Source organism: Scytonema sp. NUACC21, from assembly GCF_054684315.1.
In genome coordinates, this window is sequence record NZ_BAAFZH010000077.1 from 57,672 (window position 1) to 112,697 (window position 55,026).

41 protein-coding genes and 6 pseudogenes are annotated in these 55,026 nt (G+C 40.6%); 29 read left to right on the forward strand and 18 right to left on the reverse strand.

Annotated features, from left to right (window positions below; translation table 11 throughout):
• The first annotated feature begins 610 nt into the window (after positions 1-610).
• From ACYRY3_RS16355 to ACYRY3_RS16370, 4 genes are all read left to right on the forward strand, one after another.
• A complete protein-coding gene (locus tag ACYRY3_RS16355; protein WP_460202686.1) occupies positions 611-2,050 on the forward strand; it encodes a sensor histidine kinase in 1,440 nt (479 codons plus the stop codon).
• Positions 2,051-2,446: 396 nt separating this feature from the next.
• Positions 2,447-3,118: a hypothetical protein gene (locus ACYRY3_RS16360; RefSeq protein WP_460202687.1), complete on the forward strand. Its 672-nt coding sequence runs from the start codon at positions 2,447-2,449 to the stop codon at positions 3,116-3,118.
• Positions 3,119-3,164: 46 nt separating this feature from the next.
• A complete protein-coding gene (locus tag ACYRY3_RS16365) occupies positions 3,165-5,141 on the forward strand; it encodes a P-loop NTPase fold protein (protein WP_460202688.1) in 1,977 nt (658 codons plus the stop codon).
• 2 nt (positions 5,142-5,143) lie between these two features.
• On the forward strand, positions 5,144-6,595 hold the full coding sequence (locus ACYRY3_RS16370) for a DUF1802 family protein (protein ID WP_460202689.1): 1,452 nt from the start codon (positions 5,144-5,146) through the stop codon (positions 6,593-6,595).
• Between the two features lie 354 nt (positions 6,596-6,949).
• On the opposite strand, the gene ACYRY3_RS16375 is transcribed toward ACYRY3_RS16370, so the two are convergent.
• From ACYRY3_RS16375 to ACYRY3_RS16385, 3 genes and pseudogenes are all read right to left on the reverse strand, one after another.
• On the reverse strand, positions 6,950-8,053 hold the full coding sequence (locus tag ACYRY3_RS16375) for an RNA ligase family protein (protein WP_460202690.1): 1,104 nt from the start codon (positions 8,051-8,053) through the stop codon (positions 6,950-6,952).
• Positions 8,054-8,364: 311 nt separating this feature from the next.
• Positions 8,365-8,871 carry a cupin domain-containing protein gene (locus ACYRY3_RS16380; RefSeq protein WP_460202691.1) on the reverse strand — a complete coding sequence of 169 codons (507 nt, stop codon included), beginning with the start codon at positions 8,869-8,871 and terminating at the stop codon, positions 8,365-8,367.
• Between the two features lie 169 nt (positions 8,872-9,040).
• Positions 9,041-9,715 (reverse strand): annotated as a pseudogene (locus tag ACYRY3_RS16385) (glucose-6-phosphate isomerase); the annotation flags it as partial.
• 11 nt (positions 9,716-9,726) lie between these two features.
• Here ACYRY3_RS16385 and ACYRY3_RS16390 point away from each other — a divergent pair.
• The 3 genes from ACYRY3_RS16390 to argB all read left to right on the forward strand — a co-directional run bounded on the left by ACYRY3_RS16390 (position 9,727) and on the right by argB (position 12,726).
• A complete protein-coding gene (locus tag ACYRY3_RS16390; protein WP_460202692.1) occupies positions 9,727-10,728 on the forward strand; it encodes a hypothetical protein in 1,002 nt (333 codons plus the stop codon).
• A gap of 470 nt (positions 10,729-11,198) precedes the next feature.
• Complete coding sequence (locus ACYRY3_RS16395; protein WP_460202693.1) at positions 11,199-11,744, forward strand: shikimate kinase; 546 nt, start codon at positions 11,199-11,201, stop codon at positions 11,742-11,744.
• Positions 11,745-11,832: 88 nt separating this feature from the next.
• Positions 11,833-12,726, forward strand: coding sequence for an acetylglutamate kinase (gene argB / locus ACYRY3_RS16400; protein ID WP_460202694.1), 894 nt, complete (start codon positions 11,833-11,835; stop codon positions 12,724-12,726).
• A gap of 77 nt (positions 12,727-12,803) precedes the next feature.
• Here argB and ACYRY3_RS16405 read toward each other — a convergent pair whose 3' ends face one another.
• Positions 12,804-13,262, reverse strand: a complete 459-nt coding sequence (locus ACYRY3_RS16405; RefSeq protein ID WP_460202695.1) for a hypothetical protein — start codon at positions 13,260-13,262, stop codon at positions 12,804-12,806.
• A gap of 310 nt (positions 13,263-13,572) precedes the next feature.
• Here ACYRY3_RS16405 and ACYRY3_RS16410 point away from each other — a divergent pair, with 310 nt between their 5' ends.
• The 4 genes from ACYRY3_RS16410 to ACYRY3_RS16425 all read left to right on the forward strand — a co-directional run bounded on the left by ACYRY3_RS16410 (position 13,573) and on the right by ACYRY3_RS16425 (position 15,761).
• A complete protein-coding gene (locus ACYRY3_RS16410) occupies positions 13,573-14,106 on the forward strand; it encodes a tetratricopeptide repeat protein (protein ID WP_460202696.1) in 534 nt (177 codons plus the stop codon).
• An 81-nt stretch (positions 14,107-14,187) separates the two neighbouring features.
• A complete protein-coding gene (locus ACYRY3_RS16415) occupies positions 14,188-14,433 on the forward strand; it encodes an AbrB/MazE/SpoVT family DNA-binding domain-containing protein (RefSeq protein ID WP_460202697.1) in 246 nt (81 codons plus the stop codon).
• A complete protein-coding gene (locus ACYRY3_RS16420) occupies positions 14,420-14,806 on the forward strand; it encodes a PIN domain-containing protein (RefSeq protein ID WP_460202698.1) in 387 nt (128 codons plus the stop codon). Before ACYRY3_RS16415 ends, ACYRY3_RS16420 begins: the two co-directional genes overlap by 14 nt.
• Before the next feature lie 88 nt (positions 14,807-14,894).
• The gene (locus tag ACYRY3_RS16425) at positions 14,895-15,761 is read left to right on the forward strand and encodes a DUF3153 domain-containing protein (protein WP_460202699.1); all 867 of its coding nucleotides are present in this window, start codon (positions 14,895-14,897) and stop codon (positions 15,759-15,761) included.
• 65 nt (positions 15,762-15,826) lie between these two features.
• On the opposite strand, the gene pdxH is transcribed toward ACYRY3_RS16425, so the two are convergent.
• Complete coding sequence (pdxH, locus tag ACYRY3_RS16430; protein ID WP_460202700.1) at positions 15,827-16,471, reverse strand: pyridoxamine 5'-phosphate oxidase; 645 nt, start codon at positions 16,469-16,471, stop codon at positions 15,827-15,829.
• Between the two features lie 126 nt (positions 16,472-16,597).
• Between pdxH and ACYRY3_RS16435 the strand changes: the two genes are divergently transcribed.
• The 4 genes from ACYRY3_RS16435 (at position 16,598) to ACYRY3_RS16450 (ending at position 20,626) form a co-directional block, all read left to right on the forward strand.
• Positions 16,598-17,659, forward strand: a complete 1,062-nt coding sequence (locus tag ACYRY3_RS16435; RefSeq protein WP_460202701.1) for an AI-2E family transporter — start codon at positions 16,598-16,600, stop codon at positions 17,657-17,659.
• 233 nt (positions 17,660-17,892) lie between these two features.
• The gene (locus ACYRY3_RS16440) at positions 17,893-18,249 is read left to right on the forward strand and encodes a lipopolysaccharide assembly protein LapA domain-containing protein (protein ID WP_460202702.1); all 357 of its coding nucleotides are present in this window, start codon (positions 17,893-17,895) and stop codon (positions 18,247-18,249) included.
• Between the two features lie 15 nt (positions 18,250-18,264).
• Positions 18,265-19,095: a segregation/condensation protein A gene (locus tag ACYRY3_RS16445; protein WP_460202703.1), complete on the forward strand. Its 831-nt coding sequence runs from the start codon at positions 18,265-18,267 to the stop codon at positions 19,093-19,095.
• A gap of 358 nt (positions 19,096-19,453) precedes the next feature.
• Positions 19,454-20,626 carry a sugar phosphate nucleotidyltransferase gene (locus tag ACYRY3_RS16450; protein ID WP_460202704.1) on the forward strand — a complete coding sequence of 391 codons (1,173 nt, stop codon included), beginning with the start codon at positions 19,454-19,456 and terminating at the stop codon, positions 20,624-20,626.
• An 81-nt stretch (positions 20,627-20,707) separates the two neighbouring features.
• Here the strand turns inward: ACYRY3_RS16450 and ACYRY3_RS16455 are convergent.
• Positions 20,708-21,010 (reverse strand): annotated as a pseudogene (locus ACYRY3_RS16455) (biosynthetic arginine decarboxylase); the annotation flags it as partial.
• Between the two features lie 221 nt (positions 21,011-21,231).
• Between ACYRY3_RS16455 and ACYRY3_RS16460 the strand changes: the two are divergent.
• Positions 21,232-21,981: pseudogene (locus ACYRY3_RS16460) on the forward strand (SDR family oxidoreductase).
• Positions 21,982-22,010: 29 nt separating this feature from the next.
• Here ACYRY3_RS16460 and ACYRY3_RS16465 read toward each other — a convergent pair.
• The 6 genes and pseudogenes from ACYRY3_RS16465 to ACYRY3_RS16490 all read right to left on the reverse strand — a co-directional run.
• Positions 22,011-25,574, reverse strand: a complete 3,564-nt coding sequence (locus tag ACYRY3_RS16465) for a WD40 domain-containing protein (RefSeq protein WP_460202727.1) — start codon at positions 25,572-25,574, stop codon at positions 22,011-22,013.
• 651 nt (positions 25,575-26,225) lie between these two features.
• Positions 26,226-29,804: a WD40 domain-containing protein gene (locus ACYRY3_RS16470; protein WP_460202705.1), complete on the reverse strand. Its 3,579-nt coding sequence runs from the start codon at positions 29,802-29,804 to the stop codon at positions 26,226-26,228.
• A gap of 420 nt (positions 29,805-30,224) precedes the next feature.
• A pseudogene (locus tag ACYRY3_RS16475) lies at positions 30,225-30,527 on the reverse strand (ISH3 family transposase); the annotation flags it as partial.
• A gap of 116 nt (positions 30,528-30,643) precedes the next feature.
• A pseudogene (locus ACYRY3_RS16480) lies at positions 30,644-30,787 on the reverse strand (ISH3 family transposase); the annotation flags it as partial.
• A gap of 404 nt (positions 30,788-31,191) precedes the next feature.
• Positions 31,192-31,467, reverse strand: coding sequence for a low temperature requirement protein A (locus tag ACYRY3_RS16485; RefSeq protein WP_460202706.1), 276 nt, complete (start codon positions 31,465-31,467; stop codon positions 31,192-31,194).
• Positions 31,468-31,612: 145 nt separating this feature from the next.
• Positions 31,613-32,299, reverse strand: a pseudogene (locus ACYRY3_RS16490) (bestrophin family protein); the annotation flags it as partial.
• A 50-nt stretch (positions 32,300-32,349) separates the two neighbouring features.
• On the opposite strand from ACYRY3_RS16490, the gene ACYRY3_RS16495 reads away from it, so the two are divergent.
• Positions 32,350-34,980, forward strand: a complete 2,631-nt coding sequence (locus ACYRY3_RS16495) for a beta strand repeat-containing protein (RefSeq protein WP_460202707.1) — start codon at positions 32,350-32,352, stop codon at positions 34,978-34,980.
• 45 nt (positions 34,981-35,025) lie between these two features.
• Entirely contained in the window at positions 35,026-37,998 is a 2,973-nt protein-coding gene (locus tag ACYRY3_RS16500) for a two-partner secretion domain-containing protein (protein WP_460202708.1), read from the forward strand.
• Between the two features lie 18 nt (positions 37,999-38,016).
• Here ACYRY3_RS16500 and ACYRY3_RS16505 read toward each other — a convergent pair whose 3' ends face one another.
• From ACYRY3_RS16505 to ACYRY3_RS16520, 4 genes are read right to left on the reverse strand one after another with little or no spacing between them, the layout of a single operon-like run.
• On the reverse strand, positions 38,017-38,352 hold the full coding sequence (locus ACYRY3_RS16505) for an element excision factor XisI family protein (protein WP_460202709.1): 336 nt from the start codon (positions 38,350-38,352) through the stop codon (positions 38,017-38,019).
• The gene (locus ACYRY3_RS16510; RefSeq protein ID WP_460202728.1) at positions 38,340-38,552 is read right to left on the reverse strand and encodes an element excision factor XisH family protein; all 213 of its coding nucleotides are present in this window, start codon (positions 38,550-38,552) and stop codon (positions 38,340-38,342) included. The genes ACYRY3_RS16505 and ACYRY3_RS16510 overlap by 13 nt, the downstream gene beginning before the upstream one ends.
• 56 nt (positions 38,553-38,608) lie before the next feature.
• Positions 38,609-40,555: a sensor histidine kinase gene (locus tag ACYRY3_RS16515; RefSeq protein ID WP_460202710.1), complete on the reverse strand. Its 1,947-nt coding sequence runs from the start codon at positions 40,553-40,555 to the stop codon at positions 38,609-38,611.
• A gap of 17 nt (positions 40,556-40,572) precedes the next feature.
• Positions 40,573-41,253, reverse strand: a complete 681-nt coding sequence (locus ACYRY3_RS16520) for a response regulator (protein WP_460202729.1) — start codon at positions 41,251-41,253, stop codon at positions 40,573-40,575.
• 445 nt (positions 41,254-41,698) lie between these two features.
• Here ACYRY3_RS16520 and ACYRY3_RS16525 point away from each other — a divergent pair, with 445 nt between their 5' ends.
• The gene (locus tag ACYRY3_RS16525) at positions 41,699-43,249 is read left to right on the forward strand and encodes a hypothetical protein (RefSeq protein WP_460202711.1); all 1,551 of its coding nucleotides are present in this window, start codon (positions 41,699-41,701) and stop codon (positions 43,247-43,249) included.
• A gap of 17 nt (positions 43,250-43,266) precedes the next feature.
• Positions 43,267-43,683, forward strand: a complete 417-nt coding sequence (locus ACYRY3_RS16530) for a DUF1822 family protein (RefSeq protein WP_460202712.1) — start codon at positions 43,267-43,269, stop codon at positions 43,681-43,683.
• Between the two features lie 130 nt (positions 43,684-43,813).
• On the opposite strand, the gene ACYRY3_RS16535 is transcribed toward ACYRY3_RS16530, so the two are convergent.
• The gene (locus ACYRY3_RS16535; protein ID WP_460202713.1) at positions 43,814-43,978 is read right to left on the reverse strand and encodes a hypothetical protein; all 165 of its coding nucleotides are present in this window, start codon (positions 43,976-43,978) and stop codon (positions 43,814-43,816) included.
• A gap of 391 nt (positions 43,979-44,369) precedes the next feature.
• Here ACYRY3_RS16535 and trmD point away from each other — a divergent pair, with 391 nt between their 5' ends.
• A complete protein-coding gene (trmD, locus tag ACYRY3_RS16540) occupies positions 44,370-45,152 on the forward strand; it encodes a tRNA (guanosine(37)-N1)-methyltransferase TrmD (RefSeq protein WP_460202714.1) in 783 nt (260 codons plus the stop codon).
• A 57-nt stretch (positions 45,153-45,209) separates the two neighbouring features.
• Complete coding sequence (gene ispF, locus ACYRY3_RS16545) at positions 45,210-45,689, forward strand: 2-C-methyl-D-erythritol 2,4-cyclodiphosphate synthase (protein WP_460202715.1); 480 nt, start codon at positions 45,210-45,212, stop codon at positions 45,687-45,689.
• Positions 45,690-45,758: 69 nt separating this feature from the next.
• On the opposite strand, the gene ACYRY3_RS16550 is transcribed toward ispF, so the two are convergent.
• A complete protein-coding gene (locus ACYRY3_RS16550; protein WP_460202716.1) occupies positions 45,759-45,926 on the reverse strand; it encodes a hypothetical protein in 168 nt (55 codons plus the stop codon).
• Positions 45,927-46,182: 256 nt separating this feature from the next.
• Here ACYRY3_RS16550 and ACYRY3_RS16555 point away from each other — a divergent pair, with 256 nt between their 5' ends.
• The 7 genes from ACYRY3_RS16555 (at position 46,183) to argH (ending at position 54,850) form a co-directional block, all read left to right on the forward strand.
• Positions 46,183-47,961: an ABC transporter substrate-binding protein gene (locus ACYRY3_RS16555; protein WP_460202717.1), complete on the forward strand. Its 1,779-nt coding sequence runs from the start codon at positions 46,183-46,185 to the stop codon at positions 47,959-47,961.
• An 11-nt stretch (positions 47,962-47,972) separates the two neighbouring features.
• Positions 47,973-49,784 carry an ABC transporter substrate-binding protein gene (locus ACYRY3_RS16560; protein ID WP_460202718.1) on the forward strand — a complete coding sequence of 604 codons (1,812 nt, stop codon included), beginning with the start codon at positions 47,973-47,975 and terminating at the stop codon, positions 49,782-49,784.
• A 183-nt stretch (positions 49,785-49,967) separates the two neighbouring features.
• Positions 49,968-51,791, forward strand: a complete 1,824-nt coding sequence (locus ACYRY3_RS16565; protein WP_460202719.1) for an ABC transporter substrate-binding protein — start codon at positions 49,968-49,970, stop codon at positions 51,789-51,791.
• 68 nt (positions 51,792-51,859) lie between these two features.
• Positions 51,860-52,648, forward strand: coding sequence for a nickel pincer cofactor biosynthesis protein LarB (gene larB, locus ACYRY3_RS16570; RefSeq protein WP_460202720.1), 789 nt, complete (start codon positions 51,860-51,862; stop codon positions 52,646-52,648).
• 39 nt (positions 52,649-52,687) lie between these two features.
• On the forward strand, positions 52,688-52,933 hold the full coding sequence (locus ACYRY3_RS16575) for a hypothetical protein (RefSeq protein WP_460202721.1): 246 nt from the start codon (positions 52,688-52,690) through the stop codon (positions 52,931-52,933).
• A gap of 182 nt (positions 52,934-53,115) precedes the next feature.
• Positions 53,116-53,322 carry a hypothetical protein gene (locus ACYRY3_RS16580; RefSeq protein ID WP_460202722.1) on the forward strand — a complete coding sequence of 69 codons (207 nt, stop codon included), beginning with the start codon at positions 53,116-53,118 and terminating at the stop codon, positions 53,320-53,322.
• A gap of 100 nt (positions 53,323-53,422) precedes the next feature.
• Positions 53,423-54,850 carry an argininosuccinate lyase gene (gene argH, locus ACYRY3_RS16585; protein ID WP_460202723.1) on the forward strand — a complete coding sequence of 476 codons (1,428 nt, stop codon included), beginning with the start codon at positions 53,423-53,425 and terminating at the stop codon, positions 54,848-54,850.
• The last annotated feature ends 176 nt before the right edge of the window (positions 54,851-55,026 follow it).

A 55,026-nucleotide genomic window follows, 5' to 3' on the forward strand; every position in this document is an offset into this window, starting at 1 on the left:
TTCAAGTTCCTGCTACTTGTGGTGGGATTAAAAGAACAATTGCCGCTCGTTTACAACAGCACAAGTAAACTCTTTGATTGCAATGGTGATGTAGTTTTTCAATTGCTCCATCTTGCCTTTGAAAGAAGTTGCATTCCCCCACAGGAAATATGCAAACTTCCAGGTGGGTATAGGCTGCATCAAGCAAAAACGCTTTCACCTCCTGCTAAGACATTTCTAAAACTAGATGAAACCCACAACGAAACCTGTAATTGATTAGTGACTTCCAGATAAAAAAATATTTGACTTTCTCTTGTGGTGCGGGATTGACGCCCGCCAATTATACAAAAGGGGGGAGGACGCCCGTTCCACAAGATGGATAATCTATTTCTTGAAAATTTATTAGTATTTTAGTACTAACACCGCAAATAGATACTCTCGAAATCTTTTGAGAATGTTCACCGTTAAAAACTGTTGGCAAAAATTTGAGGAGCAAAGTTTCCGTAATTTTACAGGTGACAATAATACTTAATAGTTATATTCTGAAGATTTAGCTATTAAAAAATTAGAATCGTTTGACAACGCTAAGGTAAATTTCGAGTTTTTTCAATGTGTGAAGAAGGGTTTTCTAATGAAATGGAATATTGAAAGAAAAACCATAATAGGACTCGGTTTAGCATCAACAGTTGTAGTTACTATCAATGCAGTTTACCGCATCTCATTCAACCAATATAGAGAAACTTCTGCTGGGGCGCTCCACAATAACCAAGTGCTACATTATTTGAAAAAAACTCTTGTACAATTAAAAGATATTGAAATTGAACAACAAATATATGTCATTACAGGAAAAGAGCAATACTTAAGTCCGTACTATAATGAAGTTGTTTCAATCGATCGCAGTATTCAAGAACTAAAGAGACTAACGGCAGATAATCCGCATCAACAGCGCCGGATTGTATCTTTAGAACCTCTTATTAGACAACATTTAACAGTTATAAAAAAGATAATTGATTTACGACGCCAACAGGGATTTTTGGTAACGCAAAAGTTTATTGAAACAAACAAAGAAAAGAATTTGATAGAACGTGTCTGGCTATTAGTAGGTGAAATGGAGGATGAAGAAAATAAGCTGCTGAGAGAGAGGTTAGAAAAGGAAAAAAAAGAAGCTCAAAGGGACAATATTTTTTGCGTTATTGGAACTATTTTCAATATTTTCATATTTTTTCTAATTCTTTTAGCTATCGATGGGGAAATACAAAAGCGTAAGAATATACAAGCTAAACTATTAAAGGCTAATGAAGAATTAGAACGAAAAGTACAACAACGCACATTTGATATCACACAAGCTTTGGAGACAGAAAGAGAACTCAGCCTACTCAAATCCCAAATTGTTGCTATTATTTCTCATGAGTACCGTACTCCATTGACGACTATTTTATCTTCTGCTGAATTACTTCAACATTATGGTTGTAAATGGTCTGAAGAAAAGAAACTAAGCCATTTCACTCGCATTCAAAAAACTGCTCAACATATGGCTAAGTTAGTTGATGATATGCTATTGCTTGGTAAAGCAGAAACTCGCCAAATACAATTAAATCCCTCTTCATTGAAGTTAAAGCAATTTTGCTTGGACATGATAGACCAGATGATAGCGGGTACCTCAAGGGAAATTTCTATAGAGTTTGAGTATCAAGGAATTGATAACTATGCAGAATTAGACGAAACACTCTTACGACAAATACTTGCTAATTTGCTTTCAAATGCCATCAAATATTCCCCTAGCAAGTGCATAGTTCAATTGAAGGTTCAATGTCTTGATGGAATTGCTCAGCTCTGGATTAAAGATTTTGGTATTGGTATTCCAGAAGCAGAACTTTCAAAAATCTTCGAGTTCTTTTACCGAGCTAGTAATGTCGGTACCGTTTCTGGAACGGGTTTGGGATTGGCTATTGTCAAAAAGTGTGTGGACTTGCACAGAGGTACTATTTTTGTAGAAAGCATTTTGAATCAAGAAACCACCTTTACCGTCACACTACCATGCATACAGACCCTCAGTGCTTGGTACAAATAAAGTTAGCTGGTTAAGATTGTCCTTTGTCATTTGTCATTAGTTATTTGTAAGGGCTATCTCATATCTTGCACCATCGCCTTATTGCAAAAGTAAAAGCCCAAAAAGCAAATTATTTCGTAGGGTGGGCACTGCCCACCAGCTATTATTGAGAAAATTATAGGCTAAAAAGCTTATTGTTTCGTAGGTAGGGCTATGCCGCACGTCTACTAAATGAAAAGGTGCAAGATGTCAGTTCAGCTACTTGCTTAGTTGGGATACACGTAAGTAACTTCGAGTTGTGGGTAGGGCACTACTCGAGATTTTTCAGTATTTTCCCAAGAGTGGAACAGTCAGCGCCAAAACTATACTGGTTCTGGCAAAGACAATCATTATTTTAAGTTAAAAAAGCCACAAATTATGGAAATCCAAGCTAAGACTCGTCTCCTTCTTGCACTATGGGATTTGGGAGGGGCAAAACAAGAAGTGAAGAAAGGCGAACTGACAAAACGTATTGTATCAAAAACCAGAAAAGTAGCTGATTATCAGGGTGTTTTTACTGAATTGCAGACTCAGGGCGCGATCGCTATCTCTAAAACAGGGTTTACTCTGGTATCTCCCAAAGGTTTAGAAGTTTTGGGTGAAGGTTTGAAAAGCCCGGATTTCAAGTTTGAAGGAACCATTGTCGGTACGTGGACAGCGAATGCACTCCTTAAATGGATCGGTCAGACAAATGGTGTAGTGAGTTCTAAGGCTGTATCAACGAATGGCTTTAAGAGTGCGATATCTTCTAGTGTTGATAAAGCGATCGCATCTTACGACACCTTTAAGCCAGTAGCGTTACAAGTCTATGACCAGCTTAACCGCGACTATAACTTGAATGATTTAGTACCAATTTATCGGATAAGACGGGAGATTGGCGATCGCATTAGCCGTTCTGATTTCAATGAGTGGCTGCTAGAGATGCAGCAGAAGGACATTTTACAGCTAATGGCAGGAGAAATGCGAGATATCACTCCGGATAAACGTGAGGATTCAATCACCATCCCTGGAGGCGGACTGCGTTACTACGCTAAGCTTTTAAATTCCTAATTTGTTTTGAATCCTTATGTAGATCCTTACCTCAGATTAAAACACTATGAACAGTTCAGCTGTTTCACCAATAGAAGCCGTCAACATCGCCATCCAAAGCTACAATCCATTTATTAACGTCGGCATCGTCAAAGAACAAGATGTCTGGGGAAAGGGATTCCCTGATGTGCCAACCTTAAATGCTCACGCTTCTGATACAGTTTTTCAGGCTATTAAACTGGTGGGAACCAGTCTATCTAGTCAAGAAAAGGTAACATCAATAGCCATAACTGCTGCACAGGGAGTGGGTAAAACTCACATCCTCAGTCGCATTCGTCATCAGCTCAAAGCCGATGGAAGTGCTTTGTTCGTTTATGCAGGAGTAAATAATTATACAGATTTAAACCTAGTTAAGTACCAATTCCAGCAAACTTTAGCAGATAGTCTCAGCAACACTGGTAGCCAAGGGGTAATGCAGTGGCAGGAAGTGGCGGCAGCGATGGCAAACGAAGGCTTTAAAGCCATCGATTCCAATTTTCCGAGTCTTTCTCCGAAAGTACTGGTTGAACGATTTGACAGAGTATGTGCAACTTGGTCAGCTAAGAACAGGAATTTAATGGATAGGCTGACGAAAGAAGTTCTCAAAACAAAACCCAACGCAGACCCCTATATTGTCCGGGCAATTTTGTGGACTCTTTCAGAAACTCAGGCATCTTTTGCCATTAAATGGTTATCTAGCAACGAGTTAGCCTACTCTAATGCTGAGGCTCTGGGATTACCTAATCCTAGTAAAACTAATCAAGATAGAGAAGCTGAAGCCCTAAAGACTGTTCAGCAAATACTGAATTTGGTGAGTTACTATAACCCCATCGTTATTTGTTTTGACGAAATAGACGTAGAAAATAACTGTAATGCTGATGGGTTTACCACTCCACAGGTCATTGCTGATTTAGTTAAGCGTCTACATGATACTCTCGAGCACCCAGAACTCGGTCGAGGGGTTGTCATTCTTACAGTTATGATGCCTGATACATGGATTCATAAGGTAGATTTGATGCCCGCAGGTATACCAGATAGAATTTCAAAATATACTCAACGCAAACCGATAGATTTAAAATCACTTGGTAGTGATTCTATGGTTGAATTAGTCACTTTGTGGCTGAAAGAGTTTTACAAGGCGAAGAACTTAATCCCTCCTAATCCTTTTTATCCATTTGAAGAGACTGAATTGAGAAAGTTTGGTAAAAATCAACTAACTGTAAGGGAAGCTTTGAGATGGTGTGCAGAGAATTTTAAAGTTTCAGAAGAGATATTACCAGAAGACCCACATGAGCGATTTCAGATTGCATTGCAGAGAGAAAGGAAGGTTGAGCGTGGAAATTATATAGAGGATAATTTCCTAATCGCTAATGTACTACAATTTAGCTTTCAGACATTAAAAGGAGAAAAATTGGAGGGTGAGACTTCTACAGGTGAAAAGTTGAATGGAATAAAAATTGAAGAAGTCATCGAAGTACCGCAAAAATCACCTAATAATGGCTACATCAATTTTAAAGTGGTTGCTAAAGAAGAAGAAAAAGATATAAAGATTGGAGTAGCTGTCATTCAACCGCCTAAATTGTTACTATCAGGATTAAATCGGTTAACTGAATATCATAAGTTTGATATAACCCGTGGTTGCTTGCTACGCTCTAAATCTAAAAAAGTTAAGAAGAAAGGAGAAACTTATAAGTTGCTTGAACACTTCATATCAACCTTAGGTGGAGAATGGGTGGATTTAAAAGCAGAGGAAATCAGACAACTCATTGACGTTTATTTTATTTACAAAAAGCGTGAATACTATCAACTCAACGATGAGCAAATTCTGAAGTTTGCTCAACCCTTAACTCGAGAAAATCCTTTACTACTAGAAATTTTAAGTGCTCCTTCGGGTCAAATCGATAACGAGACTATTGAGGGAGAAGAACTATTAAACGACTTCCTCAACCCATCTAATATTGAGAACACAGACAACTCAGATGATCTGAGTGAGTTGTTGAACTAACCATGAGTCAATCAATTTTGCTTCAAACAGCTCTTTGTTTACCTGCTCCTGATATTGAAGCATTAATCCAAGGGCAAATGATTGCTGCAATGCCTCAGAATTTTATCAATCCGGGTCAGCAATTTGCTTTATATCCAACGAATATCTCTATTAACTTATTACCTTCTGAGCGGTACTACCGCTCAGGTTTTTTACCTATTGCCCAAAAAGTTTTTGTAAACTTAGGTTCTGAGAAAGTTGTGATTAAAGCCTGGGCTAAATGCGAAGGCTGCAAAACGCATATTCCTGAATCATTCGAGGCTTTGTCACAATTAACCGTTTGGACAAAAGAAGCATTACAGCAAGCACTTGGGAAACGACCTCATATTTTTATTGCTTACTTACGGGTTTATCAGCTACTTGAACTGTGTGAAATTCCGGTGCAAGCACAAAGCCGTCAGTTTGTTCCTTTACCTCATTCTTTGAGTGTTTCTGAAGCAAACCCTGTGTTGAGCGATCGCATCTTTGCCATCCGCAAACAGCAGTTAGAAACACGCCAACCACCAGAACACCCTGAGTTAGAAGAATTGCAAAGCGATTTAGCACGGCTGTCTCAAACAAACTCATCTGCTAAGAAGCTAGAGGAACATATCAAAATATTTCTTGGTTGGAGTAGCGAACAATCGACAGATTTTGTAAATTCGGATTTCGTTTGGATTCAGAAAATCGCTGAAGTCGGTAATTCTAGCGACGGATATACTTTTGAAAAATTAGTCCGTCAAGGGTTGCTGAAATTAGGCTTTACAGGTTCGGGGCTTGCTCCTGACTCAGTTGGTGGAGCAGGTGGGATGGATTTTTATTGTGAATATCCTTACCCAATGGTAGGAGAATGCAAAGCCACAAAATCAGAAAAGGTTTCTGATGGAACTCCCGCACAGCTGCTCAAAATTGGCATGAATCATTTAGGCAAAACTCAGTACGATGGTTCCATTAAATTAATAGTAGCCGCAGGAGAACTGACTGCATACGCGCTTAGAACCGCTACCCAAAACGAAATGAATGTTATTAGACCTGAAACTTTACAAAGACTAGTTGAAATGCAAGCACAGTACCCAGGTTCTATCAACTTGTTAGAACTAAAGCAGTGTTTACAGAAAGAGCCTTTTGGGTTATCTGATGATAAAGTAAATCGCTATATTGATAAAGTTTATCAAGATATCAAGCTGCGATCGCACATTGTGAAAATATTAAAAGATTATTTAGGAGCTACCAAATACGAGCGTGCTGGGGTAGAAGCACTACATGGTGTCTATGCAATTTCTCATCCCCCTCAACCATTAAAATCTAGAGAACTGCATGAAATTCTTGTTGAGCTTTCATCACCCTTAACAGGTTACGTGGGACGCATTCCAGGAGAAGATTGGAGACGCGATCGCTTTTACTTCCTGCGAGACTTACCAATAGTTCAACCTTAATTTTATCTCTCTTCTTGTATGCTGCCTGTTGGGGTACCTTTTTGCGATCGATTCGCTACAGCATAGCGGCAAATCGCAGATGAAGATTGTGTTGGGTTTCGTTGCTCAACCCAACCTACGTTGGATGGTACTGATGAAGATTGTGTTGGGTTTCTGATGAAGATTGTGTTGGGTTTCGTTCCTCAACCCAACCTACGTTGGATGGTGCTTTTCGGGCTAATGTGTAGCTTCCAATTTAAAGGATGTTTGTTAAGCCATATTTGCTCCAAACCTGCTTCCTATAAATTGAGAGACTTTAAAACCCCCATTCCCTCGTAGGGAAGGGGGGTAGGGGGGTTAGGTCGAGACAACGCATCAAACCCTTCTTGTTTCTCTTTGGAAATAATTTTTCAACAAATTACGTACTTCTGTCTGAATAAATCTCAGCAAATGATTTTTTTCTTGTTGGGTCATTTTCTGCAACAACTCACTTTGATTTTCCCTCAGTTGCTCAAAAATATCCTGAATAAAAAGATTGAATAATTCTCCCGATTTGCTTTTTTCTCTTGGTTGGGTATAGCCTATTTTGGAAATTGCATTTTGCAAACGATTGTTTGTAATGAGATTGAATGCTTCCCATTGCAAAGTTTCTAAGTTATCTTGCTTGTTAAATGATTGACCTTCAGACCATTTTTCTGCTAAGTGAAATCGTCTATCTTCGGCAAATTCAGGAATTTTGTGTTTGACAACAGGTCTGATTTTCCCTTTGGGGGTATCCACATAGATGGTTTTCAGGGGTTTGATAACAACTCCCTCTGCTTTATTTTCTTGATTGAGTGGCGGTAAATTTAGCAATTGGGGAATTGTTGATTCAAAACCAATTGGAAAAGCCATTGCTTCAGTATACTTACCACGAAAAAGCGGTATGGCGTAAAGAATCCCAACTTCCTGCAGGATATCCATAACTTCGTCATAATCCAGGTAAGTACGGGGTACTTTATCAGCACCGTATTCAATGGCAATATCAAAAGCACAAAATTCTATGGAGGGAGAATAGTAAATACCTGTCTGGACGGGTTGAGCAGATAAATCGGGTGTAACATCGGGGTGGGGATAAGTACCTCCGAATAACTCCCCATAAATGAATATACGACTAATTTGAGAATGTTTGCGTTGAGCGGTCTGCGAAGGCAGTAGGGAAGCGATCGCAAAAACGCGTTTTACATTATGGCTTAATTTTGGCAGCAGTGTTTGATAATTAAAAAAGCTTTCTCCTGCATCTAGAAATTTTTTGCGATTGGCACAGCGAATGACCTCGCCATCAGTGATAAAACAGAAATTTGCCCCATGAATCTTCTCTGTCACCACCCAATCTGTTTTTCCCAGCAAGCGATACCCTGCTTCATCAAGTTGCCAGCGACTCAAAGACTCATCAATCTTCTCATAGCTGGTAAAAGTCCAATTCTTTGAGGTATCCATAGTTGGAACAACCAATCATATCATGTCCGGGTAAAGACTTATCATTAAGGCAGATGGGGGGAGGGGGAGATGGGGAGAGGGGGAGCGGGTTTTCCGGTTTTTGCACAGATTGTTTAATCATAACTAATTAACCGGACTTAAAATCACAATCAAAAAAATAGGTGGGCATTAGCCCTACCTACGTTAGATTTGCTTTAGCTATAAGCCCAAACTGGATTTCAGGCAAAATTATTTAACAAAATTATTTATTTACAGCAAATTACAACGCGGAGGAGGTACAGATTGTTGTGAGGGCAAACAGCCGTTTGCCCCTACCGATGTACTTCATTTACCTGAAATGTGCTGTATCCAACCTGTGTTGGTGTTGCTGCAACTGTCTCTATGTTTTTTGCTGCATCCAAGTTTCTTAAGGCTGCTTGTGCTGCTTCCAAGTCATAAGGAAATGGTGCCTTTTGAGGAACATAGTCCCGTTCATAAGGTGGTTTGTGACGCAGTACGGCGTTTACCAAAACCACGGTTTCCGAACTCAGATTGATTGCCCCATGTAGGACACCTGGTGGAATTATGACTACTACAGGATTGTCTTCACTTAAAGGAATATACTGATACTGTTTATTAAGCAGAGTGACGATAACAAATCGACCTTTAACGACCAGTAGTTGATCGGTGTGGGTTTTATGAACAAATAGGTCATCTATTGTATTGGGTGGAATCTGCACTAGCATCGTTTCATCACTGGCTTGTGCGGTAAAAAACTCCACCATTCCGCCCTTGCTGGATTCCAGCTTGCGGATTTCTATCCCCCGGTATTTACTCATATTAAATTCCTAAAAGAGCATCATAAAGATTGAAGCCTTATCTTCAATCTTAGATGCTCTATATTAAAAAAATGTGACTTGGAGAACAAAAAGTGACCGAGATGTGATATGTAATGCCTCCAATGTCAGTAAATCATGGTAAAGACGCCAGATGTCGTGTCTCAACAGATTAACTGATAGATACCTTTAAACTACTGGGTTGTCTGAGGTTACCGGACAGCACTACACCACGTTGATTGGCGTGTAAATGACGCACAATCTTGTAGATTGCTTCTACTTGGTCGGATGCACCTGCTTTTTCTGCAACTTGTTCCAGAGAAAGGGCTGCTTTTTCTTTTTGCAGGACTTCTACAACTCGTGTTTGCAACTCAAGAATTGCAGCGGCTGCTTTTTTACCAGCTTCTACCCCTGGTTGATGGTAGGCGTTGATGCCAACTAAGTTGCCATAAAAGCCAACTGCACGCTCGTATAAAGCAATCAGCGCCCCTACTGTGCGGGGGTTGACTTCGGGAATTGTCACGGTAATGGAATCCCGTTGGTTTTCGTAGAGCGCTTGTCGGGTTCCTTGAAGAAAACCAGATAAGTAATCCCCTGATGTAATGCCAGGTTCTAGTTCTGGAGATGAACCTTTGCGGTCTTCCAAAACTTCAATAAAGGTAACAAAGAAGTTTGCGACACCGTCACGCAACTGCTGAACGTAGGCGTGTTGGTCGGTTGAACCTTTGTTACCGTAAACAGCTATACCTTGGTGGACGATATTCCCTTGCAGGTCTTTTTCTTTACCCAAGGATTCCATCACTAGTTGTTGCAGGTAGCGGCTGAATAAAAGTAAGCTGTCCGGATAAGTTTGAATATGTGATTTGGCGATCGCTACACCTTACCCCATCTCCAGAAGTTTTGCTAAATCAAGTCATCCAGATTTTATCCCCAAACAAAGAGAGGAAAGTCGCAGAATCTTTAGAAACCCTAATTTCACAATTTATCGATTGCTTGCGTTCTTCTCGTTGTCTGATTATTTTAGATAATTTTGATTCTATTTTATATAGTAAATATATAGATTTCAGCGATCCCTTTTCTCAAAAATTAGTTAATCAAATAAGTAATAAAGAGTTTCCAGACTATTTTCTTCCTCAAATTTCCTATTACAAAGAATATGAAATTTATGGAGAAATTATTAGACGAGTCGGAGATTCGCAGCATCAAAGCTGTTTGATTTTTACAAGTCGAGAAAAACCTCGGGAAATTTCTGTTCTTGAGGGGAAAACATTGCCCGTGCGTTGTTTAAAATTAACTGGATTAAATTATACAGAAAGTCAGAAGATTTTGCAAGCTAAGGGATTGGTAGATCTTAGAGAAGATGAGTGCAAATTATTAATTGATTGGTATGCAGGCAATCCCTTATTTTTAAAATTAGTTGCTACTGCCATTCAAGAATTATTTGGTAGTAAGGTATATGATTTTTTAGAACAAGGCACTGTGGTTTTTGGAGATGTTAGAGCTATTTTAGATCGACAGTTTAATCGATTATCAAACTTAGAAAAACTGATAATGTATTGGTTAGCCCTGAATCAGGATTTAGTTTCAGTAAATCAGTTACAAAGAGATATTGTACCTAGAGTGTCACAGAGATTAGTTTTAGAAGCCATAGAATTGTTACAGAGACGTTCTCTCATTGAAAGAAAAGGCTCAAACTTTTCTCAAATCCCTATTCTGATGGAATATATAGCTGAACGATTAATTGAGGAAAATTTTAAATCTATCGGAGAAAAAGGAGGCTCACTATTAATGAGTTATACCATGTTGGAAAGCAAAATCAAGAACTATATCAGAGAAAAGCGTTTAAACTCCCAATTTTAACAATTTCGCGGAATTCCCCATCCGCCTATGCGGTGGGGATGGATAGCGGTAAAATTATGGGGTATGCGCTAAGGCGCACGCTTCGCGAACGATGCCCCGTAATTTTACTCTCTTCCTCCCGATTGGTTTTGAATGTATTGTTTGACCGTTTCTAGGGGAGGTTTGGAACGAGCCTCTTAGACTGTGGATGTTTCAGCTCTACTTCATCCTCCTTTAAGCGCAAGCAAACTGGCAGTATGAAGCAACTGGGGCAAGCGAAGCGTCAAAAGCTTAGTCGAGTAGGTGATGGGGTTCTTGAAACTCCGTCCGCCGGGAGCCGCGGAGTAGTTCATAGTAGAGTAGTTAAGGGTTAGTGGTTAGCGGTTAAGAGTTAGGAGTTAGTGGTTAGTGGTTAGTCGCTAGCACCAATAACCAATAACCAACGATCGGTGACCAATGACAAATGACCAATGACAAATGACCAATGACAAATGACCAATGACTTGTTGAAAGGGGTTAACCTCTATCTCTTAGGGATGATGGGTGCTGGTAAATCTACTGTAGGACGCTTACTGGCACAAGATCTGGGTTACGTATTTGTAGATACGGATACACTTATTGAAAAAGCAGCTGGTGGTAAATCCATAACTCAACTGTTTGAAGATGAAGGGGAAGCAGGTTTCCGCCAATTGGAAAGTCAGGTTTTGGCACAAGTGTGTGCTTTCACTAAGCTTGTGATTGCGACAGGTGGAGGTATCGTCATAAAGCAGGAAAACTGGAGTTACCTGCACCACGGCTTAATTGTTTGGCTAGATGTCCCTGTGGAAATTCTCTGTGCTCGTTTAGCAGAAGACACGACAAGACCTCTTTTACAAGATACAGATCCTCAGGAGAAGTTGCGATCGCTCCTCGAACAAAGGCAACATCTTTACTTGCAGGCTGATTTGAGAATTACGGTGACCGAAGGAGAGACTCCAGAACAAGTTGCCCTGCGAGTTTTGAACGAAATACCCAGCGTTTTGAAGCCAAGTGAGTGACCGTTAAAAGGTGGTAATTTATCTATAGCGAGTATTTTTACTACGCAAATAATTTGTAACCCGTAAAAGCGAGCAGGATAAGTATCTCATGACCCGTGAATCTGAGTACATAGGGCAAGATGCCGCCACCCGCGTACAAGTGCTCAGCGAAGCACTACCCTATATTCAACAATTTATTGGTCGCACCATTGTTGTTAAGTATGGTGGCGCTGCAATGAAAGACAGTCATCTGAAAGACAAGGTCATTCGCGACATTGTCTTCTTATCCTGCGTTGGCTTGCGACCAATTTTGGTACATGGTGGGGGACCTGAAATTAACAGTTGGTTGGATAAACTGGGCATAGAGCCTCAATTTAAAAATGGTTTGCGAGTGACCGATGCCCCTACAATGGACGTCGTAGAAATGGTTTTGGTTGGTCGAGTCAACAAAGAAATCGTTGCCTTGATCAATCAAGCAGGTGGTCTAGCGGTAGGGCTGTGTGGTAAAGATGGTAACTTAATCAAAGCTCGCCCTCAAGGTGAAGAAGGCATTGGCTTTGTAGGGGAAGTCAACAGTGTCAATATCAAAATTTTAGAGACACTGGTTAGTAATGGTTATATTCCAGTGGTGTCCAGCGTTGCAGCAGACGAGGCGGGGCAACCATATAATATCAACGCCGATACGGTAGCCGGAGAAATTGCAGCTGCATTGGGCGCAGAAAAGTTAATTTTACTGACCGATACGCGGGGAATTTTAACAGATTACAAAGACCCTTCTACCCTCATTCCCAAAGTAGATATTCAAGAAGCTAGAGAACTGATTTCAACTGGTGTTGTGAGTGGAGGCATGATTCCAAAAGTCAATTGTTGCGTCCGTTCCCTTGCACAAGGAGTACGGGCAGCACACATTATTGATGGTCGCATCCCCCACGCATTGCTTCTGGAAGTTTTTACTGACGTTGGTATCGGTACTATGCTCGTTGGTTCCCAGTTTTTACCCTGATAACACCTCCTGTAGGGTGGGCATTCCTGCCCGCTCACACTACAAGAACAGCAGTTATCAAGCCACTGGGAAACAGGTTACCAGGGGTAAGTTTTAGGATGGGTAATGATAACGCGCTGTTTCCTAATTGGAGAGTGATACGGAGAGACCCTCCTGTAATACGGCGAATAGTGATAAGGCCCGTCCTTAACAATCACAGGATTAACCAGCGTAGAATTTCTAATCTGGGGATTTACTAAAACTGGATTGACAATAGTAGAGTCAATGATCTTATATCTTCCCTGCGGGTAGGAGTAATAACCCTGTGGGTACAAATTCTGACTGTGGTTTGGTGTTAATCCTGTTACAGGGTTTACAGGTATGGGAGTGGGAATTGGGCTACCGTAGATAAAATTACCGACAGCAGGGGGCTGAGTCACTCCGTAAGTAGCTCCACGGTTAATGTCTACCCAGTTTTGGGCAGAAGCAGGTGCAGTTATGGCAGTAACTAGTGCTACTGCAAACCCCAACCCAAGTAAATTTCTTTGAAAGCACATAACTCTAAAAGTTTTTTCATAAATAAAAATATCTAATTAAGTATATCATTTCCAAGCAATCTCAGTAATCATACCCTAGTCAATCAACAGAAAAATATTCCTATCAATCGGGGGAAAACAAAAACACCTCTGTTAAGAAATATAAAATTAACCCCTACCAATGACAAATGACAAATGACACTGGACAAATGACTAATGACCAATGACTGAGGACAACCTATACCCATTAACTTTATTTGTTCCGACCTAGTTTAATGGTTGCTGCTGTTGGCACAATGAATTGAGTGCTGAATTGTGTTGTACAAAAAACGTGAGTTCTGAAAGTTTAGAAATTGCCAAAACTAGATACCAGGCAGGAAGAGTTGCTTTTGAAAACGGGCAATACCGCGAAGCCGTTGAACAACTGGAAAAAGCAAGCGCACTCCTAGCACCTAATTCTCGTCTTGCTGGTGAGGTGAAAATTTGGTTGGTAACTGCATATGAAGCATCTGGGCGTTCGGAAGAAGCCCTTGCCCTTTGCGAACAACTCAAGCACCATCCCCACCTTGAAATTAGCAAACAGGCACGGGAAGTTCATTACATCTTGAAAGCGCCCAGGTTACAACGTCCGAAGGAATGGATGACTGAAATCCCCGACCTCGGTGCAATACCTGATAACGAAAGCAACATTCGTTTCACTGCCAATACCAAATCTTCCCAAAAGCAGGTTCCTCCCGAACCAGAATTAGTCGATTTGGCAAAGGTCAATACTAAAGATAATCGATTTATTTGGGTGGCATTAATTGCTCTCGGTTTAACCTTAGGTGGATTGGTTTGGATTGGTTTGTCCGGGGTCTCAAGTTGAGCCGGTGTCTATATCTAAAGGCTGTAAAAGGTCGTTTTTAACCTTACAATTAAGTAAGGAAACTTTGTAATGCGCTTTGCCATGTCTATTGCAACAGTCACTATTAAGGGACAAGTTACTATTCCTAAGGAAATCCGAGATTACCTGAAAATAGAAACTGGCAGCAAAATCGAATTTGTGGTTGATGAAAATGGGGATGTCAAAATTGTGCCGCTAAATGTCCCAGTTGAAGCTTTGTCGGGAGTTTTGCATCGTCCTGGGATGAAGGCTGCAACGATAGAGGAGATGGAAGCGGCAATCGCGGAGGGTGCGCGTGATTGGACTTGATACCAATGTCCTAGTGCGCTATCTCACCAAAGATGATATTGACCAATGGGCACAAGCGTCTCAAATCATTCAAGAAAATCAACCTTGTTTTATTGGCAATGTTGTCTTAAGCGAAGTGGTGTGGGTTCTAAGAGGACGACCTTATCAGTTTGCCAAAAATGAGATTATTGCTACTTTAGAGATGATATTGCAAAGCTCTGGCTTTGAATTTGAAAATCGGTCTATAGTTTATCAAGCATTACAACGTACCAAGCAGGGACGAGCTGATTTTTCGGACTATCTAATTGGAGCAATCGCTCAACAGGCTGGCTGTAGTGAAACCGTAACTTTTGATCGAAAATTGCGAGGAGAGAAACGATTTCATTGCCTTTAGAATTAACTGCAAAGCAACCTCGCGGGCTTCTCAACCATTCCACATACGGCAAATTAGGAAAAAGACTTATTGATTTTTGAGGAGACTTATGGTGAATCAATGGACGGAGCTAGCAAGGTATTTTGTTCGGAGCGTTCAGCCATTTAGTTTTGTGCTTGGAAAATTAAGTCGGCTGTTTCCCATCCGACGTTCGATTGTTGCAATTGTTTTGTTAACATCCTTGCTTCTTTCTGGATGCGTTAAGTACGACTTGGGTGTTAACTTTGACAATGCAAATCATGGCGAATTGGTGCAGCGTATTAAATTGGAAGAACGCCTTATTAGTTTCAGTGGCGATTCTGTGTATGAGTGGTTGAATAGTATAGAGCGCCGCGCCCGGAAATTAGAAGGCAAAATCAGGCGAATTTCCAGAGAAGAGATTATTGTTTCGATCCCTTTCAGTAACGGTAGGGAATTACAAACTAAGTTCAACGAGTTTTTCCATCCCAACGGGCTGCAAAAATCCGAGCAATTGAAGGGCGAATATAATTCTGAATTGCCAAAAATCGATTCCAATATACTCTTGTTCCAAAATAATTTTTTGCTCTTAGTGAAGAACCGATTGATTTATGATATAGATTTGCGATCGCTCGGTCTGATTTCCAGCAAAGGCAATGTTTTATCTAACCCAGGTTCCATTCTTGATTTAGAGTTTGGATTGAATACCCCTTGGGGCGCAAAAAATAACCAAAAAACTGAGAATTCTCTTGTGCCAGAAAAGAATGGCAATCAACTTGTGTGGAAGCTCAAACCGGGAGAGTTAAATCACATAGAAGTAGTTTTCTGGCTCCCTAGCCCTCTTGGAATTGGTACTGTGTTCATTATTTTATTTGTGTTGGGAGGGCTTTACTTGAGATATAGTTTTATGCCAGATCCCAGGGTTCAGTTTGCGCCAAAAGCTGCGGTTACGGAATAGTATTGCCAATATGGGGCAAGTACTGCTACCAGACATTTGTGGTGGGCACTGCCCACCCAACTAGGCTACGGTGACAAACGCTCAATCTTCCAGGTGTCATCACTTAAGCGGGTATAGCGCAAGCGATCGTGCAATCGACTGGGACGTCCTTGCCAAAATTCAATTTCTACTGGAATAACTCGAAACCCTCCCCAATGCTGGGGACGCTGAATATCTTGGTTTTGATATTTGGTTTGAAATTCCTGCATTTGTTTTTCTAGAACTTCTCGACTTTCTATCACCTGGCTTTGATTGGAAGCCCACGCACCCAAACGACTGTTGACAGGACGGCTGTAAAAATAATCATCTGACTCGGTTGCTGAAATTTTTTCCACAGACCCGCATATCCGGATTTGGCGTTCTAATTCTGCCCACCAAAAAACCAGAGAAGCTTGGGGGTTTTCTGCTAATTCCTGCCCCTTTTGGCTGTTGTAGTTTGTGAAGAACACAAACCCCCGTTGGTCAAAAGCTTTGAGCAGAACCATTCTGGCTGATGGCTTGCCATGGAGTGTAGTAGTAGCAAGAGTCATGGCATTCGGCTCAGTAAGTTGGGCTGCTAATGCCTGGTCGAACCATAGTTTAAACTGTATAAAAGGATTGGGATCTATCTCAGTTTCGCTCAAACCTTGCAAAGTATAGTCCTTGCGAAGGTCGGCTACAGTTTTATCCATTGTCATTTTCCTCGATCTTAGGTACGCTTTTATGCGTCTTGTACAGTAAAAAATATCTATGATGGTCAAAAGCCCCAATCGAATTCTACCAATACGTCGAGACGCCTTTGATACACTGAAAACAAGATGCGCCGTTCAGCCTCACTTCAACGTCTGTTAATCTATGGTCTGAGCGGTCCAATTATCGCTCTCAATCTCTGGTTGCTGTATTTGATTTTTCGCTTATTCCTGCATCCAATCTCTATTGTAAGCGTTGCAGCTATTTTGGCTTTTTTACTGAATTATGCAGTTAAGTTATTTGAGCGTGCTGCTCTCAACCGCCCGCAAGCAGTGACTATCGTGTTGCTGATCGCGATCGCGCTTTTGAGTATTTTAGGTGTCACACTTGTGCCAGTGGTCATCGATCAAACTATTCAGCTTTTAGATAGGATTCCCAATTGGTTGACTACAAGTCAAGCGAATTTGGAGTATATTGAAGCTTTAGCCAAGCAACGGCGTTTACCCCTAGATTTAAGAGTTGTCAGCAATCAAATTAATGCCAATATTCAAAGTCTGGTACAACAGCTAGCTTCTGCTGCTGTAGGATTTGCCGGGACAGTTCTTTCAGGATTGCTTGACGTCATATTGGTGGTAGTCCTAGCATTCTATATGCTTTTGTATGGCGATCGCGTCTGGCTTGGTTTAATTAATCTTTTACCAAGTTATATACGAGTTCCTTTGACCGCTTCATTGCGGCTCAACTTCCACTACTTTTTCCTCAGCCAACTTTTGCTGGCACTTTTTATGGTGGTCAGCTTGATTCCGATTTTCCTAGTTTTAAAGGTTCCTTTTGCACTGTTATTCGCTCTACTGATAGGTATATCTCAACTAATACCCTTTATTGGAGCAACATTAGGTATTGCGTTAGTAACATTTTTGGTGTTGCTGCAAAATTGGTGGTTGGCAGTTCAAGTTGCTGTAGCAGCTATTATTATGCAGCAAATCAAAGATAATCTACTAGGACCCAAGTTACTTGGTGATTTTATTGGTGTCAATCCTATATGGATTTTTATAGCTATCTTAATGGGATTCGAGATTGCTGGCTTATTGGGGACACTTGTTGCAGTTCCGATTGCTGGCACAATCAAGGGAACCCTTGATGCGATTAAAAGTCGTAGTTCCAGCGATTCTGAATCCAACGGTAGTTGACTTTTAGCTTTACATATATTGTTACTTTTTACAAGATGAGCGTGTATAAAAAGATCGTGATATACTAGAATGTACAATTGGAATATTTCGATACCGTTAGACTTAAAATGTGCAAAGTTAACGGTTTTTCAGATTCATAAAATGCTAAGTTACACGTATCCAAATTGCCAAAACGGTATAAGTGATAAACTTCAGGGAAGCATTTGGCAAAAACACGCAGTCTTGAGTTTCCAATGAGACAAATCAATTTTGTTATCGTATTTATCCTTTGTTTGGCCTTAGCTCTATTTACCATAGAGAACACCGAACCAGGAGTTATCAATATTCTTCCAGGCTTACAAGTGCAAGCACCAATTTCAGTTGAGTTAATCTTGGCAAGTGGTTTGGGTGCTGTTTTCGCTTGGTTATATAGTATTTGGACACACTGGCAACGGTTGCTATTATCCTACCCACAAGCTCGTCAAAAAAATGCTCAGATAAAAGAACTGGAAAATAAGGTTGAACAATACCAAGCTGAAGTTCAAGCATTAAAACTGGCGTTGCCCCCAGGAAAGGATTCTTCGGCACAAGAACAGGCGATCGCTCAATAGGAACTTGTAACCCGAATGGATGCTGCCGAGCTATTAGAAAAAATCACATTGCTCATTCACCAGGCAGAACAAGGGGAAATTGACCCTTGGGATGTCAAAGTGATTGAGGTCATTGATAGTTATTTAGAACTAATGGCACCAGAAAGAGCAGCAAGAGGTTATGAAACCGATTTATCTCAATCGGGGCAAGCTTTTTTGTCTGCATCAAAACTCGTGTTATTTAAAGCGAATACTTTGATGCAGTTGCAATCAGCAGCTGAAGAACTTGAAGCTACAGAAGATGTTTTATTAGACATTGAAGATGGAGCGACTTCTCAATCCCAACGCTTACCATTAGAACGGCACCTACGCCGTCGTCCTGCGGCAATGCCACCCTCAAAGCGCCGGGTGACTCTGCAAGAGCTGATAGAGCAATTGCAAGTCATGGCAAAACAGTTACAGCTAGTAGAAAAAGCTAGTAAGCCTGCTCGTCCTCGAAGACAGCCCAGCCTTCAATCCATGAAAGCTGCCCTAGAGCTGGCTCACCAGGAAAATTTGACAGAGGTAGCTTCGGAACTCGAGCAGGTTTTGCGCTTGAAAACGCCAGATCTGGACTTGGAGAAAAATTGGTTAAATCTAGACCAGCTAGTAGAGTTATGGACTCAAACAAAGCAACCGCAGCAGAGTAGTTCTAAAGAGCACACATCACATCAAAACCAAACAGTTAGCGTTTTTTGGGCACTACTACTGCTTTGCGCTCAGTCTAAAGTAGAACTTTTTCAAGAAGAATTTTACCAGGACATAAAAGTCAGGCTACTGGCTGACGCAGCAAACTCTAACAAACCCATAGATGCTGCTTTATATTGAATCAGGCAATATGAGAACAAATGTTCGCCATAATGACTTCAGCATACTTCCAAAATCCGATTACATTGGAAAGATGACTAATAATAAAGTAAAAGTGAAGGGTAAAGGATGAAGGATAAAGCAAAGTATAAAGTGACAAGGCTCATAGCTGAAGTATAAATTTTCATACTTTAAAGCTCGTATTTTATACTATTTTTATACTTCAAACTTTACACTCTTATTTTACTAAGACCAAGACACACGGAATAAGGTAATGGCTGCATTCAGTGCTTTAAGGGAGGAATTCAAGCGGAATTCACTGATGATGAAGTATCGATTGATAACAGTAAACTGGCTTGTGGTTGAGGAATAGAAATATATGAAAGCGATGATTCTCGCAGCAGGTAAAGGTACTCGCGTCCGTCCGATTACCTACACAATTCCCAAACCTATGATTCCCATCTTGCAAAAGCCAGTGATGGAATTTCTACTGGAACTATTACGCCAGCATGGGTTTGACCAAATTATGGTTAATGTTAGCCATTTAGCGGACGAAATTGAAAGTTATTTCCGAGATGGTCAGCGGTTTGGTGTACAAATTGCCTATTCTTTTGAAGGTCGTATCGTTGATGGAACCCTTGTAGGGGAAGCTGTTGGGTCCGCTGGAGGGATGCGAAAAATCCAGGACTTCTACCCATTTTTTGACGATACCTTTGTGGTGTTGTGTGGTGATGCTCTGATCGATCTGGACTTAACCTCAGCAGTGAAGTGGCATAGAGAAAAAGGGTCTATCGCCACAATCATTATGAAATCCGTTCCAGAGGAAGAAGTTTCTAGTTATGGTGTAGTTGTTACTGATGAAAATAGTCGAGTCAAGGCTTTCCAAGAAAAACCCAAGGTAGAAGAAGCTCTTAGTACGAACATCAACACAGGTATCTACATCTTTGAGCCAGAGATATTTAATTATATTCCCTCTGGCGTAGAATATGACATCGGTAGCCAGTTATTCCCCAAATTAGTGGAAGTTGGTGCTCCTTTCTACGCTATTCCTATGGACTTTGAATGGGTAGACATTGGTAAAGTACCAGACTATTGGCGAGCAGTTCGCGGTGTGCTGTCAGGGGAAATCAAAAATGTCCAAATTCCAGGACACCAAGTAGCTCCTGGAATTTACACTGGTATGAATGTTGCCGTCAACTGGGACAAAGTAGATATCACAGGTCCAGTTTACATTGGCGGAATGACTCGCATTGAAGATGGGGCAAAAATTGTCGGTCCTACGATGATCGGTCCCAATTGCTGGGTATGCAGTGGCGCAACAGTAGAAAATAGTGTCATCTTTGACTGGTCTCGATTGGGTCCGGGAGTCCGTTTGGTTGACAAGTTAGTATACGGGCGTTACTGCGTAGACAAGACTGGAGCAACCATTGATGTCCAAGCGGCTGCTTTAGACTGGCTGATTACTGACGCCCGTCAAGAACCGCCATCCCACACTCCCGCTGAACGACAGGCGATTGCGGAATTATTGGGAACAAATGCGCCAGTGACTTGAACAGTTAGGAGTTAGTAGTTAGTAGTTAGTAGTTAGTAGCAAATAACTAACCACTAACCACTAACCACTAACCACTAACCACTAACTATTCAAATACGTATATCTTCGTAGACTTTGTTCGTAAGTTTGCAACAGTTTTTGAGATTCTGCCAGAGTAATGCGATTTTCTATCAAAGCTAGCTCGCATCGCTGGCGGATATTTTCTACCATATCCTCAGAGTCGTATTGTACGTAGCCCACCACTTCACTCATGGTGTCCCCCTTAACAACGTGCTGAATTTGGTATCCTTTGGGTGTCAATTGAATGTGAACCGCGTTGGTATCACCAAATAGGTTGTGTAAATTGCCCATAATTTCTTGGTAGGCTCCATTGAGGAACATACCTTCTTTCTTTTAGTCTTAAATTTATGTGCTGTAAGTAAGCTTATTTGCGGTTTACTCGTACAGGTGCAAGATGTGAGCAGTGTTAATTGGAAGCATAAGCACGTAAAAACGGCAATATTATCCTTCCACCGACATAGTAATGTTTTCAGCCTATCTTGCCCCTGGTGACAGCTTCGCTAGATCTACGCCAACATTGGAATCAAAAGGGAAAGAGCATACGCATGATAACTCAATTGTATGGAAAAGTCGCGCTGGTCACCGGGGCTTCATCAGGCATTGGTCGGGCGGCAGCGATCTCGTTTGCACGCGCTGGAGCGAAGGTTGTGGCTGCTAGCCGTCGAATCGCCGACGGGGAGGAAACCGTGCGCCACATACTAGACGCAGAAGGTGAGGCTATTTTTGTTAAGACCGACGTGTCAAAAGCCGCTGAAGTAGAGGCGCTGCTCAGCAAGACCGTAAATACCTATGGTCGTCTGGACTGCGCTTTCAACAACGCTGGTGTCTCAACGTTCAGTCCACTCACCGATATGTTGGAGGAGAACTGAGATCGCGTGCTCGACGTAAATCTCAAAGGAACTTGGCTGTGTCTCAAGTACCAGATTGGGGAGATGCTCAAACAAGGCAGCGGTGCGGTCGTGAACATGGCTTCTGTTGGTGGTTTCATTGGTGCTGCTGGGTATGCCAGCTACTGTGCTGGTAAAGGTGGGGTAATCGCCTTAACCCGAGCAGCAGCAATAGAGTATGTCAAGTCTGGAATCCGTATTAATGTCGTAAGTCCCGGTGCCATCAAGACCGGCTTAATGGCTAGTGTTCTCCCTGATATACTCGCTCAAATTATTGCAGGGCATTCCATAGGACGTAATGGCAAGCCGGAGGAGGTTGCAGAAGCGGTAGTGTGGTTGTGCTCGGACGCAGCTTTCTTTGTCACAGGGCACAACATGATGATTGATGGAGGATATACCGCACAGTAAAGCAGGTCGGATGGCGACTAACTGTAGTACTACTCCTCTTTATAGCCAACCGCTCCTAAAGCTTTCAAAGTGGCAATAGTCGCATAAGTTACACCTGTAATACCAGTGATGTTCATATCCTCGTAGGGTCTTGCGCTTCTTAGCGTTTTTAGGTACTTACCCGTTTTAGCGTCCCAAAGCTTAATCGTGCCATCTTCACTGCTACTAGTTAGGGTTTGATTGTCAGGACAAAAAGCAACTGACCAGACTAACTTAGTATGTCCCAGCAAAGTTGCTATGCAGTTGCCTGTGCTGATATCCCAAAGCTTCACAGTTTGGTCACCACTGCCACTTGCTAACGTGCAACCATCAATACTAAAGGTGGCTGAGTATACGCAATTGGTATGCCCCTGTAAAGTTCTAAGACACTGACCAGTGCTGACATTCCAAAGCTTCACGGTTTGGTCACCGCTGCTGCTTACCAGTGTCGTACCATCAGGACTAAAGGCGACTGACCATATCCAGTCAGTATGACCTTGCAGAATCTGAAGGCATTGACCTGTTCCGATCTCCCACAGCCTTATCGTTTGGTCATGACAACCACAGGCTAGTATATGACCGTCCGGGCTGAAAGCAACTGACCATATCCGATGGCTGTGACCTTGCAAGGTCTTGAGACATTTGCCTGTGCTGACATTCCACAGCTTCACCGTTTGGTCTTCACTGCCACTTGCTAGCATCGTACCATCGGGACTAAAGGCAACTGATAAGGTCCGGTTACTATGTCCCTGTAGAGTTTTGAGACATTTGCCTGTGCTGACATCCCACAGCTTCACCGTTTGATCCTCACTGGCACTCGCAAGGATGCTACTGTTTGGGTTAAAGGAAACTGATGTGACTCGATTACTATGCCCCTGCAAAGTTTTGAGGCATTGACCTGTGCGGACATCCCATAACCTTACCTTTTGGTCACCGCTACCACTTGCAAGCATCGTACCTTGAGAACTGATAGTAACAGACCATACCCCATTACAATAACCCTGCAAGGTCTTGAGGTATTGTCCGGTGGTGACATCCCACAACTTTACCGTTTGGTCATCACTGCCACTTGCTAGTGTCGTACCATTAGGACTAAAGGCAACTGTCCACACCTTGCTACCATGTCCCTTCAGAGTCTTGAGGCATTGACCTGTGCCGACATCCCACAGCCTTACCGTTTGGTCATCACTGCCGCTTGCCAGCTTACGACCATCTAAACTGAAGGCAACTGAATTTACCAAGTCAGTATGACCCTGCAAAGTTTTGAGGCATTGACCTGTGCCGACATCCCACAGCCTTACCGTTTGGTCATGACAACCACTAACCAGTATATGACCGTCCGGACTGAAGGCAACAGACTGTACCCTATGGGTATGTCCCTGCAAGGTCTGGATACACTTAGTATCACGGAGATCCCACAGCTTTACTGCATGGTCATCATTCCCACTCGCCAGCGTCGTACCATCAGGACTAAAGGCGACTGCCCACACCCGACTACCGTCTCCCTGTAGAATCTTAATGCATCGACCTGTACCGACATCCCACAACCTCATCGTTGTGTCTTCACTGCTACTTGCCAGCATATGACCATTAGGGCTGAAGGCGACTGACCAAGTCCCACCGCTATGCCCCTGTAAGGTAGCAAGGCAATGCCCAGTGCTAATATCCCACAGTTTCACTGTTTGGTCATCACTGCCACTGGCAAGAACGTGACCATCGGGACTAAAGGTGATCGGCCAGATCCAGCCTGTGTGTCCCTTGCAGGTGAGCAGTTGTTTTCCATCTGCAACCTGGTATAGGCGAATCTCATTATTAGTATCTCCCGTAGCCAGGAGTTTTCCATCAGGGCTAAATGCTACAGAATGAATACCGCCGAGAGTTTCAGCAAAAACACACTTAGCTAGATTGGTGTGAGCAAAATTTGCATCGTGCAAATTCACACACCGCAAGTCTGTTTGCCAGACAGTCAGATGAGAAAAATCATAGCCAGTTAGGTCACTTTCCAAATGACAAAGCAGATTAAGGATATTTCCTGCCGTGTAATTTTGTTCTAGCAGAGATGTTTTTCGTAACTTTGCTAAAATTTGAATTAACTTATTTTCGATTCCTTTTTTGTTTATAAAGACAGTTAGCAACTCATTTATAATTGGTTGGATAATAAGGCGAATTTGAACTTCTCTCACATAATCCTTTGCCGTCGCTTTCATTAAAGCATAATATTTACAAAGCTCCAATTTCTCAGCTACAATCTCTTCACAAACTCGGTCTATCAATTGCCGAGTCACATACTCCATGACTACAGGTTGCAGCGTGAATGTTGCTGCGCTTTTCTCAACTAGCGATCGCCGCACCAAAGATTGCAACGCCTCGAGTAATTTTTGTGGTTGAGTTGGGGGCACAATGTCATCGCGTAATTCTGATAACTCAACTGCCTCACGATTAATTGCCAGCCAGTAGAGCATACACTTTTCTACATTTGACAAGCGTAAGAGTTGCTGCTCTAAAAGCTCGCGAATTTCACCGAAAACAATGGTATCTTGACTGAGAAAATCGGAGACCTTACCATTAAAGATATCTTGTATTGTTGTCGCCACTATTTTTAAGGCTAGGGCATTACCTGCATAATGCTTGACTACTGTTTGCAATTCTGACTCTGAGCCTGAAAATCCCTTGGTTTCAAAAATTTTCTGTCCTGCTTCAGTGTCTAAACCATTTAGTTGTAATGACCGAACAGGTAGTGTTTTGCCTTCTAGTACTGCTACATCTGTGGGCTTTTCTCGAGAAGTAAGTAATAACGAGCTTTTATGAATTGTTTGTCCCACCCGTTTTATAAGTAAGCCATAATCCTCATAGCCTTCTCGATAGAACCCAGCACAAGCCCCTTCTAGCAGAATTGTCTCAGCATTATCAAGGACAATAAGGCAACGATATTCCCGCAAATAAACTATCAGTTGGGAGATTCTTTCGTCTAAAGTTTCTGGTAAATCTGTTTTTAAAACTTTTTCATCAGAGAAAAATTGGATCAGGTTACCGAGGAGATTAAAAAGTGGAGGGGCATTGTAGAGCGATCGCCAAATAACATACTCATAATTCATCTGAATACGTTGGGCTAATTTAGCAGCGAGAGAGGTTTTACCAATACCCCCCATTCCTAACAATGCTACTACCCGACAACCATCTTGCGTAAGCCATTGCTCTAGTAAATTTAGTTCAGATGTACGTCCGTAAAAAACAGAAACATCAATAATTTCTCCCCAATCAATACGCTTGGGAGTCTCTAAGTCTTCCTGCTTCTCTAAATTTGAATCTGGGTGCATATAATCACCACTATCCAAATCTAGACCAAATGTCATGAACAAACGTACAAGAGTGTGCTTGTCAACCCCTCGTTCACGGGTCAACACCTTCCTAAAAGTAAGAGGAGCAATCCCAACACGTTCACTAATTTCTTCCAAGGTAAGCTTATAGCCATAATTCTTTTGGTATTCCCACTCGAGTTTGGCATTATGAAGCTTCATCCACCCTTGATGAGTGAGAATGAATCCACGGTTACGTTTTTGTTTCTGAGTTTTCATCATACGCTATTTTTGTAAAGCTTTACCCTTTCTTCACTGGTAGTAATAGGTAAGAAATGAATATTTCTTAATGACTGAAGAATTTCAGAAACATTTAGAGGTTGTTAAAAATCGTTAAAAATATCCAATAGTGAATTTTTTATGGCTGCACATCAATCAAATTAATATGTAGAAATTAGCGTCATGTATAAAGAAGGCATTATTACCACTAAAAAAGTTGTTGCTATGATACATTTTAGTTCCTCCTGAAAATTTTTCAAAAACTACTCCTACAGCGCCAGAATTTATAGAAATTTATTTATCATACAGGAAATATTAAAAAAAATTTTTTATAGGTAAACCATAATATCTTTATTTTGAAATAGGTCTTTATAATTTCCTAAGAAAAATGTGAAAGAGTTGCAAATTTCCAGAAAATAATAATTGTTATTACCTATACTTAATAACAATATATTTTTGGCATGTTATCTATCAAAGGTATGAAAAATTTCTTTTGAATTCATTTATAAAATAAATCTTAAATTGCCAAATCTGTAGTGTAGCTGGGTTGAGGAACGAAACCCAAAATTTTATCAAATTGTTGCGTTTTACTCCGTTCTACCCAATTTACAGGGTTTACAGAACCTCAATGTTTACTTGATAAATCGTCTCTTATTTGTGTTCAATTGCTCCTAAAGCTTTCAGTGAGGTGAGAGTTGCTTCTGTTAAACCTGTAACACCAGTAATATTCATCTCTTCATATGGTCTTTCACTGCTGAGAGTCTTTAAGCACTCACCTGTCAAAACATCCCATAACCTCATTGTCCCATCTTCACTAGCACTGACCAAAGTTTGCCCATCTGGACTAAAAGCAACCGACCTTATCCAGTGGGTATGACTTTGTAATGTTTTCATGCATTGACCGGATTGAATATCCCACAATTTTACCGTTTTGTCTACGCTACTACTTGCTAGAATATTACCTTGAGGATGAAAAGCGATTGATAGCACCCAGCTTGTGTGTCCCAAAAAAGTTTTTAAGCATTCGCCGGAGTGACTATCCCATAACTTTACTGTTTGGTCTTTACTACTACTGGCTAGGATATTACTCTGAGAGCTAAAAGCTACTGATAATACCCAATCGGTATGTTCTGATAAGATTTTGAAACATTCGCCAGTGTTGATATTCCATAGCTTCACCGTTTGGTCATCACTACCGCTAGCTAGGATATTACCTTGAGAATTAAAAGCAACAGACCATACTCCATGACTGTGTTCTAAAGTTTGCAAAATTTGACCAGTACCAATATCCCATAATCTTACGGTACGGTCGTCGCTACCACTGGCTAAGATATTACCTTGAGGATTAAAGGCGAGTGATTTTATCCAACCAGTGTGTCCTTGTAATGTTTTGTTACACTGGCAAGTTCCGACATTCCATAACTTCACAAGTTTATCGTAACTACCAGTGGCTAGTGTTGTACCATCAGGATTAAAGGCAACAGTTTGCACTCGATTTGAGTGTCCTTGTAAAATGTTTTGACATTGACCAGTATTAGCATCCCAAAGCTTTACTGTTTGGTCATCGTTACAGCTGGCTAAGATTTCAGTTTGCGGGCAAAAGGTGGCTGACAAGACTCCGTAGCTGTATCCCTGAAAGATTCTTAAAATTTGTTCAGTGTTAACATTCCAAAGTCTTATAGTTTGGTCATCGCCACCACTGGCTAGAATTTGACCATCTGAATGAAAGGCAACTGAGTTAACTGAATGAGTATGTCCTTGCAAAGTTTTAAGACATTGACCGGTGTCAGCATTCCAAAGTTTTATAGTTTGGTCATCACTACCGCTAGCTAGGATTTTACCATCAGGAGCAAAGGCAACTGACCTAATTGAGCCATTGTGTTCCTGGCAAGTTTTGTAGCATTCACCTGTAACAACATTCCAGAGTTTTATAGTTTGGTCATCACTACCACTAGCTAAGGTTTTACCATTTGGACTAAAAGCTATTGACCGGACTACACTTCTATGTGCTTGTAATGTTTTGAGGCATTCCCCTGTGTTAAAATTCCATATTTTTATAGTGCGATCGCTACTAGCACTCGCTAATAATTTACCTTTGGGACTAAAAGCAATTGATAATACTGCATCAGTATGTGCTTGTAAAACTTTATGACAGCGACCAGAGGTTGCGTTCCATAGAATGACTTTACAGTCATCTGCAGCAGAGGCAAGGAGTTTACCTTTAGGACTAAAAGCAACAGCTTGTACCCGCCCTTGATGCCCTGTTAAAATTTTCAAACATTCACCAGTACTGGTATTCCATATCTTCACATTTTGGTCGGTACCCCCACTGCTGAGGATTTTACCATCTGGGCTGAAGGCGATCGCTCGTACCCAGCTAATATGTTCTTTGCAAATTAAAAACTCTTCACTATGAATAAATTTTTGCCACAAGTGAATCTTGCCACTGGCATCACTTGCTGCTAATAATTTTCCATTAGGGCTAAATGTCACTGCAGAAATTTTACTAAAGTTTTTAGTAAAAATGACTCTAGCTAGATTAGCATCTTGAAAATTAACTTGAGGTAAATTTATCCCTTGCAAATTGACTTGCCAAATACATAGATTAGAAAAATTATAACCTCTTAAATCAGTTTGTAGCTGCTCAAGTAATTTGATGACATTTCCACTTGTATAACCGGGCTCAAGGGGAAATTCTTCTCGCTGTTTATTTAAAACCTGAACAAGTTTCTCTTCTATTTTTTTAGGAGTTTTAAAGGTATTTAAAAGGTTTTTAATAATTGGTTGAATGATTGACTGTATTTGTTTTTGTCTAATATTGGTTTCACAAGAAGCTTTAACAAAAGTATGAGACTTGAGCAAAAAGAAATTTGTATTAATAATTTCCTGACAAATTTTATTGATAAATTTCTTATTGACATACTCTTTAAATAGAGGTTGTAATTTAAAATATTTAGTAGGACTATTGATGATTGAAGATTCAATAGTATCAATAAAATTTCGTCGGAGTAGAGACTGAAAAGCTTCTAGTAAATCGTGTGATGCTACTGGCAATACAAAATCTTCTTGTAATTGAGAAATAGTAACATATTTGCAATTGATGGTCAACCAGTATATAATCTTATATTCCAAATCTGTTAATCGCTCAAAATGCTTGTCTAAAAGAGAGATAATTTCACTAGACAGCACTATTTTGGCTTTTAAAAACTCTGATATATGGCTGTAATAAACATCTTGAATAGCTGTTGCAACTATTTTCAAAGCTAATGGATTGCCAGAGTAAAGCTCAATAATTTCTTTTTTTTGAAAATCCAATCCAGACAAACCTTTGAGTTGAAAAATTTGTTTTCCTTCTTCTTCGTTTAAACCTCTAAGTTGTAATGACCGAACAGGTAATTCTTTTCCTTCTAGTAACGCTACCTCTTTAGGTTTTTCTCGAGAAGTTATGACTAAACAGCTTTTGTGAGAGGTTTCTCCTAACCATCTTATAAATAGACCATAATTTTCTAAGCCTTCTTGATAAAAACCAGCATAATTACCTTTTTGAAAAAGCGCCTCAAAACAATCAAAGATAATAAGACAGGAGTGTGCTTGCAAATAATTTATTAATAATAAAATTCTATCATTAACACTATTTGGTAACTCCGTTTCTAAAAATTGATTATTAGAAAAAATCAGAATTAAGTTAGCGAGGATATTGACAAGTGTTGGAGCATCGCGGAGCGAGTGCCAAATAATTTTCTCAAATTGTTTTTGAACCTGCTGAGCTAGCTTTGCAGCTAAAGATGTTTTGCCGATTCCTCCTATTCCCAAAAGCGCCACTACTCGGCAATGTTCTTGAATAATCCATTGCTCTAGTAGAGCCAGTTCATCTGTGCGTCCATAGAAAGTAGAAACATCAACTGCTTCTCCCCAATAGATATGTGGAGATTTTGTCGAGTCTTCGTTTAACGAGTCTGGGCTTGAATTGAAATAGTCTTCAGAGTTCAGTTCCAAACCAAATGCCGTAAATAACTGAACCAGCGATCGTTTGTCTACTCTTTCTTGACGGGTAAATATTCTAGCAACTGTATTAGGAGCCAACACAGCATGCTCACTTATTTTTCCTAAAGTGTATTTGAAATCAGAGTCTTCCCTCAATTCCCATTCAAGCTTTGCTTTTTGAAACTTTTGCCAGCCTTTATGGGTGAGTATCACACCACGGTTACGTTTTGATTTGTGGGAATTCATAAAATTCTAATTGTGCGCTTAACTACAAAAGTTACTAAAAGCAAGTTAAATTTTATGAATTTTATAAAAAAGATGAATTTATTTTTATAAAAATTCTTATTTTGTATTCTTTAATTTAAAGTACTAAACTGGTGTTTAATTTATCTACCTAAAGGAATAACTTATTTCTATGTATACAGGTTTATAGTAATTTTGAAAAGTTTGTGATATGTAAAAGTCGGTTTATAAGGGGTAAAGAACCGTAACTTAATTTCTTATTAACCCAAGTTGCGGGTTATCAAATACAAATTTACTATTTCAGGCGATCGCGCACAACCACGAGGCGGTAGCGCTACGTGCTACCGCGACTCCGACTCAATCAAAAGTATAAGTACTAACTCTCTTAACCCGTAGGCGGCAATAAATTACTTTTACTTATAGTTAAGCAACTTTCAAAGACTGCAAACCTGATGGAAGATAAATACCTTGAACAGTTCCATATTTGTGCTCGACAATTTGACGTAGAAAAGCTAATATTTGTTTAAGACCAAAAATTTGACGATAAATTAATCGCCTACCTTTTCGTTTTCGACTAATCTTAAACCAAAGAAGATAAACCCAGATATTGACTAACACAAAAGAAATACCAACAAACAATAATCTCAATACGGGCTTCTTATTATTTGTTCTGATTCGACATAGATTTTTTAACCTATAACTGCTTTCAATCCCAAATCTTTTTCGCTGACATCTTGCACCTTCTCAATAAAGGGGTGGTGGGCGGTGCCCACTCTACGTAACAATAAGCTTTTCAGCCTATTATTTTCGATTGGGAAACGGTGGTGCAAGATATGAGTTCGATAATCTTGATGAATGTAAGATAAATTTACTTTCGATTTATAAACAACATAGGCAAAGTATTCGATTCCATGTTGTTTTCTCTTGCCTTTTTTGTATTTGCAGACAATCCATAAATTCAAGCTAACATTATTATCTTTTTCGTGACCCATTGTGAGGCTAATGCTGAAAAGATTTGGATGTCAATGAAAGTTTTTGACCTTTGGCAGTGGTGTTGCTTACGCTTTGGTAAGGCATTTCCTGCCAACAGTGGCGACAAAACCAGTACATTTTGTTACCACGAATATGGTGTAACAGTATATCGGAGCAGCAAGGACAAATTCGCATAAATATCTTTGGTTTTCAAAGATTTTTTTGATGGTCGTGAACAGTTACATATTAATTCGGTATAATTATTTTAGCCATAATTGATTCTTTTCTTTATAGCTGTTCTTTACTTGGGTACACATCTTTTAGTAATTGACAATGGATTTTAAATCTGCAGTGATTTGAGTGACATAGACGATCGCTATAAGCCCAATCAACCATACAGATGGTAACGCTTTACCTATTAGAGCAATGATGAAGTGGTAGCGACAATTCCATAGCCTAGAGCAAACCGAGTTGCATACAGCATGGTACCCAGCCATGATAACCAGATTGGTAAAAACAGGATTACAAAGTTAACGAAGCTCGGTAACGAAATATCTTCGTAGAGCTTTTGAGTTAACTGGGCGATCGCAACTACAAAAATCAGATCGTAAAAGAGTTCCAACCACGTTGCATATCTTTCTTCTTGGTCGTTTTTACCAATACGAATTCCTGGCGGTAGCCATAAACTTTTCATAGTAGCTAAATTGCTTTTAAAATACGAAAATATCGTAAATTTACTTTTGTTTTTTTAAGCACTATTTTAGTTTAAAAGCTACAAAGTCAAACGACAAGGCTTAATGTTTTGAGAAAAGTCATATTTTTACCGCTAAAAAAGAAAGTCAAAGTTGCCAACTACGTATATTACTAGGAGCAACTGCAATTAACTCCTCAACATTCTTTTGCATAGTATTGCAAATTACATGCAAGGGTAAGTCATTTGGATCGTGTCCAAAAGGTTCTTCAATTTCTGAACCAATTTGCTCGATACTTAATAATGTAAAACTTACAAAAGCTAAGACTAAACACGTCCACCAAGTGAGATAGCTAACTATTTCAAGAGGTAATATTAGGCAGTAAATCCCTACTAGTAACCTAAGTTTGATTGCATATATTAGAGGCAGTGGGGTTTTCAGAATACGTTCGCACCCTCCCAAAATATCTAACAATTCATCTACTAAATTATGTAAAGCAGTGAGTTGATAAATATTGAGAGAATTGCGTTCATACTGATACTGTAAGTAATCCCTAATCCACAAAGTAATTTGTAGTGGCTGATGCTTTACATCTTTCATCTGAAAATATTGAGTTTTTGACACTAAGGATAAGGAGACTAATTCATCATTCAAAGATTCCGATCTTAGATGAGTCTTCATTGTAAAAGCAAAAGCAACGACTAGACGAAGCATTGCTTCTTTCTCCTGCCTATCTTTAGGGAAATCCTCTCTAACAACTATGTAAATACCCTGAGCTAAATTACGAACTGTATTAACTAAAGCCCCCCATAGTTTACGACCTTCCCAAAATCGTTCATGAGCTGTATGGGGGAAATATTAACTTAGATGTCAAAGGTGAAATCTTGCTCGTTGGAGGAGAGACTGCGCCGACTGGGGAATCGACCAGAATTACCTTAGGTGTGTTACCTAGGGGAGTAGGTTCGGGTGGAAATATAGACATCAAGGCTGGTTCTTTAATACTCACAGAAGGTGCGATTGTTAAAGCCAGCGCTCAAGGAGAAGCACAAACAGGGGCTGATGCTGGAAGTGTAACAATTGAAGCAGGCATTGTTGATATTTCAGGAAGTGTTCCTAAAAGTGGATTACCTAGTGGAGTATTTAGTAGTACTGATACCTCTGGTAAAGCTGGTGATATTACTGTTAATGCACAGAAATTCCGGATTGCAGACGGAGCAGCTTTGAGCGCCCGCACCAACGGAGATGGGCAGGGTGGGAATATCACAGTCAAGACTGGCTCATTTGAAGCAATCAATGGTGGACAACTGATCGCTACAACGTTTGGTAAAGGACAAGCAGGTAATATCTTTGTTGATTCAAAAAACGAAGTGTTTGTCTCTGGCAGGGACTCGAATTACGATACACGCATGAGAAAGATTGGGAACTATAGCAACAAACCAGATTTTGAGCTAGTTGCCAACTATATCCAAAATGGTTCTCAAAGTGGACTATTTGTTAACACTCGTGGAGAGGGAGATGGAGGAAATTTAACAATTAATACCAGTCAATTACTTGTGCGCGATCGAGCAGAGGTTAGTGCTAGCGCTTTTGGTGAGGGCGATAGTGGAAAATTGATTGTTGATGCAAGCGAGAAAGTAGAGTTGATTAGTGGTTCTGGCTTGTTTGCTCAAGTGAACCCAAATGCAAAAGGGAATGCAGGAGAGTTGTTAATTGATACTCATCAATTACTTGTGGGAGATGGGGCGCTAGTTAGCGTTAACACTTTGGGTCAAGGTAATGGAGGAAAATTGACTATCGATGCAAAGCAGAAAGTGGAATTGATGGGTAACGGTTCTCGCTTATCTGCTCAAGTTAACCCAAAGGCAATCGGAAACGGGGGCGACATTAATATCACAACTGGATTGCTGTCAATGACAAATGGTGCTGAACTAACTGTCGTAACCACTGGAAAAGGTAATTCAGGCAACATTAATATCACAGCTGACCAATTTTCTATGACAGAGAATGCTGCACTCATAGCAGATTTAGGCGTAGACGGACAAGGACGGGGGGGAAATATTAACTTAGATGTCAAAGGTGAAATCTTGCTCGTTGGAGGAGAGACTGCGCCGACTGGGGAATCGACTCGAATAACTTTAGGTGTGCTGCCAAACGGGAGAGGTTCAGGTGGAAATATAGACATCAAGGCTGGTTCTTTTATACTTCAAGACGGCGCAATTATCAAAAACAGTACCCAAGGACAGGGAAACGCGGGCAATATTTACATCAAAGCAGATGTTGTTGACATATCGGGTAGTGTTCCTAGTAGTGGATTACCTAGTGGATTATTCACCAGTACCAATACCAATTTTGCTGCAGGTAACATTACTGTTGATACTCGTACATTCCGAATTACAAATGGTGCAGCTTTAAGCGCCCGTAGTAAAGGAGATGGGCAAGGTGGTAACATTCGAGTGAATACTACTGGTTCCTTTGAAGCAGCCAATGGTGGACAGTTGGTGTCCACAACATTTGGTCGGGGACAAGCAGGTGATATCTTTATCAATGCAGAAAGTCAAATCGTTATCTCTGGTAACGATCCAAATTACACCGAGCGTCTTGCTAAATTTCCCAATCCTATCAGTTCACTTGTTGCTAACGATATTAAAGAAACAGGTTCTAATAGTGGACTATTTACCAACACAGAACCTAACTCCATCGGTCAGGGAGGCAGTATCGGTATTCAAGGTAACTCGCTGACCCTGAAGAATAGTCAAATCAACGCTCGCACTCAAGGTACGGGAATTGCAGGTAGCATTAATGTTAATGTTAACGGACTTCTCAGCGCTACTGACAGTGATATTATTACTGCGGCAGAACAATCGAATGGTGGTGCGATCGCCCTTACAGCCAAAGACATCCGCTTATTTGGTGACAGCGACATCACCACCAATGTAGGGAGTGGCGCAGGTGATGGTGGTAATATCAATCTCACTGCCAACTCCATCGTCGCCTTTAATGACAGTGATATCCTGGCGTTTGCTCGAGATGGTAAAGGTGGAGATATCACCTTCAATACCCCTGCATTCTTTGGACAAAATTACTTGCCCGCTCCTTCTGGCACCGATCCCCGTACTCTAGATGGGAACAACCTTGTTGATGTCAATGCCAGTGGTAGAGTGTCTGGTGCGATCGCCTTACCTGACACCAGTTTTCTTCAAAATAGCTTGAGTGAGTTACCTGAGAATCTAATCGATACTAGCAACTTGATTGCTAACAGTTGCATTGCACGCAATCAAAGCCAGGAAGAGGGGAGTTTCACGATTACGGGTTCTGGTGGCTTAGCGGATCGTCCGGGAGATGCTTTGATGTCAGTGTATGCTTTTAGGGCTGTGCGTACCATACCAAATGCCTCCCCATCCACTAACTCGACTCGTCGCCCTTGGCAAAAAGGCGATCCGATTGTGGAACCACAGGGCGTGTATCGCTTACCTTCTGGTCAGCTTGTGTTGAGCCGAGAATGCGCTGAGAGATGAAATTTGACTATATATTTTTACAAACTAGTTTTGACAAAAAATTATATGTATAAACAAGGGCGATTTGGATGTTTGCAGTTAGGGTTGGTAGGGTGTTGGGTTTTGGTGGGTGCATTCGTATTGATAACAAGCAAGCAAGCAAGCGCACAAATCATACCTGATACTACGCTGGGAGCAGAAAGTTCAGTTGTCACACCCAATGAAGCGATCCGTGGTTTGCCGAGCAATCGCGTCAATGGGGGGGCAAATCGTGGAGCTAACCTGTTTCACAGTTTTCAAGAATTCAATATAGGTGAAGGAAGAGGGGTTTATTTTACTAACCCTCCAGGAGTGGAGAACATTCTCAGCCGGGTAACGGGGGCTAATCGTTCCGAGATTCTGGGGAGGCTGGGTGTATTGGGGAATGCCAACTTATTTCTGATGAATCCCAATGGTATTATTTTTGGGCAAAATGCCAGATTGGATGTTGAAGGGTCATTTGTTGCAACAACAGGAAATGCCATTCAATTTGGCAATCAAGGGTCTTTTAGTGTTTTGGCAGATGAAGCCCATTCATCGCTGTTAACAATCAATCCTTCGGCTTTGTTATTCAATCAAATAGCTGCAGCACCAATTACTAGTTCAGGGTCTCTACAAGTTAGTTTTGGTAGCAGCTTATTATTGGTGGGCGGCAGTATTACCTTAAATGGTGGACAAATAACAGCTCTGGATGGACGAGCAGAGTTGGGAGGATTGGCAGGATCTGGTACGGTTGGATTAACATTTAATAACAATAATTTCAGCTTGAACTTTCCCTCAGGAGTACAACGAGCAGACGTATCCTTATCCAGGAATGTTGTGGTTAACGTCCGTAATGGAGGTGAGGGTAGCATTTCTGTCAATGCTCGGAATTTCAATCTTGTTGAAGGCAGCAGTCTCCAAGGAGGAGTTGCTTTAAATATAGGTGATACTAAAAACCGAGCGGGAAATATAGACATTAATGCAACAGAAACGATTCTCCTTGATGACAAAAGCTTTATTGCTAATGATGTACAGTCTGGAGCCTTCGGCAATTCAGGTGACGTTAATATCATTACCAAATTATTGACCGTAAAAAATGGTGCTCAGCTGGAAACCTTGGCTCTCGGACAGGGAAATTCAGGTAGTGTGACTATTAATGCTTCCGAGCAAGTTTTGTTTGATGGAGGATTCGCAAACAGTGGTGTAGATCGTGGAGATAAAAGTGGAGGTATAAATATTACAACTGGAACGCTTTTTGTGACTAATGGTGCCCAACTGTTTGCCAATACGGGAGGAAGTGGGAGCTCGGGGAGTATCAGAATTAATGCTCGCGAGGGGGTTTTATTTGAGAACAGTTCGGTATCCAGTTCTGTCAACTTAAATGCTCAAGGTAGCAGTGGTGGCATTGATATTACAACTGGAAGGCTTTCTGTGACTGATGGTGCTCAACTATTCGCTAGTACTCAAGGAACGGGAAGCACGGGCGGGATCGCTATCAACGCCGACGATACAGTCTTGTTTGATGAAAGTTCCGTCTTTAGCAATGTGACTAACACGGGTAGTAGTAGAGGTATAAATATTATAACAAGAGAGCTTGCTGTAACTAATGGTACTCAATTGTTTGCCAATACTGAAGGGCAAGGAAATACAAACGGTGTAGTTATTGATGCTAGAAATGAAGTTCAAATTGAAAACGGACTGATATACAGCAACGTCACTAACACGGGCAATAGTGATGGCGTTGGCATAAAAGCTAGATCGCTATTTATTACTGGTAATAGCCAATTAAGTACTAATACTCAGGGAGAGGAACGTGCAGGCAATGTAACGATTAATGTCCTTGATACTACCTTATTACAAGGAAAGACGAGTGATGAAAAGCCTCTTGTTGTACTGACCACTGTTACAAAAGAGGCTAGAGGTAGTGGAGGTGTTATAAGTATTAAAACTGGTTCGCTCTTTGTGAGAAATGGGGTTCAACTTATCGCTAATACTCAAGGTGAGGGAAATGCGGGTGATGTTATCATTGATGCCCGTGATACTGTTTCATTTGAGGGAAAAAACAGCAGTGGAACTGCTAGTGCTGCACTGACTAGTGTCGAATCAGGCGCTAGGGGTCGGGGCGGTAGTATCAAAATTACTACTAGGTCACTATCTATAAGCGATAGCGCTCTATTACAGGCTAGTACTTTTGCACAGCAAGATGCGGGAAGTGTTCAAATAGAGGCTACTGGTTCTGTTAACTTAAAAAATGATGCTTTGATATCTGCTCAAAGTCAGGGGATTGGCAGAGCAGGCAATATCTTGATTAACACCCGTCAAACTTTAAATGCAAGCAATAGTAATATTAGCACCTCTGCTTTTCAATCTTCGGGGGGTGCTATTGATATAATTGCCAAAGACATTCGTTTGTCTGGTGATAATGATATCACTACCAACGTCTTCAATGGTATAGGTGGTGGCGGTAATATTACACTTAACGCTGAATCTATCATTGCTTTAGATGATAGTGATATCCTTGCATTCGCTCAAGAGGGTAGAGGTGGTGATATCACCTTCAATACCCCTGCATTCTTTGGACAAAACTACAATCTGGTTCCAAAGAGTACCGATCCCCGTACTTTGGATGGAAATAATCGTGTTGATATCAATGCCAGTGGTGCAGTGTCAGGCGTAATTTCTATTCCCGACACCAGTTTTCTTCAAAATAGCTTGAATGAGTTACCAGAAAACCCAATAGATAGCAGCAGTTTGATTGCCAGTAGTTGCATTGCACGCAGTAGCCGTCAGCAAGAGGGCAGCTTCACTATCACGGGTTCTGGTGGCTTACCGGATCGTCCGGGAGAAGCTTTGATGTCAGTGTATGCTTTTAGGGCTGTGCGTACCATACCAAATGCCCCCCCATCCACTAACTCGACTCGTCGCCCTTGGCAAAAAGGCGATCCGATTGTGGAACCACAGGGCGTGTATCGCTTACCTTCCGGTCAGCTTGTGTTGAGCCGAGAATGCGCTGATTGATTGTGTGCTATTTATAATTCAGCCTACAGCAAAATCTGTAAATGGTCGCACATAAGGTGGGTGAAACCCAACTACAATATCATGCTTTGGCACGCCCATCGCTGTCAGCTGCTCGCCTACTTCCTCTTCTGTACCATTCCACTGAATCCAAATCTTACCATCTTTGATATCAAAATGCATTACAGGACCAAATACCCTGCGTTTATTTTGCCAACCAATGTATAGCAGTTGATAATGGTCTCTTTCTACATCATAAATCGTTTGAACTTCAATTTCATTATTAGATGAAGCACGGTTGGCATATTCTGCTATTAGTTGACGAATACATTCTCGATACTTTTCTAGGTCTGCCATCGTACAATTTCCTCCGCTTCTATATCATAAACTAGAAGATTGACTTGACTGCGTTTGATAATAGATTGAATAAAAGTTTTAATCAAAAAATCGTTGTATGTATTTAAAGGAACCGCCAAATATAAAACTCGTTCAGCACCTATCTCTTCTAAAGCATATCGATAAAATGGAATTAAGATGAGTATGGGTTTGACAAAAATTTCCTACCTCCCATTAAATTCATCCCATTGAGCGATGGAACAAGTGCTTTATTTTGCTAGGAAGGAAATTTGCGAACTGGCTGAGATAAAGATTTAAGGTAATTTATGAAATGACTTTTATTGCCTCTCAAAGACCAGGTTAATTCGCATGAAGTTCCACGAGGAGAAACAGATTCTCGCTTAAAATGACCTCCCAATTTTTTAGCTAAGTTTATAGCTTGTTTTGTTCCTTTATTTTCTGAATTTGAACAAATACCGCACCCATTATCTTTAATGCTGAGAGTGTAATAGCCTTCGTTTTCTTTACCAGTAGCTTGAATGCGTTTGGCTCCTACTGCGTGTTTGCCAACATTGCATAAGGCTTCTTCTAAAAATTGACAGAGTTCTCGTTTCTGTTCGATACTTAAATATTTCTCTTCAATCGGGTCAAACGAACGGCTTTTCAATTTAAGATTTTGAAAATGGGTGAGGTCTCGTTTGAGCGTACTGGTGTAAACCTCATAGAAAAGTTCGTGAATGGGAAGTTTTAAATCTAGTTTTAAGCCACTGACTAAAAGAAGGCTTTCTTCTTGATTTATGGCTTCTAATTTCAGGTGTTCGCCTATTGCTCGAATTTCTCGATCGAGGTTTTCTAATTGACCGTGTAAATTATCCTGTGGCAAATCCTTGTCCTGAACGCATCTTAATGCATGAGCTAGTGTTTGCAAGGGTCCATTGTGAATGAGAGTAAATGCGTGGTCAATAGTGCGTTGGCGTTCGTTAAGTTGAGATTGCATAGCCCGATCGCGTTGATAAAAAGCAAAAGCACTCAAACCCACACCATTGATACTTAAAATTAACAAATTGGGTGCGACAGGAACCCACCAACCCGATGCAAGCAGTAAATAACTACCTCCAAATAGGGAAAGACTCGTCACGCCAACAGCAAATAAATTCATAAGTACGGATTGAGTCAGCCGCCCGATGACAATGGGAATAAAACCCCAAACCGCAATCCACAGATATTCCCACTCATCTGACCAAACTTTTAACAGTGGTCGTTCATTTAGAACTGCACTAATAATCTGAGAACAAGCATGAGCGTGAAATGTGACCCCAAAAATTTGACCGTCAGGTTTTAAACCAGTAACGGCTTCAGTATTGATGTAGTCTGGAACGCTGGGAGCCGTTATACCTATCAAAACAATGCGATCGCGAAACCATTCTAGCTTAAATTTATTAGTTTTAATATCATCAAGAGATAAAACTCGAAATGGTTCTTTTCCACTCCGCCAGTTGAGTAATGTTTGAACACCACCTGCATCTATTCCCACGTATCCGCCGGTATTAGGCAAAACGCGAGGAATTTCAAGAGAAGCAAATCGCATAGTATCGGGGTCACGAACCCCATTTTTTAAAGGAATACCTTCACTTGATAAATAAGCTTCTGCTAAACGCAAAGGCAGGGAAAACTTGTAGTTTTGACCCTCCTGTGATGGTGGCGTACCAAGAAGAATCCGCCGGGAATTGCCATCTTTATCTAGTAGAGCATCTGCGAAACCAACTTGGTTGTTAGGTATATCTGGGGGTGGTGCATATTGAGGTGGTAAAACTTTTTCAATAGCAATTAAATTTTTACTTTGTTTAAATACATCAACCAGTTCTTTATGACCGGGTTCAACAGGCACATTTCTAACAATATCTAGACTAATAACTCTTGGCTTATAACTTTGTACTTTCCTAATGAGTGCTGCAATCTCTTTATCTGGAATGGGATAAGTTTTTGCACTCTCGATATCATTTTCAGTTATACCGATAATGGTGATTCTATCATCCATGGGTTCCGGAAGACGCAGACGCAGAAAGTTATCAAAAGCCATCCACTCTAGAGGCTGCACTAACCCGTATAAACGAGCGATGATGACAATCGCCAAGACTGCAAATCCTGGTAACGCTCCTGTTCGCCAGATGGCAAGTTCTTTTTTAATTTTTCTCCAAATCTCCGTCCCAGAATCCCCAGTCATGAATCATAAACTCCTCATTAATCAATTAGCCCTTCTTCTCTTGCACGGATTGTCGTTTGAATTCGCATATTCTTACCTTCGAGCTTGCAATCTTCAGGATAAACACCCAGAACGTCTTGGATTTTAGTCCAATAGGAACGGACAGTTCGTTCGTGGATGTGCATGCGCTCGGCAATAGCTTTATCTTGCAATCCTTCTTCAAAAGCTAGCTTCAAAACTTCCAGCCACTCTGGCTTAAATTCCAATGCTGTTTTGATATCTTTTGTATGGGTTATACCTTGTAGCGCCAGGTTAACCCTGTTTAAAATTTCCTGTTCCGAAAGCCCTTTATTGGCGATAACAAAGCCACCTTCATGGTCATCAATTTCACGTTTAATACGCACTAATGCCTTAATATAACTGCTTTGCACTACAAGATTGAGTGTAGGATACTTCTTCATTAAGGTCTTTAGCAGTTGAATACCTGTATCAATTTGAGCCATCATTCCAGACTTCTCCGGAATCGATAGGTCTATGACAACGAGGTCAAGCGGAAAGCTTGCTACTTTATCAACAGCTTCTTGTGCGGTTTCAGCTTTGAGAATTTCCGCGTCTGGATACTCGTGCTTTAGTATATTCAGGCTTCCACTCAGGATTAATTGGTGGTCATCCACCACGAGAATTCTTTGCTTTCCTTGATTTGGTAAATTTTGGCTCATCATCAATTCCTTAAAGCTTACTTTTACCGCAGTTTTTTGTTGAAACTCATTGGCTTAGCACACAAAAGCCAAAAGTTCAAGAGCAATTCGGCAGTATAGCCGTTACGCTTCGCGTATGGCACTCACATACAGTAATTTTTGATACATATTTAACGGTCGTTGGCTTACCTCTTAACGCATTTACCCATTGTATTAGAGGCAGATTTAGCAGCGCATACAGAAAAGTGTATTTTTGGCAGCCCGGTTTGATATTTAACACAGCACAAAAAGTTAGTGCATAAATTGAGCCATATTTTTTATCTTATTGATTAAGCTCAATAAATTGCAATTTTTCAACTTCTTAGCCCAAGAAATATATAGTAAGCGCACTGTCTACTCAATTTCAAGGGTTATGAAGAAATGAAAATATTCTTATCTGTATATTTAGAGAATTTGGAATGTAAACATGAATCAGAACGAAACCTTGTATAGATTCTATACGTTTCCTCAACTAGAACTGAAAGAAAATCACTGGACTATTAAGTGGTTGTCAGATTCTAAGTTGTGTCAGAATATTAACAACATCAAACGGCAAAATCTTCTATTGACTGAAGAAGATTTTGCATTGCATTTTTTAAACACATACTTACATGCTCCAGAAAATGCTGAAATAGAAGTCCATTTAAAGGCTTTTTTAGCAAGCTTTAGTGTTGAGATTGTTAGACAATTTGAGAAAACACTAAAATGCCATAGCAGAAATAGTTATGATATTTTAAGCATTCTTCAAGAGGCTTTTCAAACTACTTGTAAATACGCCTCAAATCCCAAATCTTTCTTTCGAGGCTTTCAAATTCGGGAGAGAAACGAGTATTCTTATCACTCAATCAAAAAATACATTAAAGAAAGAATATATGGTTTGGTTAGAGATGAGTTAATCAAAGAAAAACAAGTGAGCCAAGCGAGCAAGCATACAAATTTGGGCTTAGCTGCTAAATCATCTCAAAAACGAGTGAGAGATGCTTTAGAAGCTCAAGGTATAACCCAAGAGCCAATCATTAAATATATTGGAATATGGAACACTTTTCAAGAAGCAAGAAAAGCAAGTCAAAGCGATATAAGTTCACTTACAGAGAAACATTTTGAGGAAATAGCATGGCGCTACAGTCAGTTAAATTCTGTAGAAATTGATGGGAAAACTATTAAAATATATCTAGAAGATATTGGTAGAGCAGTTCGCGATTATCAAAATCCTAAAACTTATTCTTTAGATGTTCCCTCCAATCCAGAAGATACTACGAGTCTACCTCTTGTTGAAAACATTCCAGATACATCTTTGGTTGAAAGTTGGGATAGATTACCAAGGGAGGAAGATAGAGAAAAGCTGCGAATTTTTCTAGAAAAACAAATACAAGAACTGGATATAGAAGCTCAAAGTCTTTTGTTACTTAGACATGGCTTCCAACTGGTACAAAAACAGATAGCTGGAGAAATTAATAAGGATACAGCTACTGCTAACCGTCGTTACAACAAACTCCTAAAACTTTTAATAGAAAAAATAAGGGATTGGAGAAATCAACATTTGAATAGGAATGGGAAAGAGTCTGAGCGAGATTTTACTTCAGAGGAGTTGAAAGAAATCAAATCTAGTCTAGTCACTTTTCTTGATGACTACTATTTTTATAATTTTTTTCAAATTTTTCAGGAAACTTTCAACAGTTTACCAGTAAAAAGTCAGGGTATTTTGGTCTCCTACTACCGTAATTATTTTAACCAACATTACTGCGAATCCAGTCATATTGATGGTAGCTCTAATGGTTCTCAATTAAATGACGATTTTCTCTCTGAAGCTTGCGAATTCTTGCAAACAGGAATATCGCAGCTAATACGTAAATACTATTCATTGAGGTTGAAATCGGATGGAGCAGCTTGCTTGCAGCTTAAAAACATGGAATTTATTAACAAATTCCTGACATATATAGAGAATAGAGAGAAGAAACTGTCATTTGATAATACTTAAATAAATGGAGAACAAGAATGAAACTGAATTTGCAAGAGCTAAGAAAACTCTATCCAGAACAAATTTGGCAGGAGTTTTCAGAAAAAGATTTAAAACAGAGAGAATCAACTATCCGGCGTTATTCCAACCAAACTGCTCAAAATAATGCAGATTTAAACTGCTGGTGTCTCAACGCTCTTAGAGCTTGGGTGAAAGAAAACCTTGGTGATTCGATAACAGTATTACCCAGCGAAGCTGATTTACCAACTATTTGGGATGTCGTCAATGGTACAGCCATTACTATTGGTAAAACCCGACTTGTTCTCATTCCTGATGAAGCAGCAGATACAGAGACATTAACAGTACCGCAAGAATGGGTTGATATCCCTGAATGGATGGCAGACTATTACTTAGCGATACAAGTTAACATGGGTGTCCTCATTTCCAGCGATTGAGCTTTAAGTTGCGGCATTGTGTTTCTCCTGTCAACAACTTCAGGTGAATTAAACAAGGTTGTTCGCCTTTATGATTTTGCGTTTGCCTCATTAAGAGGACAGTGCTTTATGCACAACATTCCTCAGTTTGCTAGTGTCTTTGCCGTTCCAAAGAAGTCAGCACCTTGTTTCTCACCTGACGAGTGTTGGGGTGTAAAAGTGTTGGGGTGTGGGGGATAATAAGTGGTTTAAATACCTGTACCCCAGAAGATTGGGTTTGAAGCCATTGAATTTGTTCATGGAGAAAAGCAACCACGCTCTTTACCCTCACACCCCTGTCCCAATACCCTTCTCTACCCCTTATAAAGGGGGACAAGCAGGTCATGACACGCTTTTTTCTGAGGCTGGCTTGATGCATCCTGGAAGTTGTCAACTCGGTGAGTTTAATAATTTAGATGTAGATGTGACAATATTTAAACATAAATTAAGTAGTTAGAAAAACTTGTATTGCCACGGAAAATGTTATTTTTCCGGTACTTTTAGATACTCTCGATCGAGTCATTTGTCCTTTGTCCTGTTGTCGTTTGTCTAAAGTGCCTCACTTTTTACGATTGACAAATGACCAAGGACGCTCCTTACCATATAGGTTTATTTGTACCAACCTACTTATCCAAGTTTAAGAATAGTGTCCTCCAATACGAAATACTGTGCGCTTTGATATAGTTACGCTATTTCCTGACTGTTTTACCTCAGTTCTCAGTTCCGGACTGATAGGTAAAGCTCTAGCAAAACAGATTGCTCTGGTAAACCTGGTTAATCCACGGGACTTTACTACCGACAAGCACCGGAAAGTTGATGATGAACCTTATGGCGGCGGTGTAGGTATGCTGATGAAGCCAGAACCTATCTTTGGCGCTGTCGAGTCACTTCCTGTTTTACCGCGAAGACAAGTTATTTTAATGAGCCCTCAAGGTCAAACAATCAATCAACCCCTTTTACGAGAACTGGCTACAAACTACGATCAATTGGTCATCATCTGCGGTCATTATGAAGGAGTTGACGATCGCGTTCTACATTTGGTCGATCGCGAGATATCCTTGGGCGATTTTATTCTGACTGGGGGTGAACTGCCAGCAATGACTCTTATTAACGGTGTCATACGCCTTCTACCTGGAACGGTTGGTAAAGCTGAGTCTCTGAAAGCAGAAAGCTTTGAGGAGGATTTGTTGGACTATCCTCAGTATACTCGCCCTGCCGTGTTTCGCGGTTGGAAAGTTCCTGAAGTCCTCCTTTCCGGCAATCACGCTGCCATTGCCAAGTGGCGGTACGAACAACAAATCGCTAGAACTCGCCTGCGCCGTCCCGATCTACTCAAACACTGGGAGGATACGAGAGGGGTAGGTAGGAATGAAGGAGTGGGGGACAATGGGGACAAGGAAGATAGGGAAGACAAGTGGGACAAGGGAAAGGAGAATAACTCATGTCCTTAGCCCCCAGTCTCTTGACTCTTGACTCTTGACTATTAACTATTGATTCTTAACTAAAACATGAATATTCGCATTGGTAATGGTTACGATATCCACCGCTTGGTGAGCGATCGCCCTCTCATTCTGGGAGGTATTCATATTCCCCATTCCTTGGGTTTATTGGGACACAGTGATGCTGATGTTCTCACCCACGCGATTATGGACGCCATGCTGGGGGCGCTTTCTTTGGGAGATATTGGACATTATTTTCCTCCCTCAGATCCCCAATGGGCAGGGGCTGATAGTTTGGTGCTTTTGACTCAAGTCAACCAACTGATTTGCGATCGCGGTTGGCAGATAGGTAATGTTGACTCAGTGGTTGTCGCAGAACGGCCAAAATTAAAACCTTATATTGAGAAAATGCGGGAGAAAATAGCGGGGGTTTTGCAAATAGAACCCAATCAAGTTGGTGTTAAAGCCACCACCAACGAAAAACTAGGTCCTGTAGGTCGCGAAGAAGGGATTTGCGCTCATGCTGTAGTTTTGCTGACTCAAGGGTAAATATTAATTCAAAATATGATGCCTTGGACGGTACGATATCTGTAATTTTTTCTGAGACATTGCCGCACCCTAAAGCACCTTTCCTCTTTCATACAGCATTGGTCTAGTCATCTCAAATAACTCAGTTTCTTTGTTTAACAAGACTGCTATTTTGTCGTCCAAATCAAAGAAACTGGTTTTTTTACCTAATCTTTGAATGCTCGTTTGGCGTTTCAGGCAAAGCTTTTCATCAGGCATTTTCAAGCTCTGTCTCCGCTCTTAACAAATCGTCATTTAAAATTTACTTTACACCACCTTAATGCAAATTATAGATTGAAAACGTAAATTAACTAGGATGGAATTTTATTGAATGGGTAAATTCTACACACTCAAAAGTTTAAAAAACTGCATATTGCATCAAATCTAAAATTATCATTCTAGATAATAATTCTGAGTTGTTAGTTATTTTAGTCTCTGCTGCTAACCGTCTTAACATATCTAAAAATATAAATTTATGCTCTCTGTTATTTTCCGAAAGTGGTTCATTATCTTGCTAGTGCTTTTTAGTACTATAGCTATAGCATCTTGCAATCCAGCTAATTTTAAAACCCAAGCAGCAGTACCCCAAATAGTTGTAAGTACTTTAAGCGATCCCAAAACCTTTAATTATGCTCTAAATAGTGAATATCCCAATATTTTTAGCTTCATCTATGAAGGGCTAGTTTCTGAAAATGGAATCACTGGGGAACTTGAACCAGCCTTGGCAGAGTCTTGGGAAATATCCCCTGACAAACAGCAAATAGTGTTTACGCTGCGGAATAATCTCAAGTGGTCGGATGGCGAACCCCTGACAGCAGATGATGTGATTTTTAGCTACAATAAAATTTACTTCAACCAAGAAATTCCAACCTCAATCAAAGACATAGTGAGGATTGGTGAAAAAGATAGCTTCCCCAAAGTAGAAAAACTTAGCGATCGCCGAATAAAATTTACATTACCAGAACCATTTGCTCCGTTTTTAAGAAATGCAGCAGTTGCGATTTTGCCAGCCCATGTACTACGTGAGTCTCTAACAACTAAAGATTCAGAAGGAAAACCACAGTTTTTGGCAAAATGGGGAACAGACACTCATCCAGGAAAAATTATTTGTAATGGTCCTTACCGGATGGTTAATTATGCAACGAGCGAACGGATAATATTTGAACGGAATCCTTACTATTGGCGCAAAGATAGCCAAGGCAATTCTATGCCGTATATTCAACGTTTTATCTGGCAAATTGTCGAGTCTACAGATACATCCTTACTTCAGTTTCGTTCTGGTGGATTAGATGCTTTAGGCATCTCTCCCGAATATTTTGCCTTGCTCAAACGTGGTGAAAAAAGGGGCAAATACACTATATATAACGGTGGACCAACGCTGAGCACAACTTTTATAGCCTTTAACCTTAATAAAGGTCAAAGAAATGGCAAACCACTTGTAGATCCTATTAAATCTCGTTGGTTTAATCAATTAGAGTTTAGACAAGCAGTGGCTTACGCCATCGATCGCGAGACAATGAACCAAAATATTTTTCAGGGTTTAGGTGAATTGCAAAATTCACCTATTTCCGTACAAAGCCCTTACTATATTACTGCAAGAGATGGTTTAAAAGTTTACAATTATAACCCCAAAAAATCGCAAGAGCTACTTTTAAAAGCAGGATTTAAGTATAACCAAAAACATCAACTGCTTGATGCTGAGGGTAACCGTGTTCGTTTTACTATGATTACCAATTCTGGAAATAAAATTCGTGAAGCAATGGGTTCTCAAATTAAGCAAGATTTGAGTAAAATTGGAATCCAAGTAGATTTTGCTCCTTTAGCTTTCAATACTTTACTAGAGAAGCTAAACAATACCATTGAATGGGAATGTTATCTCTTAGGTTTTACTGGTAGTATTGAGCCGAATGAAGGTGCAAATGTCTGGTCTGTCAATGGCAGTTCCCATCGTTTTAATCAACCAGCTAAACCAGGAACTACTCCAATTGTTGGAAGGGAAATATCGAATTGGGAAAAGGAAATTCATCGTCTTTATATTAAAGCTTCGCAGGAGCTAGACGAAAACAAGCGGAAAGCCATTTATGCAGAAACTCAACGAATCACACAAGAAAATCTGCCGTTTATTTATCTGATAAATCCTCTTTCTATGTCAGCGGTTCGCAACCACATACAAGGAATAAAATATTCAGCTTTAGGCGGTTCTTTATGGAATATCCATGAATTAAAAATTGTACAAAAAAACACTATCAATTAAAGAATTTAGTAATGAGACTTAATAATTTTACAAAAATTTTCCGCTCTAGTGGTGTTTTTGTTCTACTGGCTCTTCTAGCAGTATTAACTCTTAATGGCTGCAATCCCAGTCAGTTTAAAACTCCTGGTGCTCAAGTGTCACAGCTAGTCATTCCTGCTTCGACAGATCCTAAAACTTTTAACTACGCTCTTATCCAAGAATCACCCAATATTTCAGCTTTTACTTATGAAGGACTAGCTAAGGAAAACGGACAAACAAAGGAAATTGAGCCAAACTTGGCTGAATCTTGGGAAATTTCCGAAGATAAGTTGAGGATTACCTTTACTTTGCATGAGGGCTTAAAGTGGTCGGATGGTGAACCTCTCACCGTTGATGATGTTGTTTTCTCCTTCAATAAGATCTATATGAATCCGCTGATTCCCTCTTATTTTCAGGATGGTATTCGTATAGGTAAAAGCAAGGCTTTTCCCAAAGTCCGAAAACTCGACAATAGACGGGTAGAATTCACTTTGCCAGAACCGTTTTCGCCTTTCTTACGCATTGTTGCAGCAGGGACAGGAATCTTACCAGAACACGCCTTACGTCAAGCTGTGGAAACAAAACGAAGCGATGGACAACCGCAGTTTCTGTCTACATGGGGAACAGACACAGACCCCAAGAAAATAATTGTCAATGGACCTTACACAATTGAGAGTTACGCACCAAGCCAACGCGTGGTCTTTCGGCGCAACCCTTACTACTGGCGTAAGGATACACAAGGAAACCAGCAACCTTATATTGAGCGTGTTGTTTGGCAAATTGTAGAAAATCCTGAAACAGCTTTAATGCAATTTCGTTCTGGAGGCTTAGATTTACTAGAAATTAGTGCTGGAAGTTTTCAATTGCTCAAGCGGGAAGAAAAGCGTAGCAAATTTAACATTTATAATGCGGGACCAGATTCTGGTACAAGTTTTATGGTTTTTAATCTCAACAAAGGTCGTCGTAATGGAAAGCCTTTGGTAGATCCCATTAAGTCTCGCTGGTTTAATAATGTTGCTTTCAGGCAGGCAGTTGCTTATGCAATCGATCGCCAAACCATGATCAATAATATTTTACGTGGATTAGGTGAAACGCAAAACTCTCCAATTTCCGTCCCCAGCCCCTACTTTCTTTCTTCCAAAGACGGTCTGAAAACCTATGACTACAATCCGGAAAAAGCCAAGCAACTTTTATTAGGAGCGGGATTCAAATACGATAGTAAAGGTCAATTGCTAGATGCAGATGGAAATCGAGTGCGTTTTTCAATGTTAGTTTCCGCTGGTGGTAGACCTACAGTTACACCCAGAATTCAACAAGATTTGAAAAGGATTGGCATTACGATGGATTTACAGTTCCTAGATTTTGGTGTCATTGGAGAAAAAATTTCTAACACTTTAGATTGGGAATCTTGGTATGGGGCTATTACAGGAGGTATTGAGCCAGCTAACGGTTACAATATTTGGTCTGTTGATGGAAATTTCCACGTTTTTAATCAGAAGCCTCAAGACAAAAAAGACCGTATAGAAGGATGGGAAGCTTCTGATTGGGAGAAGAAAATTGACAATCTTTACATTCAAGGCTCTCAAGAATTCGACGAATCAAAACGCAAAGCTATTTATGCGGAAACACAACGTCTATCACAAGAGTATTTACCTTTTATTTACCTGTTTAATCCACTGTCTTTAGCTGCAGTACGTAATAACCTTGAGAATGTAAAATACACTTCCATTTTCCCCGCTCCTGATAACTACATCTGGAATATATACGAGATGAAAGTTACAAATAATAAGGGAGTGAGTGGTTAGTAGTTAGTGGTTGGTGGCTAAATTGAGGTAGTTTTTGATTTTCTTGTGGATGGGCGTTCCAAGCGTCCTTCCTAATTTCAAGCTCCTTTTCTTTTCCTAAACTCCGATCCTTACCCCTGACCTCTATTCCCAATTTCCCATCCCTTAAGCTGTATGATGCGAAAAGACTAGAATTTCGCTCCTATGATGTTTTCTCTCTTCCGTCATCGCCGCCGTTGGTTTTCAGTAGTTTCGATCTTGATTTTAGGGTTGGTTTGCCAGTTAGCTTTTACCAGTTGCAACCCAGCAAAGTTTAAAACTGCGACGGCACGAAATGTATCCCAATGGGTTACCAGTACTATCGGTGACCCACAAACTTTTAACTATGCCTTTAATAATTCGTATCCTCATGTCTTTTTGTTCACGACTCTGGGGCTTACTACTCTGAATGGTGAAACTGGCAAAATAGAACCGGATTTAGCTGAATCTTGGGAAATTTCTAATGATAAAAAGCACATCTTTTTTACTCTGCGAGAGGGTTTAAAATGGTCAGATGGAGAACCACTGACAGCAGATGATGTTATCTTTACTTATCAAGATATAATTTTTGACTCAAAAATTCCCACTGATTGGAAAGATAGTCTTAAAATTGGTTCGAGTAGTGCTTTCCCCAAGGTACAAAAAATAAGCGATCGCCAGGTTGAATTTACTCTCCCTGAGCCCTTTGCACCATTTTTATATACGACTACAGGAGCGTCAACCAATTCAATTGGTATTATGCCAAAACACGCTCTGGCTGAATCATTAAAATCTCAAGACCCAAATGGAAATCCTCAATTTTTATCCACTTGGGGAACAGGAACCGATCCCAGGAAAATTGTTTTTAGCGGTCCTTACACAATAGAAAGCTATAGTCCCAGCCAGCGAGTTGTGTTTCGGCGCAATCCTTACTACTGGCGTAAAGATAGTCAAGGCAATCAATTACCTTACATAGAGCGTATTGTTTGGCAGATTATTGAATCTACCGATGCTATCATACTTCAGTTTCGCTCCAAAGGATTAGATATAGTCGAAATTTCTCCAGAGAATTTTTCTTTACTAAAACGGGAAGAGAAACGAGGAAAATTTACCATTTACAATGGAGGACCTAGATTATCTCAAACTTTTATATCATTCAATCTTAATAAAGGTCGGCGTAAAAACGGACAGCCTGTAGTTGACCCGATAAAATCTCGTTGGTTTAATACTTTAGCTTTTAGACAAGCCGTTGCTCATGCTATTAACCGGGAGGCATTGCTAAATAATGTTTTTCGGGGAATTGGCGTGGTACAAAATTCACCAATTGAGGTACAAAGCCCGTACTACCTTCCTCCAGAAAAAGGTTTGAAAGTTTATAACTATAACCCAAACAAAGCTAAAGAATTACTTTTGAAAGCAGGGTTTAATTATGATAGCAGAAATCAATTGCTTGATGCAGATGGAAATCGCGTGCGCTTCTCATTAATAACGAATGCCGAAAACAAAACTCGTGTAGCAATGGGAGCACAAATAAAGTCTGATTTAAGTAAAATCGGTATTCAAGTTGATTTCAATGCAATTGCTTTCAATACCCTTGTAGATAAACTGACAAATTCACTTAATTGGGATTGCTATCTGTTAGGCTTTGTTAGTGGAGGACCCGAACCTCATGATGGGATTAATGTTTGGTTACCAGAAGGCGCTTTGCATACATTCAATCAAAAACCGCAACCAGGACAAGACCCTCTGATTGGTTGGAAAATAGAAGATTGGGAAGCGGAAATTGGTCGTCTGTATAAACAAGGAGCGCAAGAGTTAGACGAAGAAAAGCGTAAAGAGATTTATGCTGAAACACAACGCCTGACGCAGGAAAATTTGCCCTATATTTATCTAGTTAATCCCTTGTCTCTATTAGCCGTGCGAAATCGCATTCAAAACGTTAAATTTTCCGCAGTTGGTTCTCAAGCAGGAACAATGTGGAATAAATATGAACTGAAGATATCAGAATAGTTATTGGTTAGGAGTTAGTGGTTAATAGAATAATTAATCCTTAACAAAGGACAAAGGACACAGGACAAATGACAAATGACAAATCTCTACGTTCGCTCTTAGAATCCGTTGCCAATGGTAGCGTAACTCCAGATTATGCTGTAGAAAAACTCAAACATTTAGCTTACGAACCTGTGGGTGAATTTGCCAAAATAGACCATCACCGCAGCCTGAGAACTGGGTTCCCCGAAGTTATTTGGGGACCGGGCAAAACTCCCGAACAAATTGCTCAAATTATGCAAGTGATGCGCCAACGAAACCCAGTCGTGATGGCTACTCGTATAGACCCATATGTTTATGTGGCGTTGCAACCTAAAGTGAGAGATTTGCGCTACTATGACTTGGCACGAATTTGTGCTATCGCTCCTCCAAGTATTGAATCACAGTATCCCGGTACAATTGGCATTCTTTCTGCTGGTACTGCCGATTTACCCGTAGCTGAGGAAGCTGCTGTGACTGCAGAACTTTCTGGTTTTCAGGTACAACGTCTTTGGGATGTGGGAGTTGCTGGAATTCATCGCTTGCTGAACAACCGTCATGTTATTGAATCAGCATCAGTGTTAATTGTTGTGGCGGGGATGGAAGGTGCTTTACCCAGCGTAGTTGCAGGATTGGCAGATTGTCCCGTAATTGCTGTTCCTACGAGTATTGGTTACGGCGCAAGTTTTGGAGGATTAGCACCTTTGTTAACAATGCTTAACTCTTGTGCTGCTGGTGTAGGGGTCGTTAATATTGACAATGGTTTTGGTGCAGCAGTTTTAGCAGGACAAATTTTGCGAACAGCCGAGAAATTGCGGTTGGCATCCACGGAGTCTTGAGGTTATGACGGTGATACTCACCTAAGACTGAGGATAAAAATGAAACCTTGGATTAGCCTAGCTGCATTTGCCTTAAGCTTTCTATTAACGATTTTTATCTCTACGAATGATGTAGTCACCGCTGAAAGTAGAGTTGATACAAATTGTACTTATAACGGTATCAAACTTTACGGCAAGGTGAAGATTGACAAAGATTTTCCGGATGTAACCGTGCAAAAGGTTGATAGATTTGCTGATTTACAAGTTCAACAAGTCACAACTTTTCCCGAAGAGTGTGGCAAGTGAAAATTTGTTGAAGATTTTCCTGACTTTAAAGTCAAATTTGTTAAGGATTTTGCTGACATCAAAATAAAGATGGTTGACCTTTTTCCCGGTCTACCTTGGTTGAAAGTTCACCAAAATTTAGTTATTCCTGCCAAACTGTACTACTGGTTTTAAGTCTTGACTATTAGGTTTTGTTAAAAAATATGGACATAATTACTGATTCTATATCTCATTTAATTTGGTTGTTCCATGTGGATTGGACTGTATTAGGTCAAAATATTACCGATCCCAACATTCTCGGTCAGATGCAGAAAGCTTTTACCCACTTTGTGCAAACGGGTCAAGCCTGGGCACTATTGATTGGATTGGCACTTGGTTATATGATTCGGAATTTGACAAGTTACGGCTAAAACCAATTTGTTGGTAGTTAGCTGTTAGTAGTTAGTAGTATTTTTGAACCACTCTCTACTAACCACTAACTACTAACTACTAACCATTCCCTGAAAGCATATGACCACACAACCAACTTGGAGTCAACGGTTTGAATCAGCGTTGCATCCCGCAATTGCTCGCTTTAATGCGAGTATTCATTTTGATATTCAGCTTATAGAATACGATCTGACTGGGTCTGAAGCTCATGCCAAAATGCTAGCTCACACGGGTATTCTTTCTCAGGAAGAAGGAGAGCAACTTGTTAGGGGTTTAGAACAAATTCGCCAGGAATATCGCCAAGGCAATTTTAACCCCGGTATTGAGGCAGAAGATGTCCATTTTGCCGTTGAACGCCGCCTGGTGGAAATTGTGGGGGATGTAGGTAAAAAGTTACACACTGCCCGTTCTCGAAACGATCAGGTGGGTACTGACACTAGGCTCTACCTTCGCGACCAAATTCAACAAATTCGTCAGCAGTTGTGTGAATTTCAAAATGTTTTATTAGGGGTTGCCGAACAACATCTTGAAACACTAATTCCAGGTTATACCCACCTGCAACGTGCCCAGCCTCTGAGTCTCGCCCATCACTTGCTGGCATACTTTCATATGGCACAACGTGACTGGGAAAGGCTTGGAGACGTATATCGCCGAGTGAATATTTCCCCGTTAGGATGCGGCGCTTTGGCTGGGACTACTTTCCCTATAAACCGCCACTACACTGCCGAACTCTTAAAGTTTGATGGCGTTTATGCTAATAGCCTTGATGGAGTAAGCGATCGCGATTTTGCGATTGAATTTCTCGGTGCTGCTAGCATCATTATGGTTCACCTCAGTCGCCTTTCAGAAGAGGTGATTTTATGGGCATCTGAAGAGTTCCGCTTTGTCAGTCTTAAAGATAGCTGTGCTACAGGTTCGAGTATTATGCCCCAAAAGAAAAACCCCGATGTTCCAGAATTGGTGCGGGGTAAAACTGGGAGAGTATTCGGTCACCTGCAAGCAATGTTGGTGATGATGAAAGGATTACCTTTGGCATACAACAAAGACCTGCAAGAAGACAAAGAAGGTTTATTTGATAGTGTAAACACCGTTAAAGCTTGTCTTGAAGCAATGACGATTTTACTTCAAGAAGGTTTGGAATTTCGTTCCCAGCGCTTGACACAAGCAGTAACAGAAGACTTTTCCAACGCTACAGATGTAGCAGATTATTTGGCAGCGCGGGGAGTCCCTTTTCGGGAAGCGTATAATCTTGTGGGCAAAGTGGTTAAAACCAGTATTACCGCAGGCAAACTCCTTAAGGATTTAAGTCTACAGGAGTGGAAAGAGCTTCACCCAGCTTTTGAAGCAGATATCTATGATGCAATATCTCCCCGTCAAGTTGTTGCTGCTCGCAATAGTTATGGTGGTACGGGGTTTGAACAAGTGAGCCAAGCACTTGCTGCTGCACGCACTCAAATCAAAAATAACACTCAGCAATTAGCGATCGCCAATCACCTAGGCAATAGCTAACTGCTAACTGCTTTTCTCATAATTATGGGCGTACAAAAGTACGCCCCACATACCGAAAAGAGCAATCATTTGAGTAGTGGCTCTACTCAGCATCAATAGCTGCTGCGCCCTCATCTTCTTCACTCTTCGGCGGTCTCTGCTGGAATCTTCTGTTATGCATCCGTCCTGTTGTAGTC

Bases quoted from the DNA above. Each gene is read 5' to 3' on its own strand.
- ispF (WP_460202715.1), top strand. From the start codon at position 45,210: ATGAATATTCGCATTGGTAATGGTTACGATATCCACCGCTTGGTGAGC.
- ACYRY3_RS16435 (WP_460202701.1), top strand. From the start codon at position 16,598: ATGCGCCGTTCAGCCTCACTTCAACGTCTGTTAATCTATGGTCTGAGC.
- ACYRY3_RS16445 (WP_460202703.1), top strand. From the start codon at position 18,265: ATGGATGCTGCCGAGCTATTAGAAAAAATCACATTGCTCATTCACCAG.
- ACYRY3_RS16520 (WP_460202729.1), bottom strand. From the start codon at position 41,253: ATGAGCCAAAATTTACCAAATCAAGGAAAGCAAAGAATTCTCGTGGTG.
- argH (WP_460202723.1), top strand. From the start codon at position 53,423: ATGACCACACAACCAACTTGGAGTCAACGGTTTGAATCAGCGTTGCAT.
- pdxH (WP_460202700.1), bottom strand. From the start codon at position 16,471: ATGGATAAAACTGTAGCCGACCTTCGCAAGGACTATACTTTGCAAGGT.
- ACYRY3_RS16380 (WP_460202691.1), bottom strand. From the start codon at position 8,871: ATGAGTAAATACCGGGGGATAGAAATCCGCAAGCTGGAATCCAGCAAG.
- ACYRY3_RS16355 (WP_460202686.1), top strand. From the start codon at position 611: ATGAAATGGAATATTGAAAGAAAAACCATAATAGGACTCGGTTTAGCA.
- ACYRY3_RS16450 (WP_460202704.1), top strand. From the start codon at position 19,454: ATGAAAGCGATGATTCTCGCAGCAGGTAAAGGTACTCGCGTCCGTCCG.
- ACYRY3_RS16500 (WP_460202708.1), top strand. From the start codon at position 35,026: ATGTATAAACAAGGGCGATTTGGATGTTTGCAGTTAGGGTTGGTAGGG.
- ACYRY3_RS16425 (WP_460202699.1), top strand. From the start codon at position 14,895: ATGGTGAATCAATGGACGGAGCTAGCAAGGTATTTTGTTCGGAGCGTT.
- ACYRY3_RS16405 (WP_460202695.1), bottom strand. From the start codon at position 13,262: ATGTGCTTTCAAAGAAATTTACTTGGGTTGGGGTTTGCAGTAGCACTA.
- ACYRY3_RS16365 (WP_460202688.1), top strand. From the start codon at position 3,165: ATGAACAGTTCAGCTGTTTCACCAATAGAAGCCGTCAACATCGCCATC.
- ACYRY3_RS16370 (WP_460202689.1), top strand. From the start codon at position 5,144: ATGAGTCAATCAATTTTGCTTCAAACAGCTCTTTGTTTACCTGCTCCT.
- ACYRY3_RS16415 (WP_460202697.1), top strand. From the start codon at position 14,188: ATGTCTATTGCAACAGTCACTATTAAGGGACAAGTTACTATTCCTAAG.
- ACYRY3_RS16375 (WP_460202690.1), bottom strand. From the start codon at position 8,053: ATGGATACCTCAAAGAATTGGACTTTTACCAGCTATGAGAAGATTGAT.
- ACYRY3_RS16560 (WP_460202718.1), top strand. From the start codon at position 47,973: ATGAGACTTAATAATTTTACAAAAATTTTCCGCTCTAGTGGTGTTTTT.
- ACYRY3_RS16525 (WP_460202711.1), top strand. From the start codon at position 41,699: ATGAATCAGAACGAAACCTTGTATAGATTCTATACGTTTCCTCAACTA.
- ACYRY3_RS16440 (WP_460202702.1), top strand. From the start codon at position 17,893: ATGAGACAAATCAATTTTGTTATCGTATTTATCCTTTGTTTGGCCTTA.
- ACYRY3_RS16505 (WP_460202709.1), bottom strand. From the start codon at position 38,352: ATGGCAGACCTAGAAAAGTATCGAGAATGTATTCGTCAACTAATAGCA.
- argB (WP_460202694.1), top strand. From the start codon at position 11,833: ATGACCCGTGAATCTGAGTACATAGGGCAAGATGCCGCCACCCGCGTA.
- ACYRY3_RS16550 (WP_460202716.1), bottom strand. From the start codon at position 45,926: ATGCCTGATGAAAAGCTTTGCCTGAAACGCCAAACGAGCATTCAAAGA.
- ACYRY3_RS16515 (WP_460202710.1), bottom strand. From the start codon at position 40,555: ATGACTGGGGATTCTGGGACGGAGATTTGGAGAAAAATTAAAAAAGAA.
- ACYRY3_RS16395 (WP_460202693.1), top strand. From the start codon at position 11,199: ATGACCAATGACTTGTTGAAAGGGGTTAACCTCTATCTCTTAGGGATG.
- ACYRY3_RS16565 (WP_460202719.1), top strand. From the start codon at position 49,968: ATGATGTTTTCTCTCTTCCGTCATCGCCGCCGTTGGTTTTCAGTAGTT.
- larB (WP_460202720.1), top strand. From the start codon at position 51,860: ATGACAAATGACAAATCTCTACGTTCGCTCTTAGAATCCGTTGCCAAT.
- ACYRY3_RS16485 (WP_460202706.1), bottom strand. From the start codon at position 31,467: ATGAAAAGTTTATGGCTACCGCCAGGAATTCGTATTGGTAAAAACGAC.
- ACYRY3_RS16465 (WP_460202727.1), bottom strand. From the start codon at position 25,574: ATGAAAACTCAGAAACAAAAACGTAACCGTGGATTCATTCTCACTCAT.
- ACYRY3_RS16555 (WP_460202717.1), top strand. From the start codon at position 46,183: ATGCTCTCTGTTATTTTCCGAAAGTGGTTCATTATCTTGCTAGTGCTT.
- ACYRY3_RS16530 (WP_460202712.1), top strand. From the start codon at position 43,267: ATGAAACTGAATTTGCAAGAGCTAAGAAAACTCTATCCAGAACAAATT.
- ACYRY3_RS16580 (WP_460202722.1), top strand. From the start codon at position 53,116: ATGGACATAATTACTGATTCTATATCTCATTTAATTTGGTTGTTCCAT.
- ACYRY3_RS16470 (WP_460202705.1), bottom strand. From the start codon at position 29,804: ATGAATTCCCACAAATCAAAACGTAACCGTGGTGTGATACTCACCCAT.
- ACYRY3_RS16575 (WP_460202721.1), top strand. From the start codon at position 52,688: ATGAAACCTTGGATTAGCCTAGCTGCATTTGCCTTAAGCTTTCTATTA.
- ACYRY3_RS16360 (WP_460202687.1), top strand. From the start codon at position 2,447: ATGGAAATCCAAGCTAAGACTCGTCTCCTTCTTGCACTATGGGATTTG.